Annotated in this window: 55 protein-coding genes, 2 tRNA genes and 2 pseudogenes (1 of these 59 cut by a window edge); 35 read left to right on the top strand and 24 right to left on the bottom strand. The window is 66.1% G+C overall.

What is annotated here, in order from left to right; translation table 11 throughout:
* Positions 1–76, top strand: a tRNA-Gly gene (locus ACLB1G_RS04685).
* A 249-nt stretch (positions 77–325) separates the two neighbouring features.
* Here the strand turns inward: ACLB1G_RS04685 and ACLB1G_RS04680 are convergent.
* A complete protein-coding gene (locus ACLB1G_RS04680; protein ID WP_491626022.1) occupies positions 326–862 on the bottom strand; it encodes a GNAT family N-acetyltransferase in 537 nt (178 codons plus the stop codon).
* 166 nt (positions 863–1028) lie between these two features.
* Here ACLB1G_RS04680 and ACLB1G_RS04675 point away from each other — a divergent pair.
* Positions 1029–1121, top strand: a tRNA-Ser gene (locus ACLB1G_RS04675).
* A gap of 271 nt (positions 1122–1392) precedes the next feature.
* Here ACLB1G_RS04675 and ACLB1G_RS04670 read toward each other — a convergent pair.
* Positions 1393–1668: a hypothetical protein gene (locus tag ACLB1G_RS04670; RefSeq protein ID WP_491626021.1), complete on the bottom strand. Its 276-nt coding sequence runs from the start codon at positions 1666–1668 to the stop codon at positions 1393–1395.
* Here ACLB1G_RS04670 and ACLB1G_RS04665 point away from each other — a divergent pair.
* From ACLB1G_RS04665 to ACLB1G_RS04650, 4 genes and pseudogenes are all read left to right on the top strand, one after another.
* A pseudogene (locus tag ACLB1G_RS04665) lies at positions 1661–2981 on the top strand (efflux RND transporter permease subunit); the annotation flags it as partial. The gene ACLB1G_RS04670 and the pseudogene ACLB1G_RS04665 overlap by 8 nt on opposite strands.
* A 16-nt stretch (positions 2982–2997) precedes the next feature.
* A complete protein-coding gene (locus ACLB1G_RS04660) occupies positions 2998–3138 on the top strand; it encodes a hypothetical protein (RefSeq protein WP_491626020.1) in 141 nt (46 codons plus the stop codon).
* 39 nt (positions 3139–3177) lie between these two features.
* Positions 3178–4176 (top strand): annotated as a pseudogene (locus tag ACLB1G_RS04655) (efflux transporter outer membrane subunit); the annotation flags it as partial.
* 357 nt (positions 4177–4533) lie between these two features.
* Positions 4534–5172, top strand: coding sequence for a response regulator transcription factor (locus tag ACLB1G_RS04650; RefSeq protein WP_491626019.1), 639 nt, complete (start codon positions 4534–4536; stop codon positions 5170–5172).
* Between the two features lie 149 nt (positions 5173–5321).
* Here ACLB1G_RS04650 and kefC read toward each other — a convergent pair whose 3' ends face one another.
* Positions 5322–7130, bottom strand: coding sequence for a glutathione-regulated potassium-efflux system protein KefC (kefC, locus tag ACLB1G_RS04645; RefSeq protein WP_491626018.1), 1809 nt, complete (start codon positions 7128–7130; stop codon positions 5322–5324).
* 117 nt (positions 7131–7247) lie between these two features.
* On the opposite strand from kefC, the gene ACLB1G_RS04640 reads away from it, so the two are divergent.
* From ACLB1G_RS04640 to groL, 4 genes are all read left to right on the top strand, one after another.
* Positions 7248–7724, top strand: a complete 477-nt coding sequence (locus ACLB1G_RS04640) for an FKBP-type peptidyl-prolyl cis-trans isomerase (RefSeq protein WP_491626017.1) — start codon at positions 7248–7250, stop codon at positions 7722–7724.
* Positions 7725–8006: 282 nt separating this feature from the next.
* The gene (locus ACLB1G_RS04635) at positions 8007–8633 is read left to right on the top strand and encodes a diguanylate cyclase (protein ID WP_491626016.1); all 627 of its coding nucleotides are present in this window, start codon (positions 8007–8009) and stop codon (positions 8631–8633) included.
* Between the two features lie 139 nt (positions 8634–8772).
* On the top strand, positions 8773–9087 hold the full coding sequence (locus ACLB1G_RS04630) for a co-chaperone GroES (protein WP_491626015.1): 315 nt from the start codon (positions 8773–8775) through the stop codon (positions 9085–9087).
* A gap of 28 nt (positions 9088–9115) precedes the next feature.
* Entirely contained in the window at positions 9116–10720 is a 1605-nt protein-coding gene (gene groL / locus ACLB1G_RS04625; protein WP_491626014.1) for a chaperonin GroEL, read from the top strand.
* 266 nt (positions 10721–10986) lie between these two features.
* On the opposite strand, the gene ACLB1G_RS04620 is transcribed toward groL, so the two are convergent.
* On the bottom strand, positions 10987–12429 hold the full coding sequence (locus ACLB1G_RS04620; RefSeq protein WP_491626013.1) for an NAD-dependent succinate-semialdehyde dehydrogenase: 1443 nt from the start codon (positions 12427–12429) through the stop codon (positions 10987–10989).
* Between the two features lie 167 nt (positions 12430–12596).
* Here ACLB1G_RS04620 and nifA point away from each other — a divergent pair, with 167 nt between their 5' ends.
* The 14 genes from nifA to ACLB1G_RS04550 all read left to right on the top strand — a co-directional run bounded on the left by nifA (position 12597) and on the right by ACLB1G_RS04550 (position 23644).
* Entirely contained in the window at positions 12597–14231 is a 1635-nt protein-coding gene (nifA, locus tag ACLB1G_RS04615) for a nif-specific transcriptional activator NifA (RefSeq protein ID WP_491626012.1), read from the top strand.
* Between the two features lie 268 nt (positions 14232–14499).
* Entirely contained in the window at positions 14500–16077 is a 1578-nt protein-coding gene (nifB, locus tag ACLB1G_RS04610; protein WP_491626011.1) for a nitrogenase cofactor biosynthesis protein NifB, read from the top strand.
* An 18-nt stretch (positions 16078–16095) separates the two neighbouring features.
* On the top strand, positions 16096–16323 hold the full coding sequence (locus ACLB1G_RS04605; RefSeq protein WP_491626010.1) for a 4Fe-4S binding protein: 228 nt from the start codon (positions 16096–16098) through the stop codon (positions 16321–16323).
* 34 nt (positions 16324–16357) lie between these two features.
* Complete coding sequence (locus tag ACLB1G_RS04600; protein ID WP_491626009.1) at positions 16358–16741, top strand: HesB/IscA family protein; 384 nt, start codon at positions 16358–16360, stop codon at positions 16739–16741.
* Positions 16742–16751: 10 nt separating this feature from the next.
* Positions 16752–17042, top strand: coding sequence for a nitrogen fixation protein NifZ (locus ACLB1G_RS04595; protein ID WP_491626008.1), 291 nt, complete (start codon positions 16752–16754; stop codon positions 17040–17042).
* Positions 17039–17299: a nitrogen fixation protein NifZ gene (locus ACLB1G_RS04590; protein ID WP_491626007.1), complete on the top strand. Its 261-nt coding sequence runs from the start codon at positions 17039–17041 to the stop codon at positions 17297–17299. Before ACLB1G_RS04595 ends, ACLB1G_RS04590 begins: the two co-directional genes overlap by 4 nt.
* Positions 17296–17667: a DUF3024 domain-containing protein gene (locus tag ACLB1G_RS04585; RefSeq protein ID WP_491626006.1), complete on the top strand. Its 372-nt coding sequence runs from the start codon at positions 17296–17298 to the stop codon at positions 17665–17667. The genes ACLB1G_RS04590 and ACLB1G_RS04585 overlap by 4 nt, the downstream gene beginning before the upstream one ends.
* Positions 17664–18827: a cysteine desulfurase family protein gene (locus ACLB1G_RS04580; protein WP_491626005.1), complete on the top strand. Its 1164-nt coding sequence runs from the start codon at positions 17664–17666 to the stop codon at positions 18825–18827. The genes ACLB1G_RS04585 and ACLB1G_RS04580 overlap by 4 nt, the downstream gene beginning before the upstream one ends.
* On the top strand, positions 18824–19033 hold the full coding sequence (nifT, locus tag ACLB1G_RS04575) for a putative nitrogen fixation protein NifT (protein ID WP_491626004.1): 210 nt from the start codon (positions 18824–18826) through the stop codon (positions 19031–19033). The genes ACLB1G_RS04580 and nifT overlap by 4 nt, the downstream gene beginning before the upstream one ends.
* 1 nt (position 19034) lies before the next feature.
* The gene (locus ACLB1G_RS04570) at positions 19035–19298 is read left to right on the top strand and encodes an HCV capsid domain containing protein (protein ID WP_491626003.1); all 264 of its coding nucleotides are present in this window, start codon (positions 19035–19037) and stop codon (positions 19296–19298) included.
* 10 nt (positions 19299–19308) lie between these two features.
* Complete coding sequence (locus ACLB1G_RS04565) at positions 19309–20484, top strand: DegT/DnrJ/EryC1/StrS family aminotransferase (protein WP_491626002.1); 1176 nt, start codon at positions 19309–19311, stop codon at positions 20482–20484.
* 38 nt (positions 20485–20522) lie between these two features.
* Complete coding sequence (locus tag ACLB1G_RS04560; protein ID WP_491626001.1) at positions 20523–20828, top strand: 2Fe-2S iron-sulfur cluster-binding protein; 306 nt, start codon at positions 20523–20525, stop codon at positions 20826–20828.
* A 15-nt stretch (positions 20829–20843) separates the two neighbouring features.
* A complete protein-coding gene (locus ACLB1G_RS04555) occupies positions 20844–21689 on the top strand; it encodes an SIR2 family NAD-dependent protein deacylase (protein ID WP_491626000.1) in 846 nt (281 codons plus the stop codon).
* 233 nt (positions 21690–21922) lie between these two features.
* Complete coding sequence (locus tag ACLB1G_RS04550; RefSeq protein ID WP_491625999.1) at positions 21923–23644, top strand: hypothetical protein; 1722 nt, start codon at positions 21923–21925, stop codon at positions 23642–23644.
* A 53-nt stretch (positions 23645–23697) separates the two neighbouring features.
* On the opposite strand, the gene ACLB1G_RS04545 is transcribed toward ACLB1G_RS04550, so the two are convergent.
* Genes ACLB1G_RS04545 through ACLB1G_RS04520 form a run of 6 tightly spaced genes read right to left on the bottom strand, consistent with a single transcriptional unit; the run spans position 23698 to position 26058 of the window.
* On the bottom strand, positions 23698–24012 hold the full coding sequence (locus ACLB1G_RS04545; RefSeq protein WP_491625998.1) for a hypothetical protein: 315 nt from the start codon (positions 24010–24012) through the stop codon (positions 23698–23700).
* Positions 24013–24021: 9 nt separating this feature from the next.
* Positions 24022–24381 (bottom strand): ribonuclease HepT family protein, encoded by a 360-nt coding sequence (locus tag ACLB1G_RS04540; protein WP_491625997.1) that lies wholly within the window; start codon positions 24379–24381, stop codon positions 24022–24024.
* 15 nt (positions 24382–24396) lie between these two features.
* Positions 24397–24822, bottom strand: a complete 426-nt coding sequence (locus ACLB1G_RS04535) for a hypothetical protein (protein WP_491625996.1) — start codon at positions 24820–24822, stop codon at positions 24397–24399.
* Positions 24823–24829: 7 nt separating this feature from the next.
* Complete coding sequence (locus tag ACLB1G_RS04530; protein WP_491625995.1) at positions 24830–25417, bottom strand: hypothetical protein; 588 nt, start codon at positions 25415–25417, stop codon at positions 24830–24832.
* Between the two features lie 9 nt (positions 25418–25426).
* A complete protein-coding gene (locus ACLB1G_RS04525) occupies positions 25427–25630 on the bottom strand; it encodes a globin family protein (protein WP_491625994.1) in 204 nt (67 codons plus the stop codon).
* A complete protein-coding gene (locus ACLB1G_RS04520; protein WP_491625993.1) occupies positions 25627–26058 on the bottom strand; it encodes a response regulator in 432 nt (143 codons plus the stop codon). Before ACLB1G_RS04520 ends, ACLB1G_RS04525 begins: the two co-directional genes overlap by 4 nt.
* A gap of 431 nt (positions 26059–26489) precedes the next feature.
* Between ACLB1G_RS04520 and nifH the strand changes: the two genes are divergently transcribed.
* The 10 genes from nifH (at position 26490) to ACLB1G_RS04470 (ending at position 35358) form a co-directional block, all read left to right on the top strand.
* Complete coding sequence (gene nifH / locus ACLB1G_RS04515) at positions 26490–27368, top strand: nitrogenase iron protein (RefSeq protein WP_491625992.1); 879 nt, start codon at positions 26490–26492, stop codon at positions 27366–27368.
* Positions 27369–27493: 125 nt separating this feature from the next.
* On the top strand, positions 27494–28948 hold the full coding sequence (gene nifD, locus ACLB1G_RS04510) for a nitrogenase molybdenum-iron protein alpha chain (protein WP_491625991.1): 1455 nt from the start codon (positions 27494–27496) through the stop codon (positions 28946–28948).
* A gap of 63 nt (positions 28949–29011) precedes the next feature.
* Positions 29012–30571 (top strand): nitrogenase molybdenum-iron protein subunit beta, encoded by a 1560-nt coding sequence (gene nifK, locus ACLB1G_RS04505; protein WP_491625990.1) that lies wholly within the window; start codon positions 29012–29014, stop codon positions 30569–30571.
* 26 nt (positions 30572–30597) lie between these two features.
* Positions 30598–31977, top strand: a complete 1380-nt coding sequence (nifE, locus tag ACLB1G_RS04500; RefSeq protein WP_491625989.1) for a nitrogenase iron-molybdenum cofactor biosynthesis protein NifE — start codon at positions 30598–30600, stop codon at positions 31975–31977.
* 3 nt (positions 31978–31980) lie between these two features.
* Positions 31981–33354, top strand: a complete 1374-nt coding sequence (gene nifN / locus ACLB1G_RS04495) for a nitrogenase iron-molybdenum cofactor biosynthesis protein NifN (RefSeq protein WP_491625988.1) — start codon at positions 31981–31983, stop codon at positions 33352–33354.
* Positions 33351–33761 (top strand): nitrogen fixation protein NifX, encoded by a 411-nt coding sequence (nifX, locus tag ACLB1G_RS04490; protein ID WP_491625987.1) that lies wholly within the window; start codon positions 33351–33353, stop codon positions 33759–33761. The genes nifN and nifX overlap by 4 nt, the downstream gene beginning before the upstream one ends.
* Complete coding sequence (locus tag ACLB1G_RS04485; RefSeq protein WP_491625986.1) at positions 33754–34242, top strand: NifX-associated nitrogen fixation protein; 489 nt, start codon at positions 33754–33756, stop codon at positions 34240–34242. Before nifX ends, ACLB1G_RS04485 begins: the two co-directional genes overlap by 8 nt.
* Positions 34243–34244: 2 nt before the next feature.
* Entirely contained in the window at positions 34245–34457 is a 213-nt protein-coding gene (locus ACLB1G_RS04480; RefSeq protein WP_491625985.1) for a CCE_0567 family metalloprotein, read from the top strand.
* A 9-nt stretch (positions 34458–34466) separates the two neighbouring features.
* Positions 34467–34769 (top strand): ferredoxin III, nif-specific, encoded by a 303-nt coding sequence (gene fdxB, locus ACLB1G_RS04475; protein ID WP_491625984.1) that lies wholly within the window; start codon positions 34467–34469, stop codon positions 34767–34769.
* Between the two features lie 22 nt (positions 34770–34791).
* A complete protein-coding gene (locus ACLB1G_RS04470) occupies positions 34792–35358 on the top strand; it encodes a nitrogen fixation protein NifQ (protein WP_491625983.1) in 567 nt (188 codons plus the stop codon).
* Positions 35359–35599: 241 nt separating this feature from the next.
* Here ACLB1G_RS04470 and ACLB1G_RS04465 read toward each other — a convergent pair whose 3' ends face one another.
* Positions 35600–36856, bottom strand: coding sequence for a hypothetical protein (locus tag ACLB1G_RS04465; RefSeq protein ID WP_491625982.1), 1257 nt, complete (start codon positions 36854–36856; stop codon positions 35600–35602).
* A gap of 217 nt (positions 36857–37073) precedes the next feature.
* Here ACLB1G_RS04465 and ACLB1G_RS04460 point away from each other — a divergent pair, with 217 nt between their 5' ends.
* Positions 37074–37310: a hypothetical protein gene (locus tag ACLB1G_RS04460; RefSeq protein ID WP_491625981.1), complete on the top strand. Its 237-nt coding sequence runs from the start codon at positions 37074–37076 to the stop codon at positions 37308–37310.
* A gap of 79 nt (positions 37311–37389) precedes the next feature.
* Here ACLB1G_RS04460 and ACLB1G_RS04455 read toward each other — a convergent pair whose 3' ends face one another.
* The 13 genes from ACLB1G_RS04455 to ACLB1G_RS04395 all read right to left on the bottom strand — a co-directional run.
* A complete protein-coding gene (locus ACLB1G_RS04455; protein WP_491625980.1) occupies positions 37390–37683 on the bottom strand; it encodes a ferredoxin family protein in 294 nt (97 codons plus the stop codon).
* A complete protein-coding gene (locus ACLB1G_RS04450; RefSeq protein WP_491625979.1) occupies positions 37680–38978 on the bottom strand; it encodes an FAD-dependent oxidoreductase in 1299 nt (432 codons plus the stop codon). The genes ACLB1G_RS04455 and ACLB1G_RS04450 overlap by 4 nt, the downstream gene beginning before the upstream one ends.
* 20 nt (positions 38979–38998) lie before the next feature.
* Entirely contained in the window at positions 38999–40096 is a 1098-nt protein-coding gene (locus tag ACLB1G_RS04445; protein ID WP_491625978.1) for an electron transfer flavoprotein subunit alpha/FixB family protein, read from the bottom strand.
* A gap of 25 nt (positions 40097–40121) precedes the next feature.
* Positions 40122–40967 (bottom strand): electron transfer flavoprotein subunit beta/FixA family protein, encoded by an 846-nt coding sequence (locus tag ACLB1G_RS04440; RefSeq protein WP_491625977.1) that lies wholly within the window; start codon positions 40965–40967, stop codon positions 40122–40124.
* A 31-nt stretch (positions 40968–40998) separates the two neighbouring features.
* Positions 40999–41337 carry a nitrogenase-stabilizing/protective protein NifW gene (gene nifW / locus ACLB1G_RS04435; RefSeq protein ID WP_491625976.1) on the bottom strand — a complete coding sequence of 113 codons (339 nt, stop codon included), beginning with the start codon at positions 41335–41337 and terminating at the stop codon, positions 40999–41001.
* Between the two features lie 42 nt (positions 41338–41379).
* Positions 41380–42510, bottom strand: coding sequence for a homocitrate synthase (gene nifV, locus ACLB1G_RS04430; protein ID WP_491625975.1), 1131 nt, complete (start codon positions 42508–42510; stop codon positions 41380–41382).
* A gap of 12 nt (positions 42511–42522) precedes the next feature.
* Positions 42523–42861, bottom strand: a complete 339-nt coding sequence (fdx, locus tag ACLB1G_RS04425; protein WP_491625974.1) for an ISC system 2Fe-2S type ferredoxin — start codon at positions 42859–42861, stop codon at positions 42523–42525.
* 3 nt (positions 42862–42864) lie between these two features.
* Positions 42865–44793 (bottom strand): Fe-S protein assembly chaperone HscA, encoded by a 1929-nt coding sequence (hscA, locus tag ACLB1G_RS04420; RefSeq protein WP_491625973.1) that lies wholly within the window; start codon positions 44791–44793, stop codon positions 42865–42867.
* A gap of 10 nt (positions 44794–44803) precedes the next feature.
* The gene (gene iscA / locus ACLB1G_RS04415; protein ID WP_491625972.1) at positions 44804–45124 is read right to left on the bottom strand and encodes an iron-sulfur cluster assembly protein IscA; all 321 of its coding nucleotides are present in this window, start codon (positions 45122–45124) and stop codon (positions 44804–44806) included.
* Positions 45125–45140: 16 nt separating this feature from the next.
* A complete protein-coding gene (gene erpA / locus ACLB1G_RS04410) occupies positions 45141–45506 on the bottom strand; it encodes an iron-sulfur cluster insertion protein ErpA (protein WP_491625971.1) in 366 nt (121 codons plus the stop codon).
* A gap of 29 nt (positions 45507–45535) precedes the next feature.
* Positions 45536–45970, bottom strand: coding sequence for a Fe-S cluster assembly scaffold IscU (gene iscU, locus ACLB1G_RS04405; protein ID WP_491625970.1), 435 nt, complete (start codon positions 45968–45970; stop codon positions 45536–45538).
* Positions 45971–46010: 40 nt separating this feature from the next.
* Positions 46011–47222: an IscS subfamily cysteine desulfurase gene (locus ACLB1G_RS04400; RefSeq protein WP_491625969.1), complete on the bottom strand. Its 1212-nt coding sequence runs from the start codon at positions 47220–47222 to the stop codon at positions 46011–46013.
* Between the two features lie 196 nt (positions 47223–47418).
* Positions 47419–48311, bottom strand: the end of a protein-coding gene (locus ACLB1G_RS04395; RefSeq protein ID WP_491625968.1) for a CocE/NonD family hydrolase. Its footprint extends 1045 nt past the window's final position; only the last 893 of its 1938 coding nucleotides appear in the window; its start codon lies beyond the right edge, outside the window; the stop codon is at positions 47419–47421.

Genomic DNA, 48311 nt, shown 5'->3' with positions numbered 1-48311 from the left:
GCGGGAGTAGCTCAGTTGGTAGAGCGCAACCTTGCCAAGGTTGAGGTCGAGAGTTCGAGACTCTTCTCCCGCTCCAGTCGTTCTGTATCCATCCAATGCCGTTCTGATCCGATCCCATACTGGCGGGCTTTCGGTGCATCTCATATCCGCGCCAGAAGCCGCCTCTGCAAAGTCCCCGTCAATCTGGCCAGCGTATTGACGCCAGACACGCGCCGGCCGGTTCGCACTGCCTCGTCAGCGGCATCTGGTCCTCGCGCGCGACACGCGGCCGCGGGGACTTGGGCAGCAATCCGGGCGTGGCCGTGCTGGCGCTGCAGAGCCGTTTTCAGCCGTCCTGTGGCTGCAATGGTGTTGCCAAGTTTAACTGGTAGAAGGCGGCGTCCAGCCAGCGGCCGAACTTGAAGCCGATCTGGGGCATGGTGCCGACGTGCTGGAAGCCCAGCTTGGCGTGCAGGGCAATGCTCGAGGTATTGCTGGCGTCTATGCAGCCCACCAGCGCGTGCAGTTGCGCCTCGCCTGCGCGGCGTATCAGTTCCTTCATCAGCAGTTCGCCCAAGCCGCGTCCGCGCTGCTGGTGGTGGACGTAGACGCTGTGCTCGACACTATACTTGAAGGCGGGGAAGGCGCGGAAGGTGCCCCAGCTGGCGAAGGCCAGCAGTTCGCCGCTGCCATCGACGGCCCCGATGACAGGGAAGCCGTTGCTGCGCTTGATGCCGAACCAGGCGGACATCGCTTCGATGGGGCGCGGCTGGTAGTCATACAGGGCGGTCGAGTTCAGGATGGCTTCATTCAGGATGTCCAGGATTTTTGCGGCGTGCTCCGCTTCAGTGCAATCGATCAGGCTGATAGTCTCGGTACTCACAGAATTCTCCAGTATGTTGGACTTAATGTTCCACTATACGGGACAATTAGTCAACTGCGTGGATGGGGAAGGAGTTATTTTTCCCGTCACCCTTGACCGGGCGGCGGGCGATCTATACTATAGCTCGCGTCGCTTGCCTGGGCAGGCGTAGTTGAGAAATCGACTAGGAGACGTGGCCGAGTGGCCGAAGGCACTTCCCTGCTAAGGAAGCATACGGGCAAAACCTGTATCGTGGGTTCGAATCCCACCGTCTCCGCCAGAATTAGTACCGAAAGGTACGAGAAGCAGTCGAAAAAACCGCGGTTCTCCTCTGAGACTGCGGTTTTTTTTCGTCCCAGGAGGTATGCCTGAGTCAGCCAACATCCAGTACTTCCGGGGCCAATTTTGAGGCCATGACTGAGCCATCACAAAACTCGATGGCCTAAAAAGGGTCAAATCTCCGTGCCACCTGTCCCAGCACGGAGGAAACCATCAGCTTGGTCCCTGACATGGGCGCGTGGCGGCCCACGCCACAGGAAGTGAGCCTGCCGTTACGGCATCAGCACTGCGATACCCTCAAGCCTCCGCCCCGCGATATCTTCGTGTACCTGTGCCGCGCGCGCCAGGGGATAGCGTACGATGGCCAGGTCGTCGAACAGGCCGGCTCGCATCGCCGCGTACAGTTCTTCCACCGCCTGCTCCACGTTGGCCGCCGTCACGTACTGGGGCGTGCCGCCGCTGAATACCTGGATGGCGCGCCGCGCCAGGATGGCCGGATCGAAGTGCGGCTGGCCCGAGGGCGGCGCCGATCGCGATGATGACGCCACCGTCGGCAGCGGCCTGTCACCGCATGACGCCACGATACAGGCCATGCGGGAAGTCTCCGGTCCCATCATCGCCATCGCCCTGGTGCTGTGCGCGGTCTTTGTGCCGATCGCCTTCGTGTCCGGGCTGACCGGGCAGTTCTACCGCCAGTTTGCGCTGACCATCGCCATTTCCACGGTGATTTCCGCATTCTGTTCCCTGACCCTGGCGCCGGCGCTGTCGGCGGTGCTGCTGCAACCGCACGCGGCGCCCAAGGACCGGCTCACGCTGGCGCTGGATGCCGTCCTGGGCCGCTTCTTCGGCGCGTTCAACCGCTCCTTCAACCGCGCGTCGCAACGTTACGAGGCCGGTGTGCAGGGCGAAACAGCTCGGCGTGCCGCTGGAGGAGATCAATCAAACCTTGCAAATCAACCTGGGCGCGCTGTACGTCAATGACTTCAACCAGTTCGGCCGCACCTACCAGGTGCGCGTGCAGGCCGATGCGCCATTCCGTTCGCACCGCGAGCAAGTGGCCCAGATGAAGGTGCGCAACGACCAGGGCGACATGATACCGCTGTCGTCCATCATGCGGATCGAAGATACCTACGGTCCGGATCGTGTCCAGCGCTACAACAATTTCGTGGCTGCGGAACTCAACGGCGGCCCGGCGCCAGGCATCTCTTCCGGCCAGGCCCAGGCGGCGATGGAACAACTCGTCAAAGACAACCTGCCCAAGGGCGTGTCGTTCGAGTGGACCGACCTGACCTACCAGGACATCCTGGCCGGGAACACCATGGTCTATGTCTTCCCGCTATGCGTGCTGCTGGTGTTCCTGGTGCTGGCCGCGCAGTACGAAAGCTGGACGCTGCCACTGGCGGTCATCCTCATCGTGCCCATGTCCATTTTGTGCGCGCTGACCGGGGTCAAGCTGACCGGCGGCGACAACAATGTCTTTACCCAGATCGCGCTGTTCGTGCTGGTTGGCCTGGCGTCGAAAAACGCAATTCTCATCGTGGAATTCGCGGTGGAACTGGAACAGCATGGGCGCTCCACCATGGAGGCCGCGCTGGAAGCGTGCCGTCTGCGCTTGCGCCCTATCCTGATGACCTCCGTGGCGTTCATCATGGGCGTGCTGCCGCTGGTGTTTTCCCATGGCGCCGGCGCCGAGATGCGCCACGCGATGGGCGTTGCCGTGTTCTCAGGCATGCTGGGGGTGACCCTGTTCGGCTTGTTCCTGACGCCGCTCTTCTATGTGCTGCTGCGGACCTTGGCACAACGGGTCGCGCCGGCGCGTCCGCATCAACCATCACAGCCCATACCCGAGGGGAACCGATAGCATGAGGATGATGACCATGATGACACGCGCCACAGGCGCCTGCGCGGCAGCGTTGCTGATGTGCGCGTGCTCGGTGCCGCCATTCCAGCAGCCTGGCCTCGTGGTGCCGCCGGCATTCAAGGAAGAGCAGCATGCCACGGCCGCGCTGCCCGCGTAACGCGGCGTCCGGCGCGCCAACGATGGCAGCACCTGGACCGAGGGGCGGCCGGCGCAGGTCCAGCCGCGCGGGCAATGGTGGCGCGTGTTCGCTGACCGCGCCCTGGACGCCTTGATTGCCGAGGCGACCGCCAACAACCAGACCCTGGCCGTGGCGGCGGCGCGGGTGCGCCAGGCCAGGGCCATCGCCGACATCGCGCAAGCGGATCGCCTGCCCCAGCTTGTTGCCGGCGTGAGCGCCCAACGCGCGCGCTTGTCGCCGCTGGAGGCCGGGATGGCGGCAGGAGCGGCGGTGCCTCCGGCATCGGTGTATGGGGCGCGCCTGACGGCAAGCTATGAAGCCGACCTGTTTGGACGGGTGTCTTCCGGCGTCGCGGCGGCACGCGGCGACACCAATGCGAGCGCGGCGGCTTATCTGGCCGTGTTGATGTCGCTGCAGGCGGACGTTGCCCAGGCCTATTTCAGACTGCGTGCGCTCGATGCGGAAATCGACACGGTCGGGCAGTCGTTGCGGCTGCGCGAGGAAAGCGTGCGCGTCACGAGCCAGCGCGTCGAGTTGGGCGACCTCGGCGAATTCGACCTGGCCCGGGCCCGGACCGAACTGGCCACTGCGCGAGCCGAGGCGTTCGGGCTGCAACGCCAGCGGGCCCGTGTGGAGCATGGGCTGGCCGTCCTGCTGGGCAAGCCCGCGGCCGCCTTCGCCGCCGACGCCAGGCCGTTGCAGGCGTCGGTCCTACCCCTGATTCCTGCCGGGCTGCCCTCCGCATTGCTGGAGCGACGCCCGGACATCGTAAGCGCCCAGTTTGCCATGGAGGCCGCACATGCGCGTGTCGGCGTGGCCCGCTCGGCCATGTTCCCCGCGCTCGAGCTCAACGCCGGGGCGGGCGGTCTCGGTGGCGCGGTCGCCGATGTGTTCAGATGGAGCAGCCGGTCATGGGCGCTCGGCGCCGCAGCTCGTTACCGGCGATGCTGTCGAGCAGGGCGTTCAGGTAACGCGGTTCTGCCGCGTCCGCAACCGCATCGACCACCTGACCGATGAGCGAGGCGCCGGCGGTGCGTTCGCCCTGGAAATGCAGGACACACCCGATGGCGAACAGATCCGCCAGTATTTGCGAGCGGTGCGGGTGGCAATGCCGGATGAGGTTTTGCAGCTCCAGTGCTGAGTAAAAGCGGTCGTCAATCAAGGGCGGCATGGGGCATCCAGGAAGTTGAGAAATCAGGGGCAATGGCCCGTCGTTGAAGTTCAGATATGGTATGCGGCGGCCAGGATTCGCACATCATCAGGCTGAACAGTTTTCTGCTACCTCGAAAGGGTGATTGGTCATCTGGCCATGGAGAGAGTTCTGGGCGGGCTTTATAATTCCTCCAAAATAATGATTTGCCAGGATGACCAATCATGCAGAACCATCCGATCGCGGTGCTGGTCGTGGACGATCACCCGCTGTTTCGCCAGGGACTGGCGAGTATTCTGGAGGACGAGGCCGGGATCGCGCTGGTCGGGCAGGCGGCCACCGGGCGCGCGGCGCTGGACGAATGTGCCCGGCTGCGCCCGGATATCGTCATCATGGATACCGAGATGCCCGAACTGATCGGCATCGATGCCACGGCGCTGATCAAGCGCACCCATCCGTCCACCAATGTCATCGTGCTGACGACTTTCACGGGGGATGTGCATGCCGTGCGGGCCATCAAGGCCGGCGCGGCAGGCTATCTGCTGAAAGCGAGCGTGGAGGCCGAACTGGCGCAGGCCATCCGGACCGTGCATGCTGGTGGGCGCCATATTGCATCCCCGGCCGCGATAGCCATGGCCACGCACCTGTATGTGGAAGCGCTGTCCGAGCGCGAAGTGCAGGTCCTGGAGCAGGCCGCCCAGGGCAAAACCAATCGCCTGATTGGCCTGCGGCTCGGCATCTCCGAATCGACCGTGAAAGTCCACATGAAAAGCATACTGGCCAAGCTCGATGCCAACGACCGCACCCACGCCGTCATACTGGGACTGCAGCGCGGCATCATCGATCTGTGCGCGCAACGCTAGGGTTGGCGCGCGCCCGGCGCTGTTTACCTTGCTCCTGAAGTCCCGGAAGCCCGGTTACCCACAATGGCTGTGCGCGCCGCTGCCATATGGGGCGCCCGATGAGCCGGGCGCCGTGAAGAAGGCGCCGGACATCGCGCTGTCGCCGCGCGTCACTCCGCTTCCACCTTGCCATCCTCCGCGCGCCGGAAGGCGGCCGCGTCGCCGGCAAACATCTCTTCCAGTTCCTGGCGCGCCTTGCGGGTCAGCGAGATCATTTTTTCCTGGTCCTGCTGGTGCGGATACACTTCCAGCATGGTCTTGATATTGTGGGTGCGGAAGATGCCGGCCGCCGCCTGCGCCTGATCGGCGCCGAAACCAAGTTCGCGCAGCGCCGCCGCGCCCAGCTGCAGCGCGGCCTCGAAGGTCTCGCGTTCGATCAGGGTCACGCCGCGGTCCAGCAGGGCATAGTAGTGGCTGACGTTGCGCGCGCGCGCCAGGATGGTCAGGTTGGGCAGGTGGCGGCGCACCGCGTCCACCAGCGCCAGGCTGGCGTCGATATCGTCGATGGCCACCACCAGGATGCGCGCCCTGGCGATGCCGGCCGCCTCCAGCAGGTCGTAGCGGGTGGCGTCGCCGTAGAACACCTTGAAGCCGAATTTGCGCAGCAGTTCGATCTGGTCGGGATCGTGGTCCAGCACCGTCACGCCGATGCGGTTGGCGGCCAGCAGGCGTCCGATGATCTGGCCGAAGCGTCCGAAGCCGGCAATGATGACGGGGTGGTCGGCGCTGATCACGTCCGGCGCCGGCTTGCGCTTGCCGGCCGCCAGGCGCGGCGCCACCAGGCGCTCGTGCAGCACCAGCAGCAGTGGCGTGGCCGCCATGGACAGGGTCACCACCATCACCAGCAGGGCCGAGGTTTCCTGCGCCAGCACCCCGGCGCCGGCGGCCGCGCCGAACACCACGAAGGCGAATTCGCCGCCCTGCGACATCAGCAGGGCAAAGAACAGGCGCTGGCTGCGCGGGATATCGAACCAGGCCGCCATGGCGTACATGAGGGCGCCCTTGAGCAGCAGCAGGGCGGCGGTCAGGCCCAGCACGGTCAGCGGCGCCGCGCGCAGCAGTCCGAAGTCGGCCGACATGCCGACCGCCATGAAGAACAGGCCCAGCAGCAAACCCTTGAAGGGCTGCACGTCGCTTTCCAGCTGGTGCCGGTATTCCGAGTCGGCCAGCAGCACGCCCGCCATGAAGGTGCCCAGCGCCATCGACAGGCCCACCGATTGCATCAGCAGGCAGATGGCGATCACCAGCAGCAGGGCGAAGCCGGTAAACAGTTCGCGCAGCCCGGTGCCGGCCAGCCAGCGCATGAGCGGATTGACCAGGCAGCGGCCGGCCGCCACCAGCACCAGCAGCACGGCAGCCAGCTTGGCAACCCGCAGCCAGCCCGGCTCGTGGTGGGCGGCGCCGGCCCCCGCCAGCAGAGGCACCAGCGCGATCATGGGGATGGCGGCGATGTCCTGGAACAGCAGGATGGAAAAGCTGGCCGAGCCGGCCGGGCTGGGCATCAGCTTGCGCTCGTCCAGGGTGGCCAGCACGATGGCCGTGGACGACAGCGACAGGCCCATGCTGGCCACCAGCGCCGTGCGCCAGTCCACCCCCAGCAGCGTGGCGCCGCCGGCCAGCAGGGCCCCGGCCAGCAGCACCTGGGCGCCGCCCCAGCCGAAGATGGGGCGGCGCAGCGACCACAGTTTTTTCGGCTCCAGTTCCAGGCCGATCAGGAACAGCAGCAGCACCACGCCGAATTCGGAAATGCCGAGGATGTCCTCGACGTTATCGATCAGGCCCAGTCCCCAGGGGCCGATGGCGGCGCCGGCGGCCAGGTAGCCCAGCACCGCGCCCATGCCGGTGCGGCGCGCCAGCGGCACCATGATGAGGGCGGCCACCAGGTAAAAAACCGCATGCAGCAAGAATCGATGTTCCATAAGCGGGCAAGTGAAGGAAATTGCCAAATTATACGCATCGTCCGGCACGCCGCGCCGCCCCGCCATGCGGTGGAACTATGGCACAATGCGGGACCCTGGAATTCTGGACTCTACAACATGAAACTGCCGCTGTCTTCCTGCCTGATCGGCCTTACCCTGACGCTGGCGCTGGCCGCCTGCGAGCGCGCCAAGACGCCTGAATCCGCGACTGCGCCGCCATCCGCGCCGGCGTCCGCGCCGGCTGGCGCCGCGACTGTCTCGCTGCAAAAAATCGACACCCAGCCTGGCGCCGGCAAGGAAGCCGTGGCCGGCAGCACGGTGGCGGTCCACTACACCGGCTGGCTGTACGACCCGCAGGCGCCGTCCCGCCATGGCGCGCAGTTCGATTCCTCGAGCGGACGCGGCCCCTTTGAGTTCCAGCTGGGCGCCGGCCAGGTCATCCCGGGCTGGGACGAGGGTGTTCAGGGCATGAAAGCCGGCGGCAAGCGCACCCTGATCGTGCCGGCCGCCATGGGCTACGGCGAGAGCGGCGCCGGTCCCATCCCGCCCAACGCCAACCTGATTTTCGACGTCGAGCTGCTGGAAGTGCGCTGACCACGACGGCGCCCGCCAGCGCGTCCGCCGCGCGCGGACGCCGCAGCCCCGCGTTGCGGCATGTCCTCAACCATGCCCCGCCTGCATTACAATCTCCCTGCCTCCGCATAGGCGCCCTCAGAGGGCGTTTCAACATGAGCATGGCGTCGTTGCAGCTCCTTGCCGTGCAGGCGCACTGTCTTCGGCGCCCCGGCCTTGGCCCGCGCCTCGCCACGCTCATGTTGAAACGCCATCTAGGCGCCGGTGGTTTCCCTCATCAACCCGTTGATCTGGAGAACTTCCATGCACACCTACGAACTCGTTTCTTCCCACATTTCCGCCATGGGCCTGCCGCTGTACGCGGTCAGCGCGGCGCGGGCCGATGCGCCCGGCTCACCGCTGCTGCTATTCCTGCACTGGCATGGTTTCCGCCGCGCCACGCCGCTGCAGCTGCCGGGCGTGCCGCTGCCGGCGCGCGCCGTGCCCAGCTCCGCCCTGCAGCTGGACGGACCCTGGCCCGACCATCGCGGCGCCGAGCAGGAACTGCTGGATGCGGCCTGGCGGCTGGGCGCCTGGAGCCTGGAGCGGGTACGGCGCCGGCCCTGCAACTGGCCCGGTGCGCCGGCCAGCGAAGCCTACGATTGCCGCCTGGCCTTCGGCGACAACGCCGCCGGCCATCCCGATGCCGCGCTGGTGGAAGAGCCTCCGGCGCGCGCCGGCCAGATGGCCCTGGCCGCGCAAAAAGGCTATAGCCGCTGGCTGTTCCAGCCGGTCAAGGGAGGGCTGTGGGCCGGCGTCGGTCCCGGCGACGACAGCCTGGCCGCCGACGGCGGACGCGCCAGCGACTGCCCGGTGCGCGCCGCGCCGCCCGGCCCCGCCGCCCGCACCGTGTACCAGCTGGGCCGCCTGGACCGCATCATCGTTCTTTGAAACATCTTGTTACATTCTCGCTGCTTGCAGGCATCTTGAAAACCAACAGGCCACAACCTATTTCCGGAATCGCCGAAGTTCCGGCCCCTGGCCTGGATTCACTTTGGAATGATCTGTAACCACATTGGAGATAGAAGCGATGAAAATCCGTCCCCTTTATGACCGGGTTATTGTTAAGCGAATTGAAAAGCAACGGCAAACCGCCTCCGGCATCGTGATCCCGGATTCCGCCGCCGAGAAGCCCGAGCAGGGCGAGGTGCTGGCGGTCGGGCACGGCCGCGCCCTGGCCGACGGCAGCCTGCGTGCGCTGGCGGTGGGTGTGGGCGACACTGTCCTGTTCGGCAAATACGCCGGCCAGTCCGTCAAGCTGGACGGCGAGGAACTGCTGGTGATGCGCGAGGAAGACATCCTCGGCGTGATCGAACAAGCGCAGGCCGCCGCCAAGGCCGCCTGATTCCAACCTGGCTGAATGGAGATAAGACATGACTGCGAAAGAAGTACAATTCCACGACGACGCCCGCGCCCGCATCGTCAAGGGCGTGAACACCCTGGCCAACGCCGTCAAGGTGACCCTGGGTCCCAAGGGCCGCAATGTGGTGATCGAGCGCAGCTTCGGCGCGCCCACCATCACCAAGGATGGCGTATCGGTGGCCAAGGAAATCGAACTCAAGGACCGCCTGGAAAACATGGGCGCCCAGGTGGTCAAGCAGGTGGCCTCCAAGACCGCCGACGTGGCCGGCGACGGCACCACCACCGCCACCGTGCTGGCCCAGGCCATCGTCCAGGAGGGCATGAAGTATGTGGCGGCCGGCATGAATCCCATGGACCTCAAGCGCGGCATCGACCAGGCCGTGGCGGCCGCCATCACCGAGCTGAAAGCCATCTCGCGCCCCATCGCCACCAACAAGGAGATCGCCCAGGTCGGCGCGATCTCGGCCAATTCCGACCAGGCCATCGGCGACATCATCGCCCAGGCCATGGAGCGGGTCGGCAAGGAAGGCGTGATCACGGTGGAAGACGGCAAGTCGCTCGAGAATGAGCTGGACGTGGTGGAAGGCATGCAGTTCGACCGCGGCTACCTGAGCCCGTATTTCATCAACGACCCGGACAAGCAGCTGGCCCGCCTGGAAGATCCGCTGGTGCTGCTGTACGACAAAAAGGTCTCGAATATCCGCGAACTGCTGCCGGTGCTGGAACTGTCGGCCAAGGCCGGCAAGCCGCTGTTCATCGTGGCCGAGGACGTGGAGGGCGAGGCCCTGGCCACGCTGGTGGTGAACTCGGTGCGCGGCATCCTCAAGGTGGCGGCGGTCAAGGCGCCTGGCTTCGGCGACCGCCGCAAGGCCATGCTGGAGGATATCGCCATCCTCACCGGCGCCACCGTGATTTCCGAGGAAACCGGCCTGACGCTGGAAAAAGCCACGCTGGAGCAGCTGGGCAGCGCCAAGCGCATCGAGGTGCAGAAGGAAGCGACCACCATCATCGACGGCGCCGGCCAGCAGCAGCGCATCGACGCCCGCGTGGCCGCGATCCAGGCCCAGATCGAGCAGGCCACCAGCGACTACGACAAGGAGAAGCTGCAGGAGCGCGTGGCCAAGCTGGCTGGCGGCGTGGCCGTGATCAAGGTCGGCGCCGCCACCGAGATCGAGATGAAGGAGAAGCGCGACCGCGTCGATGACGCCCTGCACGCCACCCGTGCGGCGGTGGAGGAGGGCGTGGTGCCGGGTGGCGGCGTGGCCCTGCTGCGCGCGCGCGCCGCCATTGCCGGGCTCAAGGGCGCCAATGCCGACCAGCACGCCGGTGTGCAGATCGTGCTGCGCGCGCTGGAGGAACCGCTGCGCGTGATCGTCTCCAACGCCGGCGACGAGCCGTCCGTGGTGGTGTCCAAGGTGGTGGAAGGCAAGGGCAACTTCGGCTATAACGCGGCCACCGGCGAGTATGGCGACCTGGTGGAAAGCGGCGTCATCGATCCGACCAAGGTGACCCGCAGCGCGCTGCAGAACGCGGCCTCGATCGCGTCCCTGATCCTGACCACCGAGGCCACCATCTCGGAAACCCAGGCCGAGGACAAGGCCCCTCAGCCGGCCTGAGCCGCGTCTACACTTCCCAGTAGCACCATCAAGGGCAGCCGCGAGGCTGCCCTTTTTTATGATCGGGGAGCGTTGACATTGGTTCCAAAAAGCAAAACGCTGCCGATTCAAGCGCCGGGCCATTCCAGCTGCATGAAATGCCAGCATCATGGGCCGCCGTGCCGGCCGCAACGGTACCGTAAGCTGAAACCCATGGCATGCTGGCGGGCGGATGGCGTGCGCTGCGGGCCACCCGCCGCCGGCGCGGGCTGCGCCGGGGACGGCGCTTACACGCCCAGCAGCGACACCGACTTGGTGTTCAGGTAGGCTTCCAGCGCCTCCGGGCCGCCTTCCGAGCCGTAGCCGGAATCCTTGATGCCGCCGAACGGCATCTCGGCGTTCGGGGTGGCGGGCTGGTTCAGCCACAGCATGCCGACTTCCACGTTGTGCATCAGCTGGTGCGCGTTCTTGATCGAGCGGGTGAAGGCGTAGCCGGCCAGGCCGAAGGGCAGGCGGTTGGCTTCGGCGATGGCTTCGTCCAGGCTGTCGAAGCCGCGGATGGCTGCCACCGGGCCGAACGGCTCGTCGTTGAACACGCTGGCGTCAAGCGGCACGTCGGCCAGGATGGTGGGGGCGAAGAAGTTGCCTTCGCTGCCCACGCGCTCGCCGCCGGTCGCCACCTGGGCGCCCTTGGCGCGGGCGTCGGCCACCACCTGGGTCATGGCCGCCACGCGGCGCGCGTTGGCCAGCGGGCCCAGGGTGGTGCCTTCGGCCAGGCCGTCGCCTATCTTCAGGCGCTCGGCCTGCGCCACCAGGGCGCGCGTGAATTCTTCCTTGATGCTGTTATGGACCAGGAAGCGGGTCGGCGAGATGCACACCTGGCCGGCGTTGCGGAACTTGGCGCCGCCGGTGGCTTCCGCCGCCAGCGCCAGGTCGGCATCCTCGGCCACGATCACCGGGGCGTGGCCGCCCAGTTCCATGGTGACGCGCTTCATGTGGGCGCCGGCCAGCGCGGCCAGCTGCTTGCCGACCGGGGTCGAGCCGGTGAAGGTCACCTTGCGGATCACCGGGTGCGGGATCAGGTAGCCGGAAATCTCGGCCGGATCGCCGAACACCAGGCCGACCACGCCGGGCGGCACGCCGGCGTCCACGAAGCACTGCAGCAGCGCGGCCGGCGAGGCCGGGGTTTCCTCGGGCGCCTTGCACAGGAAGGAGCAGCCGGTGGCCAGCGCGGCCGACAGCTTGCGCACGATCTGGTTGATGGGGAAGTTCCACGGCGTGAAGGCGGCCACCGGACCGACCGGCTCCTTGAGCACCAGCTGCTGGGCCGCCGGATTGCGCGAGGGGACGATGCGGCCGTACACGCGCATGCCTTCGGCTGCGAACCATTCGATGATATCGGCGCCGGCCAGGGCTTCGGCGCGGGCCTGGGCCAGCGGCTTGCCCTGTTCCTGGGTCAGCAGCACGCCGATGTCGCTGGCGCGTTCGCGCAGCAGGGCGGCGGCGCGGCGCATGGTGGCGGCGCGTTCGTGGGCCGGCACCTTGCGCCAGGTCTCGAAGCCGCGCTGGGCGGCCGCCAGGGCGCGGTCCAGGTCGGCGATGGCGGCGTGCGCCACGGTGCCGATGGGCTTGCCGGTGGCCGGATTGAGCACCGGGATGGTCTTGCCGCCGGTGGCGTCGCTCCATTCATTGGCGATCAGGAGGCGGGTGTCGGGGTAGCTGGTGGTCATGGTAACTCCGGTAATATTGAGGCGTAAGACGTTACTGTGCCAGAAATTCGGCGAGTCCGTATGGCAAGGGCCGCCTTTGCCCTTTTTTGCTGCAGGGGCACGCTTTTTGCTTATGGTTTTTTGCTTGAATATCTTTCCGGGGATGGGCTAACGGCTGGGAGGGCGACATGGGCAATCTCGTTGAACGCGGCAACAACTTGCATCTGATAACGATTTATGAAATCAGCAAAATCCTCGGTTCTTCGCTCGACCTGAGCAAGACCATCCGGGAACTGCTGAATGTGCTGGTGAATAACCTGGGCGCCCGGCGCGGGATGCTGAGCCTGCTGCAGGAATCGGGAGAACTGCAACTGGTGGGCGCGGTTGGCGTCAGCGACGCGGAGTTCCGGCGCGGGCGCTACCGGGTGGGCGAGGGCATCACGGGCCGCATCTTCCAGACCGGTGTGCCCAGCGTGGTGCCGGACCTGGCGCTGGAGCCCCTGTTCCTGGCGCGCACCAGCGGCCCGCCCGACCACGGCGGCGGTACGCTGGCCATGGTGGGCGTACCGGTCAAGGCGGCGCGCGAAATCCTGGGCGTGCTGTGCATACAGCGGACCGGGGGAGACGCCAGCCACAGCTTCGACGAGGATGTGCGCTTCCTCAGCATGGTGGCCAACTTGATCGGCCAGACCGTGCGCCTGTACCGCAACATCGACGCCGACCGCAGCGAGCTGCTGGAGGAGGGCAAACGCCTCAAGAAGGCGCTGCAGACCAGGTACCGGCTCGACAACGTGATTGGCATTTCCAAGGCCATGCAGGAGGTATTCGCCGAGGTCCACCAGTCGGCGCCGTCGCGCGCCACCGTCCTGCTGCGTGGCGAGAGCGGCACCGGCAAGGAAGTGATCGCGCGCGCCATCCACTATCTGAGTCCGCGCAAGGACGGGCCCTTCATCAAGCTCAATTGCGCGGCGCTGTCGGAGACGCTGCTCGAGTCCGAGCTGTTCGGCCACGAGAAGGGCGCCTTCACCGGCGCCCAGAGCGAGCGCAAGGGCCGCTTCGAGCTGGCCCACGGCGGCACCCTGTTCCTCGACGAGATAGGCGAGATTTCGCCGGCCTTCCAGGCCAAGCTGCTGCGTGTGCTGCAGGAGCGCGAGTTCGAGCGGGTCGGCGGCAGCCGCTCACTCAAGGTCGATGTGCGGCTGGTGACCGCCACCAACCGCGACCTGGAGAGGGCGGTGGCGCGCGGCGAGTTCCGGGCCGACCTGTACTATCGCATCAACGTGGTCAGCATCTTCATGCCGCCGCTGCGCGAACGGCGCGAGGATATTCCCTACCTGGTCGAACACTTCCTGGAGAAATTCCGGGCCGAGAACGGCCGCAAGCTGCGCATGACGCCGCAGGCCATGGCCATCATGACCAACTGCTTCTGGCCCGGCAACGTACGCGAGCTGGAGAACTGCGTCGAACGCACTGCGACCATGGCGCGCGGCGATGTGATCGGCGAAATCCACTTTTCCTGCCAGCAGAACAAATGCCTGACGCAATACCTGCACACGCCGCTGCCGCCGGGCGTGGCGCGCCAGAGCGAGCCCCCGGCGCCGCTGGACGCGGCGGCAGAGAGCGGCCGGCCCGTGATCCCGATCCGCGACGCCGCCACCATGCCGGACCAGGGCGCCCAGCCCAGCACCGAGCGTGAACGCCTGATCGCGGCGCTGGAGCAATGCGGCTGGGTACAGGCCAAGGCCGCCCGCGCGCTCAACATCTCGGCGCGCCAGATGGCCTACGCGCTGCAGAAGTACCACATCGAAGTGAAGAAGTTCTGACTTCCGCCACCGTTGCGGCCTGTGTAGGCAATCCGACACAGGCCGCGACAATGGGCGCGGTTTGTCGCTAATCCCACAGCGCCGCGCACCGTCTCCGTGTTCCTGGTTTTTGCGCTTTCCCCCGTATTTTTTCCCTTGCCGCCCCGGTATTTTCGCCGAGTTAAGCCGGTAGCGGCGCCCTGCGCGCGCGGCGCACGCCGGTTGGCATGCTTTTGGCTATTACCCTCCTGACCACGCGGAGCGCGTGACTTTACCAGGGGGGCCTGCCATGCAGTCCACGGAGTACATCGGAGTACAGGAAATCCAGCCGCTCGCCAGGCTGCTCGACAAGGTGGCCGAGCACAAGGGCTGCGGCAGCAGCAGCGAAGGCGGCAAGTCCAGCTGCGGTTCGTCGGACGGACCGGCCGACATGGCGCCGGAAGTGTGGGAAAAGGTGAAGAACCATCCCTGCTACAGCGAGGAAGCCCACCACCACTACGCGCGCATGCACGTGGCGGTGGCGCCGGCCTGCAACATCCAGTGCAACTACTGCAACCGCAAGTACGACTGCGCCAACGAGTCGCGGCCAGGCGTGGTGAGCGAGAAGCTCACGCCGGAGCAGGCCGCCCGCAAGGTCATCGCGGTCGCCTCCACCATACCGCAGATGACGGTGCTGGGCATCGCCGGTCCGGGCGACCCGCTGGCCAATCCGGCCAAGACCTTCAAGACATTCGAGCTGATCTCGCAGACCGCGCCCGACATCAAGCTGTGCCTGTCCACCAATGGCCTGGCGCTGCCCGACCACGTGGACACCATCGCCGGCTTCAAGGTGGACCACGTGACCATCACCATCAACATGGTGGACCCGGAGGTCGGCCAGCACATCTACCCGTGGATCTACTACAAGAACAAGCGCGTCACCGGCATCGAGGCGGCCCGCATCCTGAGCGAGCGCCAACTGCTGGGACTGGAAATGCTGACCGAGCGCGGCATCCTGTGCAAGGTCAACTCGGTGATGATCCCGGGGATCAACGACCGCCACCTGGTGGAGGTGAACCGCGCCGTCAAGTCGCGTGGTGCTTTCCTGCACAACATCATGCCGCTGATCTCGGCGCCGGAGCACGGCACCGTGTTCGGCCTGAACGGCCAGCGCGGCCCCACGGCCCAGGAACTGAAAGCCCTGCAGGATGATTGCGAGGGCGAGATGAACATGATGCGCCATTGCCGCCAGTGCCGCGCCGACGCCGTCGGCCTGCTGGGCGAGGACCGCAGCGCGGAATTCACCACCGAGAAGATAGACGCCATGGAGGTCAGCTACGACGGCGCCACCCGCAAGGCTTACCAGGAGCTGGTGGAGCAGGAGCGCCAGGCCAAGGTGGCGGCGCGCGAGGCGGAGCAGGCGCAGCTGGCCGCGCTGGCCGACGACAGCGGCATCGCGCTGCTGGTGGCGGTGGCCACCAAGGGCGCCGGCCGCGTCAACGAGCACTTCGGCCACGCCAGTGAATTCCAGATCTACGAAGTCAGCACCGCCGGCGCCAGGTTCGTCGGCCACCGCCGCGTCGACCAGTACTGCCAGGGCGGCTACGGCGAGGAGGACAGCCTGGTGACGGTGATACGCGCCATCAACGACTGCCACGCCGTGTTCGTCGCCAAGATAGGGGCCTGCCCCAGGGACGACCTGCTCAAGAGCGGCATCGAGCCGGTGGACCGCTATGCCCACGAGTTCATCGAACAGTCGGCCATCGCCTACTTCATGGACTACCTGGCCAAGGTCAAGGCCGGAGACATCGTGCACCAGCGGCGCGGCGATGCCGACATCCGCCAGGGCGCCTACACCAGCAACGGCGGCGCCGCCAGCGCCGCCTAACCACCACAGGAGTAACGCATGAGCTACAAGATCATCGCCTCGCAATGCACCGGCTGCTCGGCCTGCGAACCGGAATGCCCGAACGTCGCCATCCGGGAGAAGAACGGGGTGTTCGTCATCGACCCCAAGAAATGCACCGAGTGCGTGGGCTATTTCGACGACGCGCAGTGCGTCGCGGTCTGCCCGGTGGACGACACCTGCGTGATCGACAACGCCTATCCGCGCTACGCCGGCGCGGGACACTGAACCTGTCCCACCCACCGTCCACCGAGGAGACTGCATGAACATCATCATCACCCCCGCCGCCGAGAAATTCATGCGCCGCATGGTGCGCTTCAACGGCGGCTCGGCCCAGGCCGGATTCCGGCTCAAGGTCAGCACCGCCGGCTGCTCCGGCCTGAGCGCCGAGTTCACGGTCGAGGAAAAGCCGGTGCTGGGCGACGCCAGCCTCGATTGCAACGGCCTGGCCGTGTACCTGCCGGCCGAAAGCCGGCTGCTGCTGGAGGGCGCCACCATCGACTTCGGCGATACCCCGGCGGCCACCGGCCTGACCTTCCGCACTCCGCGCGCGGCCAGCGGCAGCTGCGGCTCGCACGCCGAGGGCGCGCCCCCGGCGCATGCCACGGTCGGGCTGTCCAGCATCCAGCGCAAGCGCCAGGCCTAGGGACCCCGCCATGAAGATCAACCGCGAGCAAGGCCACGTCGAGCTGTACCTGCCGCCGGCCTTCGGCTACGGCGAGCGGGTGAAGAGCACCAAGACCATCCGCAACGACGGCACCTTCGCCGGCAAGGACATTGGCGACATCCTGGTGCGCAAGGGCGACATCGGCTACGTGACCAGCATCGGCACCTTCCTGCAGCAGTTCTATATCTACGGCATCGAGTTCGTGGAGCAAGGCTACCGGGTCGGCATGAAGGGGCGCGAGCTGGTCTCGCTGGACCACCCCGGGGAGCAGGCCGCATGAACGCGCCGTCCACGCCGAAGTACGGCTGGGGCCAGCGCGTGGCCGCGCTGCAGGACCTGTACAACGACGGCAGCCATCCCGGCTGCGGCGCCGGTGCGCTGCTGGTTGCGCAGGGCTGCCCCGGCGAGGTGGTGCAGGTGGGCGTGCACGCCGACAGCGGCACCCCGGTGTACATGGTGGAGTTCGGCGCGAACGTGGTCGGCTGCTTCGAGCAGGAGATCGCGCCCCTGCCGGCGCCGCCGGGAGCGCGGCGGTGAAGGCGCTGGCGGCCCTGCCCGGGGCCACCCATGCGGCGCGCGGCGGCGCGGCCCAGCCCAATGAGCTGGACTTGCGGCGCATCGTGCGCCAGTTGCGCCAGCGCGCGCGCTACCGCTACGTGCGGCCCCGGGTCGATTGCTGCGAGGGCGGCTACCGCATCCAGAGCCCGTGCTGCTCGCGCAATATCGAGGCAAATGGCGGCGTGATCGACATTGCCCTGCTGGCCTACGAGGCCGGGCCGGCCTGCTGGGCGTTGTACCGCAAGGACCACGGCAGCGGACAGTGGCTACCGCACTTGCGCGCCGCGCGCCTGGGCGAGGCGCTGGACCTGCTCAACCGTGATCCGCAACGGGTGTTCTGGCGATGAGCACCATCTACTTCGACAACAACGCCACCACGCCGCCGTCGCCGGCCGTGATGGAGGCGGTGCACGCCAGCCTGTGCGAGTGCTGGGGCAACCCGTCCAGCAAGCACCAGCTCGGCGCAGCGGCGCAGCAGGCCCTGCGCACCGCGCGCGCCCAGGTGGCGGCGCTGATCGGGGCGGCGCCGGCGGAGATCGTGTTCACCGCCAGCGCCACCGAGGCCAACCACCAGGCCATCCTGGGCGCGCTGGCGGGCGGCGGCACGCGCCGCCACGTGGTGGCCAGCGCCGTCGAGCATGCGGCCACGCGCCAGCTGCTGGAGCGCTTGGAGGGCGCCGGGGTGGAGGTGACGCGGGTGGGCGTGGACGGCGAGGGCAGGCTGGACCTGGCCGGCCTGGCCGCCGCCATCCGTCCCGACACGGCGCTGGTGACCCTGATGTGGGCCAACAACGAGACCGGCGTGGTGTACCCGGTGGCCGAGGCGGCGGCGCTGGCACGGGCGCGCGGCGCCCTGTTCCACACCGACGCCACCCAGGCCGCCGGCCGCCTGGCCATCGACTTGGGCGGTGCGCCCATCGACCTGCTGACACTGGCGGGCCACAAGTTCCACGGTCCCAAGGGCGCGGCCGCGCTGTATGTGCGCAAGGGGGTGGCGCTGGCGCCGCAGCTGCATGGCAGCCAGGAGCGTGGCCGGCGCGGCGGCACCGAGAACCTGCCTGCCATCGTCGGCCTGGGCGTGGCGGCGCAGGCGGCCGCCGGCCGGCTGGCGCCTGCCGCTGCCGCCATGGCCGCCCTGCGCGCGCGCCTGGAACGCGGCCTGCTGCAGCGCCTGCCGCAGGCGCGGGTGCTGGGCGCCGGGGCGGCGCGCCTGCCCAACACCAGCGCCGTGTGCCTGGGCCAGGCCGATGCCGGCGCGGTGCTGGAGCTGCTGGACCGGGCCGGGGTATGCGCCGCCCGTGGCGCGGCCTGCGGCGCGGGCGGCAGCGAGCCCTCGCCGGTGCTGCTGGCCATGGGCCTGAGCGCCAGCGAGGCGCTGGCCACGCTGCGCTTTTCGCTGTCGCGCTACAGCCGCGCCGACGAGGTCGATGCGCTGCTGGCGCTGTTGCCCGGCATCGTGGCGCGCGCCGGAACGCAAGAACAACCCTCAACCGGAGAAGCTGCATGAAAGTCATGATACGCAGGACCAGCGCGGGCGTACTCTCGGCCTATGTGCCGAAGAAGGACCTGGAGGAAGCCATCGTCGCGATGGAGAAGCCCGAGATGTGGGGCGGCAGCGTGACCCTGGCCAACGGCTGGCAGCTGGCGCTGCCGCCCCTGGCGGCCGGCACCGCGCTGCCGGTCACGGTGGACGCGCGCAAGGCGGGAGACTGAGATGGCGCTGAGCACCGAACAACTGCATACGGCTACGGCCCTGCTGCTGGAGCTGGAGCCGGGTGCCAATCCGCTGCCGGCGATGCGCGCGCGCCTGCCCGGCGTCGCGCTCACGCGCTGCGACGCCGACGACCTGGAGGGTGCGCCGCCATACTGCCGCAGCGGCGCCTACAACCTGTTCCTGGTCGATACCATCAGCCACTGCTGGCGCCTGGTGGGCGCGCCAGAGGAGGCCAGCGGACTGCTGCTGGCCAGCCGCCATTGAGGGAGGAACCATGCCACACACCATTTCCGGCAACGCCAGGACGGACTGGCTGACTTTGTCCGATCCCGACATCAGCCTGCGCGAGCTGGACGCGGTCAAGCAGGTGATGCTGTCGTCCTGCCTGTCGTCCGGCCCCCGGGCCCAGGCCTTCGAGGACGAATTCGCCAGCTACCTGGGCCGCACCTATGGCGCCAGCGCCTCCAGCGGCACGGCGGGGATGATGCTGGCCCTGCGCGCGCTGGGCATCGGCCCGGGCGACGAAGTGATTGCGGCGGCCTATTCCTGGCACCAGGTGGCGCACGCCATCGCCCTGGTCGGCGCCACCCCGGTGTTCGCCGACATCGACTACTGGACCGGCACGCTGTCGCCGCAGCACGCGGCCAGCCGCATCGGCCCGCGCACGCGCGCCATCGTGGCCGGCAACAGCAACGGCCATCCGGCCGCGTGGGCGCCGCTGCGCCAGCTGGCCAGCCAGCACGGCCTGCGCCTGGTCGAGGACTCCACCGAAGCGATCGGCTCGCGCTACCAGGGGCAGCTGACGGGCAGCTTCGGCGACATCAGCCTGTTCGACTTTTCCCAGCCCTCGCCGCTGTGCTGCGGCGAGGGCGCCATGCTGGTCACCGACGATCCTGCCCTGGCCAGCGAGCTGCACTACCTGCGCCAGCGCGGCGTGGCGGACCGCCAGTCGGTGGCGGTGGCCAGCCGCCTGCCGCAGCAGGCCGCCATGAGCGACATCGCGGCCGCCCTCGGCCTGGCCCAGCTGGACCGGCTGGACGATATCCTGGCGCGCCGCAAGCGCGTCGAGGGCTACTACCTGGAGCACGTGCAGTTCTTCGAGGGCATCAAGCCGCCCTACATCGCGCCCGGGGTGGACGAGGTGCACTGGATGCTATACCTGGTCCACCTGGGCACGCGCTTCACCAACAGCATGCGCAACCGCATCGTGGAGGACCTGGCCACCGAGCAGATCGAGGCCGCGCCATGGTGCCAGCCGCTGCACCAGCAGTTCTATTACAACCGCTACGGCTACGCCAGGGGCGGCCTGCCCATCACGGAAAAGCTGGCCGACCGCAACCTGGCGCTGCCGCTGCACGGACACCTGAGCGACGACCAGGTCCATTTCATCGTCCAGACGGCCAAGGACTCCTCCAGCAATGTCGGCGCCGGCGCCGCCATCTATCTGTGAGAGCCGCCGTCCCATTCTTATCACAAGGAGAGTAAGCCATGCCAGTTGTCACCATCAACCCATCGGGCAAGACCATCGAGGTCGCCAGCGGCACCACGCTGCTGGCGGCGGCGCTGCAGGCCGGCGAGCCTATCGCCCACAAGTGCGACGGCGAAGCCAAGTGCGGCTCCTGCCACATCTTCGTGCTGGACGGGCGCAAGAGTGTGAACCGCGTCACCCCGGCCGAAAACAGCAAGCTCGATACCATCGTAGGCGTCGGTACGCGCTCGCGCCTGGCCTGCCAGGTCATCGTCGGCGACGGCGACGTGACCATGGAGATGCTGGGCTTCGCGTCCGGCTTCTGAGCCTGGGGAGCCGCCATGCCACACACCACATCCGCCTGGGACGGGCTGCGTGCCGCCCATGCCGCCGGCGCGCTGGTGCCCTACCTGGGGCCGGGCCTGCTGGCGTTGCGGCCGGACTGCCAGGCGCCGGCGGCAGCCGGGCCGCTGGCCGATTTCCTGGCCGCGCGCGCCACGCTGCCGCACAGGATACGGCGCCGCCTGAGCGCCGCCGCCCAGTACATCGAGAACTTCAAGCACCGCAAGACCCTGGTCGACCTGATGCGCCAGGCCTACGCCGATTCGGCCGCGCCGGGAGCGCTGCAGCTGGCGCTGGCCGCCGATCCGGCCATCCGGCTGATCGTCAGCGCCTGGTACGACGACGCCATGCGCGCGGCGCTGGCCGGTTGCGCTTCCTGGGGCCAGGTGCAGGGGCTGTCCCAGTCCGAGCACTTCGGCAGCTGGTTCCAGTTCTATGGCGCCGACGGCCAGCCGGCCACGCCGGAGCTGGCCGCCGGCTGGGACAAGCTGCTGTACCAGCCGCTGGGCGGCCATGCGCCGGCCGACAACTACCTGGTGTCGGATTCCGATTACGTGGAGGTGCTCACCGAGATCGACATCCAGGCCCCGATCCCGCCGCTGGTGCAGTCGCTGCGCGCGGGCCGCCACTTCCTGTTCCTGGGCTGCCGCTTCAACGACCAGCTGCAGCGCAGCTTCGCGCGCCAGATCATCAAGCGCTCGTCGGCGCGCCACTGGGCGGTGCTGGACGAAGAGGCCACGCCCAACGAGCGGCGCTTCATGGCCGAACACGGCATCGAACAGCTCGCGATGCCGCTGGCCGGGTTCGCGCAAGCCTGGCTGGCGCCGGCGCTGGCAACGGCCTAAGAGTCCGTTTCAAAAAGGCCGTGGCGTCGTTGCAGCTCATCGCCGTGCCTTTGCACTGTCTTCGGGGCCGCGCCTGGCAACGTTCATTTTGAAACGTCCTCCGAGACTTGCGGACCATCGCGGTTGTTGTATTTGTTATCAAAAGTAATTGTCACCTTTTTAATTCTTTGTTTGTGATTTATCCTGTGACAGTCGATCTGTCAGCCAGACCGGTCCATATCGGGAGAATTCACGTGTACAAAAAGGCGATGATAGCCACGTTTATCTATGGCTGTGTAACGGTATGCTGGTCGGTGGAGCCTTATGGCAAGGATGGCACGCTAGGCAAATACCTGGAAAAGGTATTCTCGAAAAGCATATCGTCTTGCAATATCACGGCCTTGCATGCCAAGAGAGGCGTATTATCGGGCGAAGTACCGGTCTCGTCGGTACCAAAGTCGCTGCAGACCCATCTCGATGTCCAGGCGAAGGTGGCGTGGCAGGAAGCCAATTCGATTGCCAGGGTATTCGCCTTTGTGTATCCGGACGAGAGTTACTATATGGCTGACCTGGGACGGGCCTGGCTCCTCACCGAGGACACGCTGGCAAATGGCGACCTGACCCTGGTGCCCGATGGAGTGCGTCGCGTTGGCTACAATTTCGATTGTGCCGCCACCATCGCCGCTGCGATTGAGGCCAACAGCGACTTGACATTCCCAGTCGCGACGGTGTCAGCCGCTTTGTCGGCCAAATACAGCGGCACCAAGAAGTCCACCTTGACGCTCGCCAGTGGAACGTTCGAGTCCCCGCTGGGGAAAATGCTCGATGCCGCTTCAGGTAAAGACGGCCAGTTTTTTGGCCTCATGTACCAGTATGATTGGTACACCAAACATCCCGCCACCAGCAAGGGATACAAAATCGTCGATTCCATCGAGGGCGTGAGCCTGGTGGAGTTGATGAAGCTGACCGAGTCGACGGAGGGAAAGGCCGATGCCAAGGCGGCCTTGCATTTCCCTTTATTTAACGTCAACTCTTCGAGCTCCCTGAAAAAGGAGATTAACGAGGCGCTCAGTGTGGAGGGCTACTATGTGGCTACCCTGTTGGATGCGGCAGGCAATCCCAGGATACACTGGCGCAGCCTGGACACGCCGGGCGCCATCGCGGACAAGATGAAGAATCATACCGCCAGAGTGGACCCGGTGTCGGATTTGAACCCCTTGCCGGGCTTGGTCGCCACCCACAAGCAAATGGTTGCCGGGATGCCTGCTCAGTTCTGCAACGACCTGGTATGGGGGATCGACGCCAGCAAGCATGCTGGCCTGCGCCTGAAAGATGTCCGGCCATCGGCGGAGAATAGCCTGGTCTGCGAATTCACGGTCCAGTATGAAGTGCCGGCCACGGCTACCGATCGTATTCGGCTCGACTATCAGTTTTACGGAAAAAACTACATGTATGGAGAGAAGGACCAGGTCAAGCTCTCCCTGCCCGTTGAACCGGTTTATTTGAAAATCAACCGCGATCCCGTGGTGGTCGCGACTCAGGCCGATCCCAAGCCGAAATCCAGCCAGAGCTGGTTATCCTGGAATGTCCAGTTTCTGGTGCAGGACGGTTCGGCCGTGGCGGATTTAAGCAAGTTACCGTTGATAAACAGCTCGGCAATCAAATGCCCGGACCGGGCGGCCTTCGAGGCCAGCGCGGAAAACCTGGAGCTGAAGGTGGCGCAGAAGACAGGCGTATTTAGCCTTAAATATCTTCCGCCCCCGGGCGCCGTTGAGCTGGACAAAATCAGCGATGCCGACTTTGTCCGGTGCGGCGCTGAGGTGGAAATCGTGTTCGAGGCCAGCAAGGCGGGAGCGTCGCCTATCGTGAAGCGGTTCAACGTGTTGATCTATCTGCCTAAAAGCGCTTTGGGCGCACCGTCGCCCGCCAGCGCGGACGCGGGCATGCCTGCCGCCGCGGGGCTGGCCAGGCGCTAAGGCGCGGCACGCGCTGTGAGGCGGCCTTGCGCCTCCGGTAGCGGCCGCATGTGCTACTCGAAGCCTTCCATGCGCGCCTTGTCGAACACGGCCAGGCGCAGGCGTTCCATGGCGGCCTTGGGATCGGCGTCGAACACATGGCGCGCCCGGGACAGCGCGGCCTGGGCGGCGCCGGCCTCGAAGCGGTTGAGCGGCAGCCGTCCGGCCACGTGGGTGGCGTCCGGCACCGCGCGCAGGATGGCTGCGCGGTTGGGATGTTCGATCACTTCCACCAGGTACCCTGCCTCCAGCTGGCCGTCCAGGTAGATGGCGGCGCCGATGACTTCCACTTTCTGGCCGCTGGCGGTGGTTTTGATGTAGGTGTGCATGGCTGATCCTTAAACGGTATAGGTAAACAGTTCCGGCTGGTCCTTGCGGTAGACGCGCATCCAGGTCAGGGTGGCCGGTGTCAGCGAGCGCAGGCCGAACCACAGGGCTTCATCGACGCGCGCCGTATCCTGTTCGGGAGCCAGCTCGCGCCGCATCCTGTCCCAGCCTTCCCATTCCAGCTCCGGCAGCAGGGCGCGCGAGACGGGCGGGATGCCGGCGATGGCGCTGGCCATGATGAGCAGCTGCCGCCGCACCTCGGCGCGCGTCAGGCGCGAGGCCAGCAGCTCCTCGCGCTCCAGGTATTCGCCCAGCACCAGGACGCCGTAGCCGGCTTCCTCGATGATGCCGAACAGCGCATGGTTCAACATCGTTCTCTCCTTTCTTCAATCCTGCAGGCCTTCCAGGGCCTCGGTGGCGATCAGCTGGCCGCGCAGCTCCCGGTACGCTTGCCAGCCGCGCCGGCTGCCGTCCTGCAGGCTGCCATCCTCCAATGCAATCCCGGCCTCGGTCTCGTTCCAGTACACCTGGCAGCGCCCCACGCGCTGGCGCAGGGCGGCGGCGCGGTGAAGCGGCGTGTCCCAGCCCAGGCTGCCGCCCAGCCGGCGCAGCGCCGGGAACAGTCCATCAGCCGCTGTGCTGTCCGGCGTGGCGGCGCGCATGGCCAGCAGCTCGCGCACGCTGGCCACGTCGTGGATCTCCCATTCCGGACGGCTGTCTGCGGCGTACACCTTGCGCGCGAAGTCGGCATGGTCGAAGGCGAACCAGGCGCGCGGCGCCGCCTGTTCCGGCAGTTCGAGCACATAGATCATGGCGGCCTCAGACCGGACGGTTTTCCTTGACCTTGATCGGGCCCATCACCTCCAGGCCGCGCTCGAAACTGATCTCCTCGAAGCGCTGGCTGAAGTTGGCGGCGGCGGTGGCGATGGCCAGCAGCTTGGCCGCCGTGTCCAGCTTCTTGAGCGGACCGCGCTCCAGGCGGAACAGCTCCAGCAGTTCGTTGTACACGGTCGATTCGTCCAGGGGCAGCACGTAGAAGGTCACGCCGGCGTAGGGAATCTGGTAGCGTGTGCTGATGTCCAGGTTGGAGGCGAAGAAGAAGTATTTGCCGTCCGGCGCCAGCTTGTCGCCCACCACCTCGCACAGCAGCTTGAGGTGTTCCAGCGAAGCCGCCATCCCGGCCAGGAAGGGCAGGGTGGGCGAGCCGGCGTCGGCCACCGTCATCACCTGGTCGAACTTGATCTCGGGCGGGCGCTTCTCGTCCGCCATGTTGGTGAAGTACTTGAGGGCGATCTCGCCACGGAAGGCGAAACGGCCGGGCCGCCCGGTGGGGCCCTTGAACACGGGACTGAGCAAACGCCCTTCGGCGTCCAGGCTGCCCAGCGCGGTGTCGTTGATGGTGCTCATGCTTGCTCCTTATCGGTTGCGGAGTGTGTCCGCGGTTATAAAAAAAGCTGCGTGCAGTTGTGCGCGCAGGGTGGCGTCCGCCACCTGTTCGGCCAGGGCCTGCGCTATGCAGGCCATCCAGGTGTCGCGCGCTGCCGCATCGAGCAGGCGATAGTGCCGGTTGGCCGGCGCCGCCACCAGGGGCGGCGCGGCCGGGAGCGGGCGCGCCGTCACGGCTTGCTCCGGCTGACCGGGATTTCCAGCACGGCGCGCCGGCCCAGCTGCATGTCGACCTTGCGCCGCACCGCTTCCAGCGTGAGCGGGCGGCGCAGCGTGGTGTTGGCGCCCAGCGCCAGGGCCTCGGCCACGCCGGGCTGGCCGGGATCGTCGCACACCAGCATGATCTTCAGCCCGGGGTGCTGCGCGTGCAGGCGCGTCACGGCGGCGGCGCCTTCGGCCGCCAGGTTGGCGGCCCCCAGCAGCACCAGCTGCGGCGGCCAGTCGCGGCCCTTTTCCAGCGCGCTGGCCACGTCGGCCAGTACATGGGTCTCGCATTCATCGGCCAGCATGAACTGCAGCACGGTGCTGCTGATGTCGTCGGCGTCGATCACGAACACGCGCTTGTTCTCCACCGCGCGCTGGCTGTCCACTCCTATCTGCATGCCCGGCTCCTTTCAAAGTGATGCTGGCGCCAGGACTGTTAGCAAGCTCCGTTCCCGTGCCCGCCGCACAGGGAAGGCGGCCAGTCCGGCGCCTGCGCCACTGTCTTGTTCGCGACAAGGGCGCGCGGTTTGTGGGCTTTGCCACAAGGCCGCGCCGCACCGTCTCGACAGCGTCAAAGCCCGTCAAATCAGGCGTTTTGGGGGTGTAAAAGCGCTGGCACGGCATTTGCTGAATGGCTGTTGCAGCAACGATGTCTTGCCGATTGCGTGACTTGAGACGAAGACCAATAAAAGTTCCTCTACGGCGTCCAACCGGCTGCGCAGTACCCGCAACGATCAGTACACAGCTTGGACCCCTGGGAGCCGCCACGACGCCATGGTCTTTTTGAAACGGCTTCCCAATCCGATCGCATTCTTAAAAGGAGAATCACATGTCACTACGACAAATCGCCTTCTACGGCAAAGGCGGCATAGGCAAGTCCACCACGTCCCAGAACACGCTGGCGGCGCTGGCCCAGATGGGCCAGAAGATCCTCATCGTCGGCTGCGACCCCAAGGCCGACTCGACCCGATTGATCCTGCACGCCAAGGCCCAGGACACCATCCTGTCGCTGGCCGCCGACGCCGGCTCGGTGGAGGACCTGGAACTGGAAGACGTCATGAAGATCGGCTTCCTCGACATCCGCTGCGTGGAGTCGGGCGGCCCGGAGCCTGGCGTGGGCTGCGCCGGCCGCGGCGTGATCACCTCGATCAATTTCCTGGAGGAGGAGGGGGCCTATGACGGCGCCGACTACGTGTCCTACGACGTGCTGGGCGACGTGGTGTGCGGCGGCTTCGCCATGCCGATCCGCGAGAACAAGGCGCAGGAGATCTACATCGTGATGTCGGGCGAGATGATGGCCATGTACGCGGCCAACAACATCGCCAAGGGCATCCTGAAGTATGCCCACTCGGGCGGCGTGCGCCTCGGTGGCCTGATCTGCAACGAGCGCCAGACCGACAAGGAGCTGGAACTGGCCGAGGCCCTGGCGGCCAAGCTGAATACCAAGCTGATCCACTTCATCCCGCGCGACAACATCGTGCAGCACGCGGAACTGCGCCGCATGACCGTGATCGAGTTCGCGCCGGATTCGAAGCAGGCCGAGGAGTATCGCACCCTGGCGCGCAAGATCCACGCCAACGCCGGCAAGGGCACCATCCCGACCCCGATCACGATGGACGAGCTGGAAGACCTGCTGATGTCGCACGGCCTGATGCCGGTCATCGACGAAAGCCAGGTCGGCAAGAGCGCCGCCGAACTGGCCGCCTGAGCGGCCGGGGGCCGCGCGGCGCGCCGTGCCAGCCGGCGGCGCGCCGCATCCACCGCATTCCAGTAGGCTCCGCGCCGCCCTGGGCGCGAAAAGCCTGAATCTATCCTCAAACATCGGGAGGGCATATGAGCCTCACAGTGGACGAAACCGTAGCACGCAACAAGGAACTGATCGACGAAGTATTGAAGGCCTATCCGGAGAAGACGGCCAAGCGCCGCGCCAAGCATCTCGGCACCCACGTCGAGGGCAAGTCCGACTGCAACGTCAAATCCAACATCAAATCCATACCGGGCGTGATGACCATCCGCGGCTGCGCCTACGCCGGCTCCAAGGGCGTGGTGTGGGGGCCGATCAAGGACATGATACACATCAGCCACGGTCCGGTCGGCTGCGGCCAGTATTCGTGGGCGGCGCGCCGCAACTACTACATCGGCGTGACCGGCATCGACAGCTTCGTCACCATGCAGTTCACTTCCGACTTCCAGGAAAAGGACATCGTGTTCGGCGGCGACAAGAAGCTGGAGAAGATCGTCGACGAGATCCAGGAGCTGTTCCCGCTCAACAAGGGCATCTCGGTGCAGTCCGAATGTCCGATCGGCCTGATCGGCGACGACATCGAGGCCGTCTCCAAGAAGAAGTCCAAGCAGTACAACAACCACACCATCGTGCCGGTGCGCTGCGAAGGCTTCCGCGGCGTGTCGCAGTCGCTGGGCCACCACGTGGCCAACGACGCCGCCAAGGAATGGGTGATCGACAAGGCCGATCCGGCCAGGAACGCCTTCGTCTCCACCCCCTACGACATCGCCATCATCGGCGACTACAACATCGGCGGCGACGCCTGGTCCTCGCGCATCCTGCTGGAAGAGATGGGCCTGCGCGTGATCGCCCAGTGGTCCGGCGACGGCACCCTGGCCGAGATGGAGAACACCCCCAAGGCCAAGCTCAATGTGCTGCACTGCTACCGCTCCATGAACTATATCTCGCGCCACATGGAGGAAAAGTTCGGCATACCCTGGGTCGAGTACAACTTCTTCGGCCCGTCGGAGATCGCCAAGTCGCTGCGCGAGATCGCCTCCTACTTCGACGACGGCATCAAGGCCGGGGCCGAGCGCGTGATTGCCAAGTACCAGGCCCTGACCGCCGCCGTGATCGCCAAGTACCGCCCGCGCCTGGAAGGCAAGACCGTGATGCTGTTCGTCGGCGGCCTGCGCCCGCGCCACGTGATCGGCGCTTACGAGGACTTGGGCATGAAAGTGGTCGGCACCGGCTACGAGTTCGGCCACAACGACGACTACCAGCGCACCACCCACTACGTCAAGGACGGCACCCTGATCTACGACGACGTGACCGGCTACGAGTTCGAGCAGTTCGTCGAGAAGCTGCAGCCCGACCTGGTCGGCTCCGGCATCAAGGAAAAATACGTGTTCCAGAAGATGGGCGTGCCGTTCCGCCAGATGCACTCCTGGGACTACTCCGGCCCCTACCATGGCTACGACGGCTTCGGCATCTTCGCGCGCGACATGGACATGGCCATCAACAGCCCGGTGTGGGGAATGGCCAAGGCCCCCTGGAAGGAATAAGCCGCACACCGCCGCGCACCGTCCGGCATCCCCGGACGACAGCACACTACAAGGAACCCTATCATGCCGCAAAACGCCGCCCGTATCCTCGACCACGAAACCCTGTTCCGTGAACCGGAGTACCAGGAACTGTTCGAGAACAAAAAGAAGAACTTTGAATATGCCGTGCCGCTCCAGCAGGTGCAGGACGTGCGCGAATGGACCAAGAGCGCCGAATACCGCGAGAAGAATTTCGCCCGCGAGGCGCTGACCGTCAACCCGGCCAAGGCCTGCCAGCCGCTGGGCGCCGTGTACGCGGCGGTCGGCTTCAAGAACACACTGCCCTTCGTGCACGGCTCGCAAGGCTGTGTGGCCTACTACCGCTCGCACTTCTCGCGCCACTTCAAGGAGCCGACTTCCTGCGTCTCGTCCTCGATGACCGAGGACGCGGCCGTGTTCGGCGGCTTGAACAACATGGTGGACGGGCTGGCCAACGCCCTCAGCCTGTACAAGCCGGACATGATCGCCGTCTCCACCACCTGCATGGCCGAGGTGATCGGCGACGACATCGCATCCTTCATCAAGAATTCGCGCGACAAGGCCAGCATCCCGGCCGACTACGACGTGCCCTTCGCCCACACCCCGGCCTTCGTCGGCAGCCACCTGACCGGCTACGACAACGCCCTCAAGGGGGTGCTCAGCTACTTCTGGGACGGCAAGGCCGGCGCTGCCGAGCCGCTGGTGCGCGTACCCAACGGGTCGATCAACTTCATCGGCGGCTTCGACGGTTTCGTGGTCGGCAACATGCCCGAGATCCGCCGCATCTTCAAGCTGATGGACATCGAACACACCATCGTGTGCGACCCTTCGGACGTCTGGAATACCCCCACCGACGGCGAATTCCGCATGTACAGCGGCGGCACCAGCAAGGACGAGATCAACGCCGCCCTGCACGCCAAGGCCAGCATCGTGTTCCAGGAATTCAGCGCCCAGAAGACCGCCAAGTACCTGGCCGAGAAGGGCCAGGAAGTGGTCAGCCTGCACCACCCGATGGGCGTGGCCGGTACCGACCGCTTCCTGATGGCGCTGTCGCGCCTTACCGGCAAGCCGATACCGGCCGAGCTGGAACTGGAGCGCGGCCGCCTGGTCGACGCCATGGCCGACTCCCAGGCCCACCTGCACGGCAAGAAGTTCGCGCTGTACGGTGACCCGGACGAGATGCTCGGCCTGACCGAGTTCCTGCTGGAACTGGGCTGCGAACCGACCCACGTGCTGTCGACCAACGGCGACGATCTGTGGGCGACCAAGATGCAGGCGCTGTTCGATGCCTCGCCGTTCGGCGCCAGCTGCAAGGCCTATCCCAAGCGCGACCTGTGGCATATGCGCTCCCTGCTGTTCACCGAACCGGTCGATTTCCTGATCGGGAACACCTACGGCAAATACCTGGAGCGCGACACCGGCACGCCGCTGGTGCGCCTGGTGTTCCCCATCTTCGACCGCCACCACTACCACCGCTATCCGGTGTGGGGCTACGCCGGCGCACTGCGCGTGCTGGTGATGCTGCTGGACGAATTCTTCGAGACCCTGGACGCCAACACCATCGAGCCGGGCAAGACGGACTACTCCTACGACATCATCCGCTAGCGCGGCAACCCGCACCAGGAGGCGCCATGACCGCTTTGAAAGCCAAGATCCAGGAAGTGTTCGAAGAACCGGCCTGCGAAAAGAACGCAGCCAAGCCGGAGAAGGAACGCAAGAAGGGCTGCAGCAAGCAGCTGGCGCCCGGTGCGGCGGCCGGCGGCTGCGCCTTCGACGGCGCCAAGATCGCGCTGCAGCCCATCGTGGACGTGGCCCACCTGGTGCACGGCCCGATCGCCTGCGAGGGCAACTCCTGGGACAACCGCCACGCCCTGTCGTCCGGGCCGTCCACCTACCGCACCGGCTTCACCACCGACATCGGCGAACTGGACGTGGTGTACGGCGGCGAGAAGCGGCTGTACAAGGCGGTGCGCGAGATCGTGGAGAAGTACGATCCGCCCGCCGTCTTCGTGTACCAGACCTGCGTAACGGCGCTGGTCGGCGACGACATCGAAGCGGTGTGCAAGGCCGCCAGCGCCAGGTTCGGCAAGCCGGTCATCCCGGTCAACTCGCCCGGCTTCGCCGGCGTGAAAAACCTGGGCAACAAGCTGGGCGGGGAAGCCCTGCTGGACTACGTGATCGGCACCGCCGAGCCCGAGACCACCACGCCATACGACATCAACATCATCGGCGAATACAACCTGTCCGGCGAGCTGTGGCAGGTCAAGCCGCTGCTGGACGCCATGGGCGTACGGGTGCTGGCCTGCATCAGCGGCGACGCGCGCTACCACGAGGTGGCGTCCTCGCACCGCGCCAGGGCCGCCATGATGGTGTGTTCCAAGGCCATGATCAATGTGGCCCGCAAGATGGACGAGCGCTACGGCATCCCTTTCTTCGAGGGTTCGTTCTATGGCATCGGCGACATGTCGGACTCGCTGCGCCAGATCGCCCGCCTGCTGGTGCGCCAGGGCGCGCCGGACGGACTCCTGGCGCGCACCGAGGCCCTGGTGGCGGCCGAGGAGGAGCGCGCCTGGGCCAGGCTCGCGCCGTTCAAGGCGCGCCTGGCGGGCAAGCGCGTGCTGTTGATCACCGGCGGGGTGAAATCCTGGTCGGTGGTGGCTGCGCTGCAGGAAGTGGGCATGGAGATCGTCGGCACCAGCGTCAAGAAGTCCACCCGCGAGGACAAGGAGCGCATCAAGGAAATCATGGGCGACGAGGCCCACATGATAGACGACATGACGCCGCGCGAGATGTACGCCATGCTCAAGGAGGCGCGCGCCGACATCATGCTCTCCGGCGGACGCTCGCAGTTCATCGCGTTGAAGGCCAGGATGCCCTGGCTGGACATCAACCAGGAGCGCCACTACGCCTACGCAGGCTACGAGGGCATGGTGCAGCTGGTGACAGAGATCGACAAGACCTTGTCCAATCCGGTGTGGCGCCAGGTGCGCCTGCCGGCCCCGTGGGAGTAAGCCATGGCCCTGGTGCGCAATTCAAGCAAGGCGGCGGCCGTCAATCCGCTGAAAATGAGCCAGCCGCTGGGCGCGGCCTATGCCTTCCTGGGCATGAACCGCTGCATGCCCGTGATGCATGGTTCGCAGGGCTGCACCTCGTTCGGCCTGGTGCTGCTGGTGCGCCACTTCCGCGAGGCGATCCCGCTGCAGACCACGGCCATGAACGAGGTCACCAGCATCCTGGGCGGCATGGACAACTTAGAGAAGGCCATCCTCAACATCCGCCAGCGCGCCAAACCGGCGCTGATCGCCATCTGTTCCACCGGGCTGACCGAGACCAAGGGCGACGACGTCGACGCCTACCTGCGCCTGATACGCCAGCGCCATCCGGAAGCCGCCGACACGGCGCTGGTGTACGTCTCCACGCCGGACTATGTGGGCGCCTTCCAGGACGGCTGGAGCAGGGCGGTGGAGGCCATGGTGCGCGCGCTGGCGGCGCCGGCGCCGGCGGCCGATCCCGGCCAGGTCAACCTGCTGCCCGGCTGCCACCTGACCCCGGCCGACATCGAGGAGCTGCGCGACATCATCGAAGCCTTCGGGCTGCGCGCCATCGTGCTGCCCGACGTCTCCGGTTCGCTCGATGGCCACATGTCGGACCAATTCAGTCCCACCACCATGGGCGGCACCACGCTGGACGAGATGGCGCTGCTGGGCGCCTCTGCGGCCACCATTGCCGTGGGCGAGCAGATGCGGCCGGCCGCCGAGGCCCTGCGCGCCATCGCCGGCGTGCCGTACGTGCTGTTCGAGCGCCTGACCGGACTGGAGCCGAACGACCGCCTGATGGCCTACCTGTCGCGGCTCTCGGGCCGGCCGGTGCCGCAGCGCTACCGGCGCCAGCGCAGCCAGCTGCAGGACGCCATGCTGGACGGCCATTTCTTCTTCGGCGGTAAAAAAGCCGCCATCGGCGCCGAGCCCGATCTGCTGCTGGCGCTGGCGCCGTGGCTGATGGAGATGGGCTGCTGCGTGTCCTGCGCCGTGACCACCACCGACAGCCCCGGCCTCGCCGCGCTGGATCTGCCCGAGGTGCTGATCGGCGACCTGGAAGACCTGGAACGCGGCGCCGCCGGCTGCGACCTGCTGATCACCCATGCGCATGGACGGCAGGCGGCCGGGCGGCTGCGCATCCCCTTCCACCGCGCCGGACTGCCGCTGTTCGACCGGCTGGGCGCGGCGCACCGGCTGTCGGTCGGCTATCGCGGCACGCGCGATCTGGTGTTCGAGATCGGCAACCTGTTCCTGGCGGCGGACCATGCGGCCGGGCCGGCCTGCTGGCCGCTGCCGCAATCCACGCTGGATCGCGTCCCCCCCAATATCGTTCAAGAGGAAGCGCTATGAAAATCGCATTCGCAACGCAGGACCTGCAACGGGTGGATGCCCACTTCGGCTGGGCCAAGAACCTGTCCGTGTACGACATCACGCCCAAGGGCTACGGCTTCGTCGAGACCTTCACCTTCGACGGTGAACTCAAGGAGGATGGCGACGAGGACAAGCTGGCGCCCAAGCTGGCGGCCATCCACGACTGCGCCATCCTGTACGTGGCCGCCATCGGCGGCTCGGGCGCGGCGCGGGTGGTGGCCAACAAGATCCACCCGGTCAAGGTGACCCAGGCCGAACCCATACTCGACATCCTGGACCGCCTGCACCAGGTGGTCAACGGCACGCCCCCGCCATGGCTGCGCAAGGCGATGCAGAAGGGCCAGGAGCGCGAGATCAATTTTGACGAGGAGAGCGAAGATGAGTGAGGCGGCGGCAGTCAGGCAGGAGCGGGAGCAGGGTGCGGCCGAGGCCATGGCCACGCCCTTCGTGCAAGAACTGGTCAAGCAATGGCGCGCGCAGGACACGCACGGCGCCTGGGGCGGCAAGGACGACGCCACGCTGCTGGCGCCCTACATCATCACGCGCGAGCAGCGCCGCGAAATGCCCATCATGGGCGACCCCGATCCGGAGACGCTGTGGCGGCTGGAGCTGTTCTACAACGCCGTGGGCCTGGCCATCGAGCGCCAGACCGGCAGCATCGCCACGCCCATGATGAAGATGTCGCACGAGGGCTTCGGCCGCATGGTGCTGATGGCGGGCCGCCTGGTGGTGGTCAACAAGCACCTGCGCGACGTGCACCGCTTCGGCTTCGAGGACATGGGCAAGCTGGCCGCCGAGGGCGCCAAACTGGTGGACGCCGGCGTCGACATGGTGCGGCGCTTTCCGGACGTGGTCAACTGGGGATGAACATGGACGATATCGACACGCTCAAGGCCCAGGTCAAGAAGCTGAACCAGCAGGCCACCGCCGCCAAGATGGACTTGCACGACCTGGCGGAAGACCTGCCGACCGGCTGGGAAAAGATACCGGAGCTGGCTCAGCGAACCTACCAGGCGCACCTGGCGCTGCAGCAGGCGCGCCTGGCCCTGGCCGCCGCCAGCAGCGCCAGTACGGCGTCCTGAGGGGGCGCCATGGCTACCTTCACCGTCACGCTGCCCGGCGGAGAACTGTGGACGCCGCAGTTCGTCGGCAGCATCAATGAGGACAAGTGCATAGGATGCGGGCGCTGTTTCAAGGTGTGCGGGCGCGGCGTGCTGGAACTGGTCGGCATCGGCGAGGATGGCGAGCGCATCTCGCTCGACCCGGATGGCGACGACGAGGAATACGAAAAGAAAGTGATGACCGTCGCCCACCGCGAACACTGCGTGGGCTGCGAGGCCTGCGCCAGGATCTGTCCGAAGAAATGCTATAGCCATGGCGCCGCCGAGGCATGACCATATCGACCAGGGAGCTGACATGAACGCAGTGGGATATGTGGAGTTGATCGAGTCGGCGCGCCACCCCGACCACGTGGTGACCATGGCTTTCGCGGGGCTGATCGCGCTGGCGCCGCAGCGGCCGGCGCCGTACGACGTGCCGATCGCGGCGCTCGACGGCACGGCGCTGGAGAGCCTGCGCAGCGAGTATTTTCCCGGCTTGAAGGTGGGGCTGGAGGGGCCCGAGCGCGCGGCGCCGCCGGCCATCGACGAATTCGACGACCTGCTCGCCATGCTGCTGGAACACCGTAGCGTGGTGGACCGGGAGAGCGCCTGGATCGCGCACGCCATCGCCACCGCCTGCATGGGCGACAACCACCTGTGGCAGGACATGGGCCTGCCCAACCGCAGCGCGCTGTCCTGGCTGATCAAGCACCACTTCAGCGGCCTGGCAGCGCGCAATACGCAGAACATGCGTTGGAAAAAATTCTTCTACCGCCAGCTGTGCGAGCGCGCCGGCCTGGTGATGTGCAGCTCGCCCAGCTGCGGTGGCTGCAGTGATTACCATGAATGCTTCGGCAGCGAGGATGCTGCCGTGCTGCTATGAAGGGCTGGACAAGGATGGGCACCTATGCACTAGGGAGTCTCGAAAGGCCTGCTGCGCGGCCCGCTACCGCCGCTGCTGCGGCATTTTTACTGCCGGACCAGCGCGTCGCCCAGCTTGGTCAGCTAGGCGTCGCGCTCCTGGGCGGCAAACAGGTTTGGTCTCATCATGGCCTTTTCGTCATCGTGGTTGTAACCACATCATGCAATCACTACAGGGTTTTTCTAGGTGCCCTTGAGTAATATTAATCCGCATCTGCGCCATCAACATCTCCCGCCGGTAAAGGTTGAGATGATATCGGCCCGGCTCCCCAGTTTGGCAGTAAGGTCCGAAATTTTAACGCGACGGAAACTATCATCAAAATCCATATTCCTGAAAGCGTGAATGCAAGATTTGCAAAATCTGAAGCCTGTGAATTTAGTTTTAGTCCGGCGAGTATCCAGGCGATAGGTACCATGATTATAGTGAGAATGAATATCGCTGCTCGTTGATATGTTTGCAACTCAATTATCCAGTCCGGCAATACCGGGTGAAATTTTGCTCCGCTGACAATTAAGAAAAAAGCTATCGGAAAGCATAAAAATGTAAGCTTTAACAGTTTTACTACTTCTACTTTTATGCCAAAAATATCAGCTACCTCAATAATTGAGTCTATTTGAAGCTTTAATTTCAGCTCTGCTTCATTTAAAGATAAATCATTCAGATCAGATTGCCTGGTTCTTAGGGCATCAAATTGCCTCTGGCCCTGGATTAGCTTTAAATTGCGAAGTTCTAAAAAACGTTGGGCAAAATAGATGTGCCATAAGTTTTCTCCTTTGGCCTCAACAACGTCCGTCAAGCTCGCATCGGTAGGTATCTCTGACACGTCCAGGTCAAATTGGGTTTGCCCAACGATAATAGAAAGCTTTGCTTTTGAAATATCCGGCTGAAGTCCGTCGTCTGTGATGAAGTCTGGGGCTCCCGGTAATCGAACATATGCTCCTGTTATGTTCTCTCCCAGCGCAATTTTTTCAGCTAAACCCAAGAGTTTTCTATAACCCAAGGTCGATATCCTTTTTAAAAAATCATGGTAAATCCCATGATTTTCTATTATTAATGAATACCTATGTATATCCTCTAACAATTCTGCGTTCGGGCTATATATTTTTGGATAAACATATCTATATGTATCCGAAAGAATTAAAAAATCCTTTAGTTTTGTATCTGCGGAGGGATATGGGCAGAAAAAAGCGTCCCTTATTTTAAATGCCTCTCGAAAGGGTGCTTTCGAAGCGTAAAGGCCGAATGTAGGGCTGTCATGGAATTTGGAGTTTATTTTAATAATCTTTTTGCAGAACTCGATGTAAGGCGTGCCGCGAGACGATTGTATCAAGGTTATTTCGGAATATGCTTCTCTGAGATTTTTGTTCGGGTCGTCTGTAACAGAAAATGATATTAAAATGCAGTTTGCAAAAAACATTGCGTACCATAAGGCTGAGGTGATTTTTTTCGAGGTGCGCACATTTTCTCCTCGGGGTCATCGGCGTTAAAATAGTAACGAGCATTATTATCAATATAGCATGCCAAGATGCCAATGTCACAAAAAAAGAATTTGTCGCTGTATGCGCTGTTGATGCGGGTGCCCCGCGGCGGCGAGGCATGGACGGCGCCTCGGTGGCGTGCCCTGCCGCCACGAGGGCTATCGTGCGGCTGCTGGCGCGGTGTAGGATAGGTGGGACATGAACCGCTTTGTCATCACCTACCAGAGCATCGCCGATCCGTCCGGGGCGCAGGAGGATGATTTGCTGTCAGCGTTGGGCGATGCGATCGTGGTGGATCGCTTCCCAGGCACCTTGATGGTGGAGGGCAATGCGGCCTTGCTGGCCGGTGTGATCATGCGCTTTGACCGGTGGACGTTGAGTCCGGTTGTACGTGCTAGCGTTGCGCCGCCACACCGAAATATGTCAGAACTTTAGCGCTGCCTATACTGTCGCGGGGATCGAGTCGCCCTTGCGCTCCGCGGCATCGGGCAGGGCGATCATGCCGCTTCCACCCTCAGCCAAACTTGAAAAGGATGCCGTAGCCGCCGCGCGGATATTCCCAGGCCACATTGCGGTGTTCGGTGCAGATCACGCGGCAGGTGCCGCATTCCAGGCAGCCGTCGGTGGTCAGCTGGATGCGGCCGCCGCCCTCCATGGTGTAGCAGCCGGCCGGACAGCACACGGTGCACTGGCGCGTCTTGCAGTCGTCGCTGCAGACTTGCTCGTTCTTGATGAAGATGTGCGGCTTGCCGGCATCCACCTTGTAGCGGTTCTGGAACAGCTTTTCCTCGACTTTGACGGTACTCATTCGAATGCCCTCCACATTTTGTAGGCGTCTCCCACCAGGCCGAACAGGGAGCGCCGCTGGGTGAAATTGCGCCGGATTGCGCGCTCCTTGGTTTTCTTGTCCACGCCGTCCACCCGCAGCATGGTGTGCGCCGCCTGGCTGAGCAGCGCCGGGTAGGCGCCCAGCAACTGCGGATTGCGGTGCAGGATGCCGGGCAGGCGGCGGTATTTCTTCATGTCCTTGATGACGAAGCTGTCGTCCAGCGCGGCGCGGTAGCGCGCCAGGTTGCGCTCGCTGCAGGGCAGGCCCAGCGCGCGCAGCTCGAGCGCGGTCTCGCCGGCCAGGCGGCCGCTGGTCATGGCCAGGTTCGAGCCTTCGCGGTGCACGGCATTGACGAACATGGCGGCGTCGCCGGCCACCATCCAGCCATCGCCCCAGATCCTCGGAATGGCGTTGTAGCCGCCCTCGGGGATCAGGTGGGCAGCATACTCCTTCATCTCGCCCCCCTCCAGCAGCGGGGCGATGGCCGGGTGCCGCTTCATGTCGTCCAGCAGCTGGTAGGGCGTGACCTGCTGCTGCTTGAAGTCGGACAGCATGCAGCCCACGCCTATGGTGAGCGATTCCTTGTTGGTGTACAAGAAGCCGGTGCCGGCCATGCCCTTGGTGATGTTGCCCACCATTTCGATCACCACGCCGGCGTCGCCGCTGACGTTGAAGCGGCTCTGGATGGTCTCCTCCGGCAGGAAATGGATCTCCTTGACCGCCAGCGCCACTTCACTGGGCTTGAGCTCGGGGCGGAAGCCTGCCTTGCGCGCCAGCATGGAGTTGACGCCGTCGGCCAGCACCACCAGGTCGGCATAGACGGCGCCGCCGGCGCGCTCGGTCTGCACGCCGATCACGCGCTGGCCGTCCATCAGCAGGTCCGACACCGTGGTTTCGCAGATCAGCAGGGCGCCCGCCTCCTGCACCTTCTGCGAGAACCATTTGTCGAACTGGGCGCGGATGATGGTGTAGCGATTGTAGGGCGGCTGGTTGAACTGCTCCGAGCGGTAGTGGCCGCCCACGAAGGAGCTGTCGTCCAGCATCCACATGCGCTGCTCGATGACGTGGCGCTCCAGCGGCGCGTCGTCGCGGAAATCGGGGATGATGCGCTCCAGCGCGTCCGCATACAGGATGGCGCCCTGCACGTTCTTCGAGCCGGGATACTCGCCGCGCTCGATCTGCAGCACCTTCATCCCGCCCTTGGCCATGGTGTAGGCGGCCGCGTTGCCGGACGGGCCGGCGCCGACCACGATGGCGTCGAATTTCTCACTCATCTCAATCTCCTGGTAGATAGTCAGCCGGCCAGCCGGGCCGCCGCCAGCTGCTGGCGGAAGGCCTCGGTCAGCGCCGGCAGGATGGTCATGGCGTTGCCGACGATGCCGTAGGTGGCGAATTCAAAGATAGGCGCGTTGGGATCGTTGTTGATGGCGATGATGACGTCCGCATCGGCCATGCCGACCCGGTGCTGCACAGCGCCCGAGATACCGGCCGCGATGTACAGCTTGGGCCGCACGGTCTTGCCGGACTGGCCGACCTGGCGGTCCAGCTCGGCCCAGCCGGCCTGCACCACCGGACGCGAGGCCCCCACCTCGGCGCCCAGCACCAGCGCCAGGTCCCACACCAGCTGGAAGTTCTCGGCCCGTTTCAGGCCGCGGCCGCCAGCCACGATGATATCGGCGAAGGCCAACTGCGGCCTGTCCTGGCTGGCATCCGGGATGTAGTCCAGCACCTTGGTGACGATGCTGGTTTCGGGCATGCCCAGCGCGTGCGGCACGATGCGGCCGGTGCGGCGCGGATCGCGCTCCGGCAGTGCCATCACGCGCGGGCGCACGGTGGCCATCTGCGGCCGGTAGTTCAGGGTCAGGATGGTGCACAGCAGGCTGCCGCCGAAGGTGGGGCGCGAGGCCGCCACGCTGCGGTTCTCCATGTCGATGGCCAGGTCGGTGCAGTCGGCCACCAGGCCGGTGCCCAGCGTGGTGGCCACGCTGCCGGCCAGGTCGCGGCCCTGCGCGGTGGCGCCCAGCAGCAGGATCTCGGGCTGGTACACATTCACCAGGTCGGTCAGGGCCTTGGTGTAGGGCTGGTTGCGGTAGGCGGCCAGCACTTCGTCCTCGACCAGGTAGCAGGAATCGGCGCCGTATTGGAAGGCTTGTTCGCAAAAGCGGCGCGCCTCCAGGCCCGGGCTGCCCAGCACCACGCCGGACAGCGGCACGCCCAGCTGGTCGGCCAGCTTGCGGCCCTCGCCCAGCAGCTCCCACGATACGCTGTGCACCTGTCCGCGTTCGTGTTCGATGTAGACCCACACGCCCTGGTAGGCCTTGAGGCGGTCGTCGAGTTCATATTTTCCCTTGCCGCCCTTCCTGGGCGGCGGCGCGGCGCGCTTGTCGTTCATGCTGGGTTCTCCCGGTTGGATGGCGTCAGGCGGCCTGCTTGACGATGGCCTCGCCCAGCTTGGGGTGCTGGGTGTAGAGCTTGCCGACCAGCGTGACGGCCAGATCGCGCGGATCGTCGCCCTCGCTGGTGATGATCTCGGCGCGGCGGGTGTTGGGCTTGGGTGCGAACACCTTGCTGACCACGGTGGGCGAGCCTTTCAAGCCGATCTTGCCCACGTCCTCGATGCCGGCCGCGGTCCGGTCCCACACGCGCACCGGATGGCGCGCCGCGCGGAACATGTTGTCCATGGTAGCGAAGCGCATGTCGTTGCTGCCCTCCAGCATGGTGACCAGGCAGGGCAGGCTGGTCTTCAGGACCTGCACGCCACCCTCGGCGCGCCGGTGCGCCACGATCTCGCGCCGCGTCGGGTCCAGGTTCTCGACCTTGGACACATAGGTCAGCAGCTGCAGGTCCAGGCGCTTGGCGATGCCGGGGCCGACCTGGGCGGTGTCGCCATCGATGGTCTGCTTGCCGGTGAAGACCATGTCCACCGCCAGCTCGCGGCCGATCTGGCGGATGGCCGAGGCCAGCGCGAACGAGGTGGCCAGGGTGTCGGCGCCGGCGAAGGCGCGGTCGGTGACCAGCACGGCGTCGTCGGCGCCGAATGAAATGCACTTGCGCAGCGCGGCCTCGGCCTGCGGCGGACCCATGGTAAGCACCGTGACGCGGCCGCCCACCTGGTCCTTGATGCGCAGGGCTTCCTCCAGCGCGAACAGGTCGTAGGGGTTGACGATGGCCGGCACGCCCTGGCGCATGATGGTGTTGGTGACCGGGTGCACGCGGATCTGCGCGCTGTCCGGCACCTGCTTGATGCAGACCACGATATGCATGTTGATCTCCTTGGTGTGTGGTGGTGGCCGCTCAGGCCTTGGCCGGCAGGGTGCCGCGCAGCGAGGCCAGGCTGACCGACTTGTGTTCGGCGTCCTGGAACACCTTGAATACTTTCTCGCGCGCCGCGCTGGAGTGCAGGAAGTCCTCGTAGGCGCGGCACAGCAGGGCGCGCAGCTGCTTGAAGCGTTCGATGTCGTCTGGGGCTTGCCGGGCTTCCAGCGCCGAGGACTGGCGCATGTACTGGTAGAAGCGCTTGAGGATGTGCAGGCGGTGCACGTGCAGCACCGCCGCCTCGTAGGGCACGCCGAAGAAATCGAGGAAGTCCTCGGCCGAGGACAGCGTCTTGAGTTGCTGGGCCAGTGAGTTCATGGGGGCTCCGGGATGAGGGTATTGGTCGAAGAGTGGCGTCGGTCAGGCGGCGTTGGCGGCGCACGCTGCGCTTTCCAGGTAAAAGAAGGCCAGTTCCTCGGCGCCCGGCGGGCGCTTGGTGAGGGTGGCGTAGCGGCGTATCTTGAGCAGCATGGCGCCAGCCTGGTCATCCGACAGCGCCAGGCCGATGCGGGCGTAGGCCTGCTTGATCGCGTGCGAGCCGGAGTGCTTGCCCAGCACGGTCTGGTGGGCGCGCCCCAGTTCGGCCGGACTGAAGCCCTGGTAGTTGTCCGGATGCTTGAGCAGGCCGTCCACGTGCAGTCCGGATTCGTGGGTGAACACGCCGGCGCCGACGATGCTTTTGTTGTCCGCCACGGTGCGGCCGGAAGCCTGGGCCACCAGGGTGGACAGGGCGGGTAGGGCGCGCGTGTCGATGGCGGTGTCGATGCCGTGCAGGTGGCGCAGCGCCATCACGGCTTCCTCCAGCGGTGCGTTGCCGGCCCGCTCGCCCAGGCCGTTGACGGTGGTGTTGATGTGGGTGGCGCCGCCGCGCACCGCCGCCAGGGTGTTGGCGGTGGCCAGGCCCAGGTCGTCGTGGGCGTGCATCTCCAGTTCCAGGTCGGTGGCGGCGCGCATGGCGTTGAACGCTGAGTGCACGGCAAACGGTTCCATCACGCCCAGGGTGTCGGCGTAGCGGAAGCGGCGCGCGCCGGCGCGCTGGGCGGCTTCGATCACCTGTAGCAGGAAGGCCGGATCGGCGCGCGAGGAGTCCTCGCCGCCCACCGCCACCTGCATGCCGCAGTCCAGCGCCAGCGGCACGTAGCGCCGCACCTGCTCCAGCACCCAGGCGCGGTCGCGCCGCAGCTTGTGGGTGATCTGCAGGTCGGATACCGGCACCGACAGGTTGACGATGTCGATGCCGCAGCGCGCCGCCGCCAGCACGTCGGCGCGGCACATGCGGCCCCACACCATCAAGGTACTGGACAGTCCGAGCGATGCGACGGCGCGGATGGCGTCGATCTCGGCCTCGCCCATGATGGGTATGCCCACTTCCAGCTCCGGCACGCCGATCGCGTGCAGGGCGTGGGCGATGGCGACCTTTTCCTCGTCGCTGAAGGCTACCCCGGCGGTCTGCTCGCCGTCGCGCAGGGTGGTGTCGTTGATGGTGACCATGCTGTTCCCGTCCTAGTGGTGTTCACTGGCATGGTTGACCGTGTACAGCGGCAGCTCCAGCTCCAGGTCGGTCTGGCGCAGCACCACCTGGCAGGCCAGGCGCGAGCGCGGCGACAGGCCCCAGGCGCGGTCCAGCTGGTCCTCCTCGTCCTCGCCGGCCGGCGCCAGCGAGTCGTAACCGCGCACCACGATTACGTGGCAGGTGGAGCAGGCGCAGGCCTGCTCGCAGGCGTGCTCCATGGCGATGCCGTTCTTCAGCAGGGCGTCGCACAGGAAGCTGCCGCTACGGGCCTCGAAGTCCGCGCCCTCGGGGCACAACCGGGCGTGGGGCAGTATGGTGATGCGTGGCATGGATCAGTCCTCCAGCTGTTCGGCCAGGGCGTCCAGGCGCTGGCCGGAGAGCGCGCGCGCCACGTTGGCGTTCATGCGGCGCGCCGCGAATTCGCGCGTGGCCTCGTTGAGCGCCTCGCTGGCCTGGCGCAGGGCCGTGACCTGGGCCGCGATGGCGTCCGCGTCGCCGTCGCCGGAACCGGTCTCGATCAGGTCGGCCAGCAGGTACAGCTGGCTGACCACCAGCATGCGCTCGGTCGGCGAAAGCAGGATGCTGCCGTCGGCCGCCAGCGCGCCCTGGGTGGCGTCCACCAGGCGGCGCGCGTCGACCTGGGCCTCGCGCAGCATGCGCAGCTGCATGTCGTGGGCGGCGCCGCTGGTGGCCTCGGCCAGCATGCGGGTGATTTGGCTGTCATCCAGGCCATAGGAGGGCTGGACCGCCACGGTGGTCTCCACGCCGCTGCGCTGTTCGCGGGCCGAGACCGAGAGCAGGCCGTCGGCGTCGATCTGGAAGGTAACGCGGATGCGCGCCGCGCCCGCCGCCATGGGCGGTATGCCGCGCAGATCGAAGCGCGCCAGCGAGCGGCAGTCGGCCACCAGTTCCCGTTCGCCCTGCAGCACGTGCACGCTCATCGCGGTCTGGCCATCCTTGAAGGTGGTGAAGTCCTGGGCGCGCGCTACGGGCAGGGTGGAGTTGCGCGGGATGATTTTCTCCACCAGGCCGCCCATGGTTTCCAGCCCCAGCGACAGGGGACACACATCCAGCAGCAGCCAGTCGCCGCCGCCGGTCTGGCGGTTGCCGGCCAGCTGATTGGCCTGCATGGCCGCGCCCAGCGCCACCACCTGGTCGGGATCGAGGTCGGTCAGCGGCTCCTGGCCAAAGCAGTCAGCTACCGCCTCGCGCACCAGCGGCATGCGGGTGGAGCCGCCCACCAGCACCACGCCCTTGATGTCGTCCACGTCCAGGGCGGCGTCGCGCAAGGCGCGCCGCACAGGCGCCAGCGTGCGCGCCACCAGGCCCTGGGCCAGGCCGGCGAAGTCGGCGCGGGTCAGGACCAGAGAGATCTCGCGCCCTCCGGCCAGGGACAGCCGCAGCGGGGCGATGTCCTGCACGCTCAGGGTTTCCTTGGCGTCGCGCGCGGCGTCCAGCAGGCGGCGCGTGTCCTGGGCGCCGATCACGGCGCCTTCCAGGCCGGCGCGCGCGACGATCCAGGCGTGCACGGCGCGGTCGAAGTCGTCGCCGCCCAGGGCCGGGTCGCCATTGGTGGCCAGCACCTCGAATACCCCGCGCGACAGGCGCAGGATGGAGATGTCGAAGGTGCCGCCGCCCAGGTCGTACACGGCGTACACGCCCTCGGCCGCCTTGTCCAGCCCGTAGGCGATGGCGGCGGCGGTGGGCTCGTTGAGCAGGCGCAGCACGGCCAGGCCGGCCTGGCGTGCCGCATCCTTGGTGGCCTGGCGCGCGGCGTCGTCGAAATAGGCCGGTACCGTGATGACGGCGCCGGCCAGCTCGCCGCCCAGCGCCGCCTCGGCGCGCCGGCGCAGCGCGCGCAGGATATCGGCCGATACCTCGACCGGGCTTTTGATGCCGGCCGCGGTGCGGATGCAGGCCATGCCGGGACCGTCGACGAAGTCGTACGGCATGTCGGCGGCGGCGCCGATGTCGGCCAGGCTGCGGCCCATCAGGCGCTTGATGGACGACAGGGTATTGAGCGGATCGGCGCTCTGCGTGGCCAGCGCGGCGTGGCCGACCACCGGCGCCTGCCCGGCGGCCGGGTAGCGCACCACCGATGGCAGCAGGACCAGGCCGGCGGCGTCGTGCAGGGCGCGCGCGGCGCCGGATTGCACGCTGGCCACCAGCGAGTTGGTGGTGCCGAGGTCGATGCCGACCGCCAGCCGGTGCTGGTGCGGCGCGGCGCTCTGGCCGGGTTCGGCGATCTGGAGCAGGGCCATGGTACTGTCCTCAGACGCCGAAGCTCTCGCCGCAGCCGCATTCGTGGCGGGCGTTGGGATTGTTGAACTTGAAGCCTTCGTTCAGGCCCTCGCGCACGAAATCGAGTTCGGTGCCGTCCAGGTAGGGCAGGCTCTTGGGATCGATCAGCAGGGTCACGCCGTGGCTTTCGAAGCGCAGGTCGTCATTGCCGGCGGCGTCGGCGAATTCAATCGCGTAGGCCAGGCCGGAACAGCCGCTGGTCTTGACGGCCAGCCGCAGGCCCAGCGCATTGCGCTTGGCCAGGAAGCTGTGGACGCGGCGGGCGGCCGGTTCGGTGAGGGTGATGGCCATGATCTGCTTCCTTTGTTCAGACGGTGAACGAGCTGCCGCAGCCGCAGGTGGTGCTGGCGTTGGGGTTCTTGATGACGAAGCGCGAGCCTTCCAGGCCGTCCTCGTAGCCGATCTCGGCGCCGCTCAGGTATTGCATGCTCATGGAATCGACCAGCAGCGCGACGCCGTCCTGGTCGATGCGCCAGTCGTCCTGGTTGACTTCCTCGTCGAAGGCGAAGCCGTACTGGAAGCCGGAGCAGCCGCCGCCGCTGACGTAGATGCGCAGCTTCAGGTTGGGATTGCCGTCCTCGGCGATCAACTCGCTCACCTTGGCGGCGGCGGCGGCGGAGAACAGCAGCGCCGGGCTGGCGGCGGCGGTGGCGGGACTCTGGATATCGGACATGGCGGACCTCTCTCTGGTGATGGTATGGTTCATTGCCGGGACGGGCCGGGCGCGCAGGCCGGGCGGTCGAGCGTGGCCCCGGCCTCGGGGTGGCGGCTGCGGTAGTCGGCCACGGCGGCCTTGATCGCGTCCTCGGCCAGGATGGAGCAATGGATCTTCACCGGAGGCAGCGCCAGTTCCTCGGCGATGGCGGTGTTGTCGATGGCCAGCGCCTGTTCCAGGCTGCGGCCCTTGAGCCACTCGGTCACCAGCGAGGACGAGGCGATGGCCGAGCCGCAGCCATAGGTCTTGAACCTGGCCTCCTCGATGATGCCGCCGGCGCCCACCTTGATCTGCAGGCGCATCACATCGCCGCAGGCCGGCGCGCCCACCATGCCAGTGGCGACGCTGGCGTCATCCTTGTCGAAGCTGCCCACGTTGCGCGGGTTTTCATAGTGGTCTAGGACCTTGTCGCTGTATGCCATCTGCTGCTCCCTGGGTTGGATGTAGGCGTTGCTGGGCTGCTTAATGGGCAGCCCATTGGACGGCGCCGATGTCGATGCCGTCGCGGTACATGTCCCACAGCGGCGACAGGGCGCGCAGTTTGTCTATCTTCTGCGTGACCAGGGCCACCACGGTGTCGATGTCCTCGGCGGTGGTGTAGCGGCCGATCGAGAAGCGGATCGAACTGTGCGCCAGTTCATCGGACAGGCCCAGGGCGCGCAGCACGTAGGATGGTTCCAGGCTGGCCGAGGTACAGGCCGAGCCGGAAGACACGGCGATGTCCTTGATGGCCATCAGCAGCGATTCGCCCTCGACGAAGTTGAAGCTCATGTTCAGGTTGTGCGGTACCCGGCGCTCCAGGTTGCCATTGACGAAGGTTTGTTCGGTGGCCGACAGTCCGTCCAGCAGACGGTCGCGCAGCAGGCGGATACGCTCGTTCTCGGCGCCCATGTGCAGGCGCGCCAGTTCGTAGGCCGCCCCCATGCCGACGATCTGGTGGGTGGGCAGGGTGCCCGAGCGCATGCCGCGCTCGTGGCCGCCGCCATGCATCTGGGCGTGCAGGCGCACGCGCGGCTTGCGCCGCACGTACAGCGCGCCTATGCCCTTGGGGCCGTACGTCTTGTGGGCCGAGAACGACATCAGGTCGACCGGCAGGCGCGCCAGGTCGATCGCCACCTTGCCGGTGGCCTGGGCCGCGTCGACGTGGAGCAGCACCCCGGCGGCGCGGCAGATGGCGCCCAGCGCCTGGATGTCCTGGATCACGCCGATCTCGTTGTTGACGTACATGACCGAGGCCAGGATGGTGTCCGGCCGCAGCGCGGCGCGGAAGGCATCCAGGTCCAGCAAGCCGTCGGCGCCCACGTCCAGGTAGCTCACTTCGTGGCCCTGGCGTTCCAGTTCGCGCATCGTGTCCAGCACGGCCTTGTGCTCGGTCTTGACGGTGACCAGGTGGCGGCCTTTGGCGCGCAGGAAGTCGGCCGCGCCCTTGATGGCCAGGTTGTTGGACTCGGTGGCGCCCGAAGTCCAGACGATGTCGCGCGGATCGGCGCCGACCAGGGCCGCCACCTGTTCGCGCGCCTGTTCGACGGCTTGGTCGGCGTCCCAGCCATAGCTGTGCGAGCGGCTGGCGGGATTGCCGTAGCGCTCGCACAGATAGGGAATCATCTTTTCGGCGACACGCGGATCGACCGGCGTGGTCGCCGCGTAGTCCAGGTAGATCGGTTGCTTGTGCATGGGTCGCTCCGCAAAACTGGTGGGCCGCCCCGGCGCCATCGGCCGGGGTCGGAGTCAGTTTTGCAAGGAGCGTGCCACCGCTTTGTTTTTTGGATAACTAACTGATTTAAAAGTAAAAATCATTGGTTGTGGCGACGCGGCGCGGCGCTGGAGGGTTTGTCGGATTTGTATGGTTTGCGACTGCATGGGCTGCCCTTCAGCGGTCCGCCGCCACCGGCAGTTCGATATGGCTGTCGTATTGGGGCGTGTGGTACACGCGCTGGGTGGCCTTGCGGTAGTCCTTCGGTTCGGCGAAGAAGATATTGGGCACGAAGGTCTGCGGATTGCGGTCGTACAGCGGGAACCAGCTGGACTGCACCTGCACCATGATGCGGTGGCCCGGCAGGAACACGTGGTTGGCGGCCGGCAGGGCGAACCGGTAGGGCAGTACCTGGTTGGCGGCGACCGGCCTGGCCACGGACAGGCTCTCGCGGTAGCGGCCGCGGAAGATGTCGGCCGCCACCATCAGCTGGTAGCCACCCAGCTCCGGCTGGCTGGCCACCTGGTCGGGATAGACGTCGATCAGCTTGACCACCCAGTCGCTGTCGGTGCCGCTGGTGGACGCCTGCAGGTGCACCAGCGGTTCGCCGCGTATGGTCAGCGGCGCGGTCAGGACGGCGCTGGTGTAGGTCAGGACGTCGGTGCGGCCCGACGCTTCGCGCTGGTCATCCACCAGCCAGCGCGGCCAGCTCAGTCCCTTGGCTTCGTCGTAGCCCACCGGGCGGATCGGACGGGCGCGGTAGGGCACCGGCTTGGCCGGATCGGACACGTATTCGTCGTAGGCGGCGCCCGAGGGCGGCGTGTCCAGCGTGGCCAGGCCGTTGGCGGCCAGGTGCAGCTTGACCGGTTCGGCCGGATTGGCGGGCCAGTCGCGCAGCGCGCGCCAGCGGTTGCTGCCGGTTTCAAACGCGCTCACGGCGGGGATGGCGGGCGGCGGCGGGCCATCCTTCAGGTAGCGGTCCAGGAAGGGCCGCAGCACCTCCTGGCGGAAGTGCCAGGCGGTGTCGCTGCGGAAGCGCAGGGGACCCAGGCTGCTGCCATCCTCCAGCA

The organism is Duganella kummerowiae (genome assembly GCF_053572355.1).
This window is presented reverse-complemented; position numbering and strand designations above follow the sequence as displayed.

Coding starts and splice junctions, on each gene's coding strand:
- ACLB1G_RS04660 (WP_491626020.1), top strand. CDS start 2,998: ATGATGACACGCGCCACAGGCGCCTGCGCGGCAGCGTTGCTGATGTGC.
- ACLB1G_RS04650 (WP_491626019.1), top strand. CDS start 4,534: ATGCAGAACCATCCGATCGCGGTGCTGGTCGTGGACGATCACCCGCTG.
- kefC (WP_491626018.1), bottom strand. CDS start 7,130: ATGGAACATCGATTCTTGCTGCATGCGGTTTTTTACCTGGTGGCCGCC.
- ACLB1G_RS04640 (WP_491626017.1), top strand. CDS start 7,248: ATGAAACTGCCGCTGTCTTCCTGCCTGATCGGCCTTACCCTGACGCTG.
- ACLB1G_RS04635 (WP_491626016.1), top strand. CDS start 8,007: ATGCACACCTACGAACTCGTTTCTTCCCACATTTCCGCCATGGGCCTG.
- ACLB1G_RS04630 (WP_491626015.1), top strand. CDS start 8,773: ATGAAAATCCGTCCCCTTTATGACCGGGTTATTGTTAAGCGAATTGAA.
- groL (WP_491626014.1), top strand. CDS start 9,116: ATGACTGCGAAAGAAGTACAATTCCACGACGACGCCCGCGCCCGCATC.
- ACLB1G_RS04620 (WP_491626013.1), bottom strand. CDS start 12,429: ATGACCACCAGCTACCCCGACACCCGCCTCCTGATCGCCAATGAATGG.
- nifA (WP_491626012.1), top strand. CDS start 12,597: ATGGGCAATCTCGTTGAACGCGGCAACAACTTGCATCTGATAACGATT.
- nifB (WP_491626011.1), top strand. CDS start 14,500: ATGCAGTCCACGGAGTACATCGGAGTACAGGAAATCCAGCCGCTCGCC.
- ACLB1G_RS04605 (WP_491626010.1), top strand. CDS start 16,096: ATGAGCTACAAGATCATCGCCTCGCAATGCACCGGCTGCTCGGCCTGC.
- ACLB1G_RS04600 (WP_491626009.1), top strand. CDS start 16,358: ATGAACATCATCATCACCCCCGCCGCCGAGAAATTCATGCGCCGCATG.
- ACLB1G_RS04595 (WP_491626008.1), top strand. CDS start 16,752: ATGAAGATCAACCGCGAGCAAGGCCACGTCGAGCTGTACCTGCCGCCG.
- ACLB1G_RS04590 (WP_491626007.1), top strand. CDS start 17,039: ATGAACGCGCCGTCCACGCCGAAGTACGGCTGGGGCCAGCGCGTGGCC.
- ACLB1G_RS04580 (WP_491626005.1), top strand. CDS start 17,664: ATGAGCACCATCTACTTCGACAACAACGCCACCACGCCGCCGTCGCCG.
- nifT (WP_491626004.1), top strand. CDS start 18,824: ATGAAAGTCATGATACGCAGGACCAGCGCGGGCGTACTCTCGGCCTAT.
- ACLB1G_RS04570 (WP_491626003.1), top strand. CDS start 19,035: ATGGCGCTGAGCACCGAACAACTGCATACGGCTACGGCCCTGCTGCTG.
- ACLB1G_RS04565 (WP_491626002.1), top strand. CDS start 19,309: ATGCCACACACCATTTCCGGCAACGCCAGGACGGACTGGCTGACTTTG.
- ACLB1G_RS04560 (WP_491626001.1), top strand. CDS start 20,523: ATGCCAGTTGTCACCATCAACCCATCGGGCAAGACCATCGAGGTCGCC.
- ACLB1G_RS04555 (WP_491626000.1), top strand. CDS start 20,844: ATGCCACACACCACATCCGCCTGGGACGGGCTGCGTGCCGCCCATGCC.
- ACLB1G_RS04545 (WP_491625998.1), bottom strand. CDS start 24,012: ATGCACACCTACATCAAAACCACCGCCAGCGGCCAGAAAGTGGAAGTC.
- ACLB1G_RS04540 (WP_491625997.1), bottom strand. CDS start 24,381: ATGTTGAACCATGCGCTGTTCGGCATCATCGAGGAAGCCGGCTACGGC.
- ACLB1G_RS04535 (WP_491625996.1), bottom strand. CDS start 24,822: ATGATCTATGTGCTCGAACTGCCGGAACAGGCGGCGCCGCGCGCCTGG.
- ACLB1G_RS04530 (WP_491625995.1), bottom strand. CDS start 25,417: ATGAGCACCATCAACGACACCGCGCTGGGCAGCCTGGACGCCGAAGGG.
- ACLB1G_RS04520 (WP_491625993.1), bottom strand. CDS start 26,058: ATGCAGATAGGAGTGGACAGCCAGCGCGCGGTGGAGAACAAGCGCGTG.
- nifH (WP_491625992.1), top strand. CDS start 26,490: ATGTCACTACGACAAATCGCCTTCTACGGCAAAGGCGGCATAGGCAAG.
- nifD (WP_491625991.1), top strand. CDS start 27,494: ATGAGCCTCACAGTGGACGAAACCGTAGCACGCAACAAGGAACTGATC.
- nifK (WP_491625990.1), top strand. CDS start 29,012: ATGCCGCAAAACGCCGCCCGTATCCTCGACCACGAAACCCTGTTCCGT.
- nifE (WP_491625989.1), top strand. CDS start 30,598: ATGACCGCTTTGAAAGCCAAGATCCAGGAAGTGTTCGAAGAACCGGCC.
- nifN (WP_491625988.1), top strand. CDS start 31,981: ATGGCCCTGGTGCGCAATTCAAGCAAGGCGGCGGCCGTCAATCCGCTG.
- nifX (WP_491625987.1), top strand. CDS start 33,351: ATGAAAATCGCATTCGCAACGCAGGACCTGCAACGGGTGGATGCCCAC.
- ACLB1G_RS04485 (WP_491625986.1), top strand. CDS start 33,754: ATGAGTGAGGCGGCGGCAGTCAGGCAGGAGCGGGAGCAGGGTGCGGCC.
- ACLB1G_RS04480 (WP_491625985.1), top strand. CDS start 34,245: ATGGACGATATCGACACGCTCAAGGCCCAGGTCAAGAAGCTGAACCAG.
- fdxB (WP_491625984.1), top strand. CDS start 34,467: ATGGCTACCTTCACCGTCACGCTGCCCGGCGGAGAACTGTGGACGCCG.
- ACLB1G_RS04470 (WP_491625983.1), top strand. CDS start 34,792: ATGAACGCAGTGGGATATGTGGAGTTGATCGAGTCGGCGCGCCACCCC.
- ACLB1G_RS04460 (WP_491625981.1), top strand. CDS start 37,074: ATGAACCGCTTTGTCATCACCTACCAGAGCATCGCCGATCCGTCCGGG.
- ACLB1G_RS04455 (WP_491625980.1), bottom strand. CDS start 37,683: ATGAGTACCGTCAAAGTCGAGGAAAAGCTGTTCCAGAACCGCTACAAG.
- ACLB1G_RS04450 (WP_491625979.1), bottom strand. CDS start 38,978: ATGAGTGAGAAATTCGACGCCATCGTGGTCGGCGCCGGCCCGTCCGGC.
- ACLB1G_RS04445 (WP_491625978.1), bottom strand. CDS start 40,096: ATGAACGACAAGCGCGCCGCGCCGCCGCCCAGGAAGGGCGGCAAGGGA.
- ACLB1G_RS04440 (WP_491625977.1), bottom strand. CDS start 40,967: ATGCATATCGTGGTCTGCATCAAGCAGGTGCCGGACAGCGCGCAGATC.
- nifW (WP_491625976.1), bottom strand. CDS start 41,337: ATGAACTCACTGGCCCAGCAACTCAAGACGCTGTCCTCGGCCGAGGAC.
- nifV (WP_491625975.1), bottom strand. CDS start 42,510: ATGGTCACCATCAACGACACCACCCTGCGCGACGGCGAGCAGACCGCC.
- fdx (WP_491625974.1), bottom strand. CDS start 42,861: ATGCCACGCATCACCATACTGCCCCACGCCCGGTTGTGCCCCGAGGGC.
- hscA (WP_491625973.1), bottom strand. CDS start 44,793: ATGGCCCTGCTCCAGATCGCCGAACCCGGCCAGAGCGCCGCGCCGCAC.
- iscA (WP_491625972.1), bottom strand. CDS start 45,124: ATGGCCATCACCCTCACCGAACCGGCCGCCCGCCGCGTCCACAGCTTC.
- erpA (WP_491625971.1), bottom strand. CDS start 45,506: ATGTCCGATATCCAGAGTCCCGCCACCGCCGCCGCCAGCCCGGCGCTG.
- iscU (WP_491625970.1), bottom strand. CDS start 45,970: ATGGCATACAGCGACAAGGTCCTAGACCACTATGAAAACCCGCGCAAC.
- ACLB1G_RS04400 (WP_491625969.1), bottom strand. CDS start 47,222: ATGCACAAGCAACCGATCTACCTGGACTACGCGGCGACCACGCCGGTC.